Annotated in this window: 34 protein-coding genes (1 of these 34 running past the window's edge); 14 read left to right on the forward strand and 20 right to left on the reverse strand. The window is 41.1% G+C overall.

Translation table 11 applies throughout. From position 1 onward, the window contains the following. The 9 genes from LC454_RS23065 to LC454_RS23105 all read right to left on the reverse strand — a co-directional run. Window positions 1-187, reverse strand: partial view of a sensor histidine kinase gene (locus LC454_RS23065; protein ID WP_223584803.1) — the 5' portion only. 926 nt of this gene lie to the left of the window's left edge; 187 of the gene's 1,113 nt are visible here — the first part of the coding sequence; the start codon lies at window positions 185-187; its stop codon lies off the left edge, out of view. Beyond that, window positions 150-2,375, reverse strand: coding sequence for a TonB-dependent receptor domain-containing protein (locus tag LC454_RS23070; RefSeq protein ID WP_223584804.1), 2,226 nt, complete (start codon window positions 2,373-2,375; stop codon window positions 150-152). Before LC454_RS23070 ends, LC454_RS23065 begins: the two co-directional genes overlap by 38 nt. 243 nt (window positions 2,376-2,618) lie before the next feature. Further along, window positions 2,619-4,478, reverse strand: a complete 1,860-nt coding sequence (locus LC454_RS23075) for a DUF4859 domain-containing protein (RefSeq protein WP_223584805.1) — start codon at window positions 4,476-4,478, stop codon at window positions 2,619-2,621. 22 nt (window positions 4,479-4,500) lie between these two features. Beyond that, complete coding sequence (locus LC454_RS23080; RefSeq protein ID WP_223584806.1) at window positions 4,501-5,469, reverse strand: hypothetical protein; 969 nt, start codon at window positions 5,467-5,469, stop codon at window positions 4,501-4,503. An 80-nt stretch (window positions 5,470-5,549) separates the two neighbouring features. Continuing rightward, window positions 5,550-6,692 (reverse strand): DUF4859 domain-containing protein, encoded by a 1,143-nt coding sequence (locus LC454_RS23085; protein WP_223584807.1) that lies wholly within the window; start codon window positions 6,690-6,692, stop codon window positions 5,550-5,552. A gap of 19 nt (window positions 6,693-6,711) precedes the next feature. After that, entirely contained in the window at window positions 6,712-8,187 is a 1,476-nt protein-coding gene (locus LC454_RS23090) for a RagB/SusD family nutrient uptake outer membrane protein (protein ID WP_223584808.1), read from the reverse strand. Between the two features lie 45 nt (window positions 8,188-8,232). Further along, window positions 8,233-11,394 carry a SusC/RagA family TonB-linked outer membrane protein gene (locus tag LC454_RS23095; RefSeq protein WP_223584809.1) on the reverse strand — a complete coding sequence of 1,054 codons (3,162 nt, stop codon included), beginning with the start codon at window positions 11,392-11,394 and terminating at the stop codon, window positions 8,233-8,235. A 396-nt stretch (window positions 11,395-11,790) separates the two neighbouring features. Then, window positions 11,791-12,654: an AraC family transcriptional regulator gene (locus tag LC454_RS23100; RefSeq protein WP_121122581.1), complete on the reverse strand. Its 864-nt coding sequence runs from the start codon at window positions 12,652-12,654 to the stop codon at window positions 11,791-11,793. 246 nt (window positions 12,655-12,900) lie between these two features. Beyond that, complete coding sequence (locus LC454_RS23105) at window positions 12,901-13,962, reverse strand: helix-turn-helix transcriptional regulator (protein WP_223584810.1); 1,062 nt, start codon at window positions 13,960-13,962, stop codon at window positions 12,901-12,903. A gap of 98 nt (window positions 13,963-14,060) precedes the next feature. On the opposite strand from LC454_RS23105, the gene LC454_RS23110 reads away from it, so the two are divergent. Further along, the gene (locus LC454_RS23110) at window positions 14,061-16,514 is read left to right on the forward strand and encodes a TonB-dependent receptor (RefSeq protein ID WP_223584811.1); all 2,454 of its coding nucleotides are present in this window, start codon (window positions 14,061-14,063) and stop codon (window positions 16,512-16,514) included. A gap of 2 nt (window positions 16,515-16,516) precedes the next feature. Further along, window positions 16,517-17,680, forward strand: coding sequence for a PepSY-associated TM helix domain-containing protein (locus LC454_RS23115; RefSeq protein ID WP_223584812.1), 1,164 nt, complete (start codon window positions 16,517-16,519; stop codon window positions 17,678-17,680). Between the two features lie 45 nt (window positions 17,681-17,725). Here the strand turns inward: LC454_RS23115 and LC454_RS23120 are convergent, their stop codons facing one another. From LC454_RS23120 to LC454_RS23145, 6 genes are all read right to left on the reverse strand, one after another. Next, window positions 17,726-18,463, reverse strand: coding sequence for a hypothetical protein (locus LC454_RS23120; RefSeq protein ID WP_223584813.1), 738 nt, complete (start codon window positions 18,461-18,463; stop codon window positions 17,726-17,728). 14 nt (window positions 18,464-18,477) lie between these two features. After that, the gene (locus LC454_RS23125; protein WP_223584814.1) at window positions 18,478-19,494 is read right to left on the reverse strand and encodes a bestrophin family protein; all 1,017 of its coding nucleotides are present in this window, start codon (window positions 19,492-19,494) and stop codon (window positions 18,478-18,480) included. Window positions 19,495-19,501: 7 nt separating this feature from the next. Then, a complete protein-coding gene (locus tag LC454_RS23130; RefSeq protein ID WP_121122787.1) occupies window positions 19,502-20,161 on the reverse strand; it encodes a potassium channel family protein in 660 nt (219 codons plus the stop codon). 54 nt (window positions 20,162-20,215) lie between these two features. Next, entirely contained in the window at window positions 20,216-20,572 is a 357-nt protein-coding gene (locus tag LC454_RS23135) for a DoxX family protein (RefSeq protein ID WP_223584815.1), read from the reverse strand. A 92-nt stretch (window positions 20,573-20,664) separates the two neighbouring features. Beyond that, the gene (locus tag LC454_RS23140) at window positions 20,665-21,420 is read right to left on the reverse strand and encodes an SDR family oxidoreductase (protein WP_223584816.1); all 756 of its coding nucleotides are present in this window, start codon (window positions 21,418-21,420) and stop codon (window positions 20,665-20,667) included. Between the two features lie 72 nt (window positions 21,421-21,492). Further along, the gene (locus tag LC454_RS23145) at window positions 21,493-22,047 is read right to left on the reverse strand and encodes a TetR/AcrR family transcriptional regulator (RefSeq protein WP_223584817.1); all 555 of its coding nucleotides are present in this window, start codon (window positions 22,045-22,047) and stop codon (window positions 21,493-21,495) included. A gap of 200 nt (window positions 22,048-22,247) precedes the next feature. Between LC454_RS23145 and LC454_RS23150 the strand changes: the two genes are divergently transcribed. Then, entirely contained in the window at window positions 22,248-22,598 is a 351-nt protein-coding gene (locus tag LC454_RS23150) for a DUF3024 domain-containing protein (RefSeq protein ID WP_223584818.1), read from the forward strand. 83 nt (window positions 22,599-22,681) lie between these two features. On the opposite strand, the gene LC454_RS23155 is transcribed toward LC454_RS23150, so the two are convergent. Further along, window positions 22,682-23,635 carry a LytTR family DNA-binding domain-containing protein gene (locus LC454_RS23155; RefSeq protein WP_223584819.1) on the reverse strand — a complete coding sequence of 318 codons (954 nt, stop codon included), beginning with the start codon at window positions 23,633-23,635 and terminating at the stop codon, window positions 22,682-22,684. 375 nt (window positions 23,636-24,010) lie between these two features. Between LC454_RS23155 and LC454_RS23160 the strand changes: the two genes are divergently transcribed. The 4 genes from LC454_RS23160 to LC454_RS23175 all read left to right on the forward strand — a co-directional run bounded on the left by LC454_RS23160 (window position 24,011) and on the right by LC454_RS23175 (window position 27,718). Beyond that, window positions 24,011-25,144 carry a hypothetical protein gene (locus tag LC454_RS23160; protein WP_223584820.1) on the forward strand — a complete coding sequence of 378 codons (1,134 nt, stop codon included), beginning with the start codon at window positions 24,011-24,013 and terminating at the stop codon, window positions 25,142-25,144. Window positions 25,145-25,146: 2 nt separating this feature from the next. Next, window positions 25,147-26,301: a hypothetical protein gene (locus tag LC454_RS23165; protein WP_223584821.1), complete on the forward strand. Its 1,155-nt coding sequence runs from the start codon at window positions 25,147-25,149 to the stop codon at window positions 26,299-26,301. Between the two features lie 307 nt (window positions 26,302-26,608). Then, entirely contained in the window at window positions 26,609-27,151 is a 543-nt protein-coding gene (locus LC454_RS23170; RefSeq protein ID WP_223584822.1) for a MauE/DoxX family redox-associated membrane protein, read from the forward strand. Between the two features lie 177 nt (window positions 27,152-27,328). Beyond that, a complete protein-coding gene (locus LC454_RS23175; protein WP_223584823.1) occupies window positions 27,329-27,718 on the forward strand; it encodes a hypothetical protein in 390 nt (129 codons plus the stop codon). Between the two features lie 113 nt (window positions 27,719-27,831). Here LC454_RS23175 and LC454_RS23180 read toward each other — a convergent pair whose 3' ends face one another. The 3 genes from LC454_RS23180 to LC454_RS23190 are packed head-to-tail and all read right to left on the reverse strand — an operon-like array spanning window position 27,832 to window position 34,916. Then, the gene (locus tag LC454_RS23180; protein ID WP_223584824.1) at window positions 27,832-29,178 is read right to left on the reverse strand and encodes a RagB/SusD family nutrient uptake outer membrane protein; all 1,347 of its coding nucleotides are present in this window, start codon (window positions 29,176-29,178) and stop codon (window positions 27,832-27,834) included. Window positions 29,179-29,187: 9 nt separating this feature from the next. Then, window positions 29,188-32,370 carry a TonB-dependent receptor plug domain-containing protein gene (locus LC454_RS23185; RefSeq protein ID WP_223584825.1) on the reverse strand — a complete coding sequence of 1,061 codons (3,183 nt, stop codon included), beginning with the start codon at window positions 32,368-32,370 and terminating at the stop codon, window positions 29,188-29,190. A gap of 8 nt (window positions 32,371-32,378) precedes the next feature. Next, window positions 32,379-34,916 carry a TlpA family protein disulfide reductase gene (locus tag LC454_RS23190; protein WP_223584826.1) on the reverse strand — a complete coding sequence of 846 codons (2,538 nt, stop codon included), beginning with the start codon at window positions 34,914-34,916 and terminating at the stop codon, window positions 32,379-32,381. A gap of 601 nt (window positions 34,917-35,517) precedes the next feature. Between LC454_RS23190 and LC454_RS23195 the strand changes: the two genes are divergently transcribed. The 6 genes from LC454_RS23195 (at window position 35,518) to LC454_RS23220 (ending at window position 40,645) form a co-directional block, all read left to right on the forward strand. Further along, window positions 35,518-36,060, forward strand: a complete 543-nt coding sequence (locus LC454_RS23195; RefSeq protein WP_223584827.1) for a hypothetical protein — start codon at window positions 35,518-35,520, stop codon at window positions 36,058-36,060. A gap of 25 nt (window positions 36,061-36,085) precedes the next feature. Further along, complete coding sequence (locus LC454_RS23200; RefSeq protein ID WP_223584828.1) at window positions 36,086-37,294, forward strand: hypothetical protein; 1,209 nt, start codon at window positions 36,086-36,088, stop codon at window positions 37,292-37,294. A gap of 3 nt (window positions 37,295-37,297) precedes the next feature. Next, the gene (locus LC454_RS23205; RefSeq protein ID WP_223584829.1) at window positions 37,298-38,077 is read left to right on the forward strand and encodes an alpha/beta hydrolase-fold protein; all 780 of its coding nucleotides are present in this window, start codon (window positions 37,298-37,300) and stop codon (window positions 38,075-38,077) included. Between the two features lie 91 nt (window positions 38,078-38,168). Then, on the forward strand, window positions 38,169-39,329 hold the full coding sequence (locus tag LC454_RS23210) for a hypothetical protein (protein WP_223584830.1): 1,161 nt from the start codon (window positions 38,169-38,171) through the stop codon (window positions 39,327-39,329). Window positions 39,330-39,914: 585 nt separating this feature from the next. After that, window positions 39,915-40,088: a hypothetical protein gene (locus LC454_RS23215; RefSeq protein WP_223584831.1), complete on the forward strand. Its 174-nt coding sequence runs from the start codon at window positions 39,915-39,917 to the stop codon at window positions 40,086-40,088. 125 nt (window positions 40,089-40,213) lie between these two features. Beyond that, the gene (locus LC454_RS23220; RefSeq protein ID WP_223584832.1) at window positions 40,214-40,645 is read left to right on the forward strand and encodes a hypothetical protein; all 432 of its coding nucleotides are present in this window, start codon (window positions 40,214-40,216) and stop codon (window positions 40,643-40,645) included. 274 nt (window positions 40,646-40,919) lie between these two features. Here the strand turns inward: LC454_RS23220 and LC454_RS23225 are convergent, their stop codons facing one another. Continuing rightward, complete coding sequence (locus tag LC454_RS23225; RefSeq protein ID WP_223584833.1) at window positions 40,920-43,976, reverse strand: DEAD/DEAH box helicase; 3,057 nt, start codon at window positions 43,974-43,976, stop codon at window positions 40,920-40,922. Window positions 43,977-44,277: 301 nt separating this feature from the next. On the opposite strand from LC454_RS23225, the gene LC454_RS23230 reads away from it, so the two are divergent. Continuing rightward, the gene (locus LC454_RS23230) at window positions 44,278-45,090 is read left to right on the forward strand and encodes a hypothetical protein (RefSeq protein WP_223584834.1); all 813 of its coding nucleotides are present in this window, start codon (window positions 44,278-44,280) and stop codon (window positions 45,088-45,090) included. The last annotated feature ends 182 nt before the right edge of the window (window positions 45,091-45,272 follow it).

A 45,272-nucleotide genomic window follows, 5' to 3' on the forward strand; every position in this document is an offset into this window, starting at 1 on the left:
GGATCTTAATACCACCAGACCAAAATTCATCTTTCTTGGTTAAATCGGTCACGACACGAAGAATATTGAAAGAAGCGATACCCCAGAGCGCCGGGCCTAGATATTGTATGGGGTTTACGCTTAATTTTGCTATGATCGCTCTCATGACATCAATAATTAATACGGCTATTTTCTTCCAATCGGTCATTGGCACGGTCGCTTTTTAGGTTAGCTTTCTTTCCGCGATGTAATCGATAGGAAAGATTGATCCCCAAGGCTCTACTGTCGTACAACTCACGATACTTCCCTTCCATAGCATCACTGCTAAAAATTATTTTCGGCCTGTTGGTCCTGAAAAGGTCATTGGCATAAATATACAAAGTTAATTTATCTTGCAAGAAGGTTTTGCGTACCGCCGTATTCATAGACCAAAGGGAAGCCATGGTGGCCTGCCCCTCGGCAGTAGACCCGTTCCAGAAACCATTGAGGTCGAGGCTGAGTTTAAAAGGCAGACTTACCGTATTCTGTACCTGCAAAGAAGGAACCAGCCGCCTGTTGCGATGTACATCAGTTGCCGTCAGCCACTCAAAAGAGGTATAGTTCAGGTTCCCGTTCAGCTGTATATTCCACTTTTTCAGGGGGGAAATACTGGCCGCATTGAACCGCAGACCAACATTGGATGCATGCTCGAGATTCATCGGCATAACGACAGTCCGCCTTTGCTCGTCCAGGTTGTAGCTCTTGCTGATCGCATTTTGCCGCAGGTTATAGCGCAGCTGCAACGAATAGCTGTTTTTAAACAGCCAGGTCAGTTCCATCGTATGGACAAACTCGGGCTTCAATGCTGAGTTTCCCTTCTCGTACAAATAGGGGTCATTGACTTCAATAAAAGGGCTCAGGTCTTTGAAATTGGGACGATTGACCCGTCTGTGGTAATTGACCGAAAGCTTTTGTTTCGTATCCAGTGCATAGGTCATCGTCAGGTTGGGAAAGAAATTTTTATAGGATCTTAGCATGGTAAAATCTGTATCCTTGTCATTTGTGGTCCTGCTCTTAAAAGCAGCATCCTCAAAACGTAGCCCCACATCGATTTGAAAGAAGTCCGATGGGCTGAACTGCGTCTGCATAAATAGTGCTTTCAGCTGCTCCTCATGCCCGAATGTATTGGTCAGATCGGCACGCCCTTGCCAACTGTTGTCATTAGCTTGCTGATAAAATGAATTGGTGCGCATATTTACCTGCGTCAATTTTCCACCAAAGGAGGTTGTCATATTTGGCCAGATGTCGAGCATGTATTTCGACTGTATCGTCGTAATAGTAACCTTTCCTCCCGTCTCACCGCGGAGTTTCTGTTGCAAGGCCACTACTGAACCATCAGCCCCAAATTTGTCCAGCAGCTGGTCTTGGGTTTCGGATTGTTTAAACTGTTGCCGGTCAAGATAATTTTCCCATTTGGAGCCAGCACCAAGTTGGATCGTTAAATGAGCTCCTGTACTAAAGTTATTAAAGGTATGCCCTAAGACATTTCCTGTTGCTATAGTGGAGTCCACCTTTGAAGAGCTGTCAAAGAAATTAGAACGGACAGCTTCCTGTTTGGTCCGTTCATGATCGTTGATAAGCACATAGGCACCCATTTTCACTTGATCATTTGGCGCATAATCGAGCGTGCCGTTGTAATAATGATTGCGATAATTTCTCTTTCTGACGGCGTCCATATCCAATCTTAATGCATTGCTCCCCATATCCCCCCCATTGTTGATATACCTGGTCGAATTAACATCAATTAATTCCGTTCCATTTGCAAAAGAATAGGTATGCGACATAGTCAATTTGGACATATTGGCTGCGATGGCAATATTTTGGAAGGTCCTGCTATATTTTCCCTGTTCGGCATTGGTCGATAAAGATACGCTGAGGCCACCTGCCGTCCGGTTGGCTCGTTTTAGATTGATAAACCGGGCATCACCGTTGGCATCCATTGTAGCATCTGGTTGCGTAATAAGTTCAACAACATCGAGCGATGCAGCTGGCAGGGAGGATAAATAATTGATCAGATTTTCGCCATCCATAAAATTTGTTTTGCCGTCGACCAGCAGCTGAATGCCTGCTTGCCCGTTTAAACTGATCTTACCGTTTGCTAAAATGCTCACACCAGGCATTCTGCGCAGCAGCTCCAGCGCACTGCCCGAAGAACCGGCGCTGCCTTTAGCCACCTGATAAGTCAGCTTGCCGGGAGCAATCTTGATGGGGTCAACCCGCCCTGACACTTCGACCTCCTTCAACCGTATCGATTTAATGGTGGTCGTATCCTGCAAAAAACAGCCAGTCTCCCCATAAGCCGTACGGCAAGCAAACAGCATTGTGGCAAACTGCAGATAGATTAATTTTCGGATCATTATTCGTATTCTTTAATTTGAATACGAATGTATAGGCCTAACAGTGATTGCCTAAATAATTTATTCGAACGGTACGATTTGCGGGATGAATGGCCACAGCTAAGAGCAGGTACCCAGAGGCATCGGTAAAATAGCAACAATGCAAGAGCCAAAAAAGCCACATCTCCCGACGTGGCCTTCACTTAAATAAACATAAACATAAACATATGAACCACCACCTAATTTAGCGGTTTTAACTAACTCTTATTTCACATTCACATTAAATGTAAACGTCGCTTGCACGGTTTTCGTTCCTTCGTACGTATACAGCATTGCCTGCTTAATGGTGTATTTCTTTCCAGTGGTCAAAGCCCCCGGATACTGTCCGATGGAGAACGTAATCGTACTGGCGTTAAATTCTGAAAATAAGGCCGCATTGGCTCCCCAGTTGGTGACAGCCCCAGCAGCAGTGAACCAATGCCCGTAGCCTGTGGCCGTATTGTTGGGATTTAAACTTCCATTCGATTCCACCGCATAGAACTTAATTTTCCCGCCGCTCATCAAACTCGATAGGTCTGCTGAAGATATGGCAAAAGCTTCACCAAGCTGAGCAGCATTGACACTCACTTGTGTACCCGAATACCCTGTGGCATCTGCCGGGAAGCTCAAGTCATAATTCAACGCGATATCTTTGGGCTGGCTGCTCACCTCATTGTATCCTGTCGCTGTGGTACCCTGAATTTTAATTTCGTAAGGCCATTGTTCATCATTGCTATCGTCATCATCCCAGGCATGTGGTTGGTAAACAGATGGGGCACCTGTTACAACAAACCACAGCTTGCTACAATTGGCCGGAACAGTAAACGCTACTGTATTCTCCGTACCCTCCGTCCTATCACCGTAGACCCGCGTGCCATCTTTTAACAAAGCCACATAGCCATATCGCCAACCTGTACGGCTAGCATCCACCGCGTTGAATCCAGCAGCATTTGGCAGCCCCTTAAAAGCCACCGCAACCTTGGTTCCCGCAGCCGGAACTTCCAATGGAATCACATTGTAACCCGTAGTACCCGGACAGCGATCATAGCTGACGCGGAGACTTCCATTGGACTGCCGGGTAAATTTGGTCGTCAGCTTACCGATATAATTTTTTCCATAGTCCCTGATACTGTTCAGGTCCCAGGTGACAAAGCGGGTCGCCGCATCATAGATCTCATTGTTGAGTTGCTTCACATCGATACCCGTTATACGCATATAGGCCTGCACCGGATCTTCGGGTTTTAAAGCCTCCCGCCAGATCCGGCCTATCATATCGATGCCATGTTTACTGGTCCAATACCAATGGATAAAATAGCTGGCATAACGATATTTCTCGTGATGAATATGGCGATGATAATTTTCGGTATAAACTGTAAAATCATGTCCGGAGAACGCTTGATCTGGATAAGTTTGGTAGGCCTGCCATTGCGCTGTCTGCTCCCAAAACCCGTTGCCGCTCGTTCCGCCAAAGCCGTATCGAAATCCATGCCCCCCTTTTAAGTCTGCAAATACCTGATATTGAAAACTATGCCCGATCTCGTGAGCAATCACAGCACCCACAGGCTTACAGGTGGCCGGATTAACCCACAGTGCCCCGATGGTGTCGTCATAACCGCCACCATAAGCCATCCATTCTGTTGTGTAATGAACAAAAATCATCATTTTATACTTATCCAGATTGGATCGGTTCACCTTACGTTCTGCAAACTTCAGCGTGTTGACATTCAATGCGTAGAACTGTTCGGCCTTGGCCAAGAGATCATCAATATCGACACGGTATTCTTCCGGTACAGCGCTGGCATTGGGATCGTTCTTCCCATAGCTTGCACCCCAGAACACGATAAAATGCTCCGACTGACGGCTGCGCGAATAGGACCATTTACTGCCCTTATCGTTATAATCCATCCCAGCAAATTCCTTTGGATTGTAAATTTGCAAAGAATCTGTCCCCACTGTAACGGGCGGTGTAGTGACCTCTTCCTCGACGGGAAGGGGTACTTCTTTTTTGCTGCATCCCTGCGAAACTAACACCAGCGCTGAGACCAGTGTCAGCAGGAATTTATTCAATAGTTTACTTTTCATCATTTCAGCTTTTAATGGGTAGAGATCAACTATGTGTGATGGTCAAAAAACGGAAGCGAACGATGTAGGTACCACTTCTGTAGAATTTGATGGTCGATACCGGGTTGAGATTACGCCCCAGCGTAGTCGCCGTCCCCACAACGCGGTAATAAGAAATAGGATCACCCGACCAAAATTCTGTACCTACATAAGTACCGTTCATGATGGGGTATACCAGGCCCGATACGTCAGGATAGCGATAGACCAAGCCCGTATCAGTGACTTCCTCCGGATAATAAGGAGACCAGTTTTTGAAAGTAGGCCGGTCTCCACGCTTGATGATCTCGCCTTTTTTGGGATTGAATGGCTTGCCGTTTTTATCTTCCCATTGATATACAATTTTGTTTTCCCCTTCAGCCTGATGTTCTACACTGATCTCATAATCTGTATAAGGTAAAAAATTGGATTCGGCGCCATAGTCCGAACTCGTGCATGACTTAAATAAAATATCCTCCTTTTTTGCACCGATAATATTAAAATCGAGGATATTTTTAAATTTTTTCTGTCCGGCAATATTGCTTACCTCTACATCGATCGTGTACTGTCCCGGGGTCACAAATTGCGTTGCCTGTGTAAACCCTACCCGGCCACCGGTAGCATTGAGCATCATTGGTGGATATTTAGCCTTGCCAATCTTCGCTTTCAACAGCTCCAGGGTGGTATCCCGCCAGGTGATCTCAGCAAGATAAGTGGATATCTCATGCTCTTTTGAAAACGCTGTTGTCAGTTCGCCGGTTTCCTTGTTCCGTACAGCAAGCAGGTTCACCGTCAGCGGGGTTGTGCTTCCATTGGCAACAATGGCATCCGTGTACACCACCGCCCCCTGGTTGACTTGCAGATTTTCAACATTATAGCGCATATTTTCACTTAAATAACCGATTTGGTCACTCTTGCAGGAATCCAATAGCAATAGGGATAAACCTGCTAAGCCGATTATAAAACTTCGTTTTTTCATCTGTTTTATTTTTTCATGTGTGACGAAGCTATCCGATTGATCCAGCATTGCTACAGAATCAATCCAGCTAGTTTCATAATTTATTTGATCTTAATGTTGAATACAAAAACAGCATTCAAATCACCTTTTGTTTTCGACTTGTACATGAGGGATTGTCGGACGGTATAGGTGCTACCCACAGTTGTTTGCCCTGGATATTGCAGCACATTAAAGGTCATCGTTGATGTTGCCAGCTCCGATACAATGCGTGCATCGGTGCCCCATGAGCAAGTTTGCCCTTTCGCATCGAACCAGTGCCCTGGTGCATTTGCGGTACTGTTTGCATTTAAGCTGCCATCTGGTTGCACGGCGTAGTACGTGATATCCTTGCCCACCAGCGCAGGTATTGCCCCACTTTCCACGCCATAAAAGCGGGCTAAGCGCGGAAGCAGTACATCTACTGTTGTGCCTGTATAACCCGCTGCATCATATTTAATGCTCAGGTCATAGGTAAAGGTGAGCGTAGAGCCAGTCTCCACAATTTTAGGCCCCGTGAGGATACGCGGCACAAAATCACCAATAAACGTATGTGTATTGGCCAACACATTCAGCGTCGTTCCTGAGGCTGTTTTAATCCCGGTAGTCTGACAGTATACCCGCATATCCGCCTGATCATCTTCTTTGACCGTAACAATACCGTCGGGACTGATCTGATCCGCCTCGCCGCGTACTTTGACGTAGTACAAATAATAAACGGGCTGCGAAGACCAGGCTGCCTTGGGCTGCTTTTGCCTATGATAGAAAAATCCACCCACATTGGCCGCATTGCTGATCGTCGTATACGCTGTGCTGGCCGTTTCCAAATCGTAAGGCGCATCGTTGTAGATGTATCCCCTGACTGAGTCTACAGGGATTTCATTCAAAAACTGGTCAAAAGAATACTGCGCATTTTCATCCACATACTTGACCGAGTCGGTCTTTTGTTTATAATAGCGGTTGACCGAATAATCCGAGGGAGCCCAAAAAGTCTTCGCTTTGTTAATTTCATCTTTCAGTTTAAAATGGTCAATCACCAGCAGCAAGGTATCAAACATCCCATGGGGATGAGCGGCCAGGTAGTCGTAAGTAGACAGATTGACTTCGGCTGTATGGAGACCGTCATCCGTCAGATAAGCCGCTTTCTTGCAACCGATCACTGTCAGTCCAAAAGCCAGCAGCAACGCAAATCGATATAAGGTTTTCATTTTTTTCAAGTTTAGTGGTTTACATATTGACAGTTCCCCAGTATGGCGTCTGATTCAGCAAAGGATTGGTTGACAACAACGATGGGTCGAATGGCCAAAAATATTTCTTCGCATTAAATTGCGCCTGGTTCATTTTGCCCTCCGGAAATTTATAGACATTGAAGTGTTTATACAACCTCACAAGATCGTAATAGCGATGACCTTCCAAAAACAGCTCACGTGCTCTTTCGCTAAAGATGGCCTCAATAAGCGGTTCTTCGTTTGTGTTGGCAGGCAATCCTGCTTGCGTCCGGATTTCATTTAAGATGGTTTCTGCAGCACTGTTTTTACCTGTTGCGGCCAGTCCCTCTGCCATAAGCAGCTTAATATCGGAATACCGAAAGATGATGATGTTATTTTTAAATATCGCATTGGCATTTGACGCATTACTCGAGAACTTAACATTCGCATATTTCGTACACAGCGCATAGTTACCGTTATAGGCAATATCAAACACACTTTTAAATCGCTTATCGTTGTTGTCCTTGAAGAGCGTTTTAATGTAATCCTGACTGATTCTTAAAATTGGATCCGTTAAAAACCGAAAATAAGGCCCGGCTAGCGAAAAATATCCTATTCCCCTATTGGTACCTTCGTTTTCACCATTTTGGGAGATCTCAAAGATACCTTCATTGGATTTTCCCTGATAGATACTGCGGTAATTCAGGCTATCCCTTCCCACAAAAGAATACTGACCGCTTTCCAGTACCGATTTAGCCGCCTCGATGCAGTCGGCATATTCGCCCCGCCAGGCACTCAGATGTGCCTGAAGGGCAAGTGCTGCTCCAGTATTTGCACGCAATGCAAAATCATTTTGGTCGATATTGCTCCATTTCAGTAAGGTCAAAGCTTTGGATAAATCTGCCTGGCTCTGATCCAGCACATCGCTCTCTTTGCTTGCTGGCAGATTTACAGCATCTATTGGCAATACAGATTCTGTTATAATTGGCACGGTACCCCATACCCTCGCCATATAGAAATACGCAAATGCGCGCACAAAATAAGCTTCGCCGATGTAATAATCCCTGACCGACGCGTCATTAAAAGCATTTTCATCCATTTTAGGAAGCCTCTGGATCACGCGGTTGGCCTGGTCTATGGCCTGATAAAAGATATCATAGCGCCGCAGTTGATACGCGGGCCGCCAAGTTTCCGAGGCTGCTACAGACGTGTTGAGCTGCATATTAACAATTGGATTAATATCTTGATCGGTCGAAGACGTAATTTCGTCCGTGGGCAAATCGCCATAGGCATAGAAAGCCATCCCGTTGGCCTGGTTTAGGGCCTTGCGCAAAAGCGCATACATGGCGTTGGTTGCGCTATTGGCATCTTCCTGCGTTTTCCAGAAGTTCTCATCCGTTGCCGAACTGACAGGCTCAATGTCCAGAAACTTGGAACAGCCCGAAGCGAGATACATGAAAGCACTCAGCATTAAAAACAATATTTTTCTTTTCATCTCTAAATAATTTTAAGCCACCGTTATCCGATGGAACTGACATGATTAAAAGGTTACATCCAAGCCTATTGTCCATTTCTTAGGGATCGGATATCCGTTACCCGTTGAATAACCATTGGCTTCTACCGCTTCGGGGTCTGGCACGGAAGACCAGGACTTGACAGCCACATTATCCACCACCCCATAAATGCGGAGCATTTTCAATTTAAGTTTCTTAATCATTGCCTGTGGAAATGTATAGCTCAGCTGAATATTTTTCAGGCGTACAAAACTGGCATTTTCCACAAAAGTGCTATTGGCGATGTGCCAATTGTCTACCGTATTGCGAAATAAGTTCGGGTATTTGGTCTGATCCCCCTCTTTCATCCAGAAGTCGCTGGGCTTAAAATCGCCGGCAATCGCAGAATTGGTCCCCCAGGTATTATACAGAGCAGAAGAACCGGCATCCTGCAGTTTATCCGACAAGTAACCATTCCACAAAGAGCGTCCAAAGACAAAGCTCACGAGCGTGGATAAGCTAAAATTCTTGTAAGAAAACTGATTAATAAATCCGCCTACGAGGTCAGGATTTGGATTTCCCATATCAATTTTGTCGTTGTAATCGATCACGTAATCCCCGTTGACATCCCGCCGGCGCGGATCACCAGCCTGATAAAGGACCGATCGATTAAAGTGAGCAATTCTTCTCCCCGTCAATGGATCAACAGGTACCTCTGCATTGGTCGCATATACCCCATCCACATCCCACACTTTAAATGGAAAAATTGGCTGGCCTACATTCAGGGCACGTTGCATCCAGGGTGGTCCCACCTGTATTTCCTTTCCGCCGTCGGGAAGACTGGTGACGTAATTTTTATTGTAAGCGATATTGAAATTAGTAGTCCATTGGAATGGCGACGAAGGGGCCATATTTCGGGAGATAAGCGTCATTTCAACCCCACTATTTCTCACACTGATAAAATTGTTGGAGACCGTGCTATATCCCGAAGTAGCGGGCATCGTCAGATTGTATACCAACTGTTTGGAGTCGCGCACATAAAAATCAGCAGTCACTGTAACCCGATCGTGCAAGAGGTTCATATCAAATCCGGCATTAAACTGCGGCGAGCGCTCCCATCGGATTGTCGGTGATGTTGCCGCCTCGGTATAATTAGGAGATACTGTAGGCTTACCATTATACGAGAGTACCGAACCACCGATACCATTTTCCAACACTGACCCTGCATAAGACGCGTCAAAAGTCAGACCGGTATAGCGTGCGTAGTATGAGCCCGGGTCACGTCCGGTAACGCCATAACTACCCCTTATTTTGAAAAACGATATGGCATTTTTGACTCCTTCGAAAAATGGCTCCTCCGAAAGTACCCAGCCGGCAGATATGGACGGGAAAATACCCCATCGGTTATCCTTGCTGTATCGCGACGAAGCATCCATCCGGTAACTTGCAGAAACCAGGTACTTGTCCTTATAATCATATCCAAAACGACCGAACACCGATACCCGCGAGCGCTCACTGATGGAAGTTGTCGCATAGAGATCTGGCCCTGAAGGGATCCCGGTTACGGTTTTCACATAATTTCCATTATCGTTATAGCCGGTCATCATACTGTTATTGGAGGTATTGCGTTCAATACCCGTCCCCAAAACAGCACTAAAATTATGCGTGTTCCGAATGCTCTTGATGTAGTTAAAATAGGTTTCCCATTCCCAGCGCTTATTTTGGTTCACCCAATTTTGCGCAAAGTTTCTATAACCGGTAAGCAGTACGGGACGAAAAAGGTCGCGCGTATTATTATTGACATTAAACGAAAACTGTGACCGTAGGGTCAAGCCATTGATCAGAAATTTCTTGAGTGTTCCGGCGAAGTTTCCATTCAGGCTGAAGGAGTTATCGCGATCCATCATGCCATCGTACCGCCCCGTATAGATCTGTTGGTCTACGTCGGTAATCTGATAGAAAGAAGAAGGGAATCCCCAGGTACTAAATGGATATTTCGAATCGTCCCCCGAACCATGTTTTGCCTTTGTAAAACCTGCGAACAAGTTGGTTTCAAATTGGAAATTGTCGGTGGGATTGGCCTGCAACATCAGGCGCGGCGTCAAGTTTTCATTTTCAAAACCCATCATTACGCCCTGCTCATAGTAGCGCTGCGCCGAGAAACGATATAAGAATTTCTCCATGGTGGCGCCGATACTCACATTGACATTGTTGATATTGGCCGATTGCAGAAAAAGCCCCTGCCAATCGGTATTATTATTAAAGGCGGGATTTAAACTATCGGTCAACATCGGGCTGATGGATCCGTTATTAAACCAGTCATACGATCCACCCTGATAGAGCAAATTCATTTTCAGCCTGCGCTCGGCGGCTCCAACGGTAATTGGCTTCATTGCCGGACGGCTGGACACCCCGTTGTAAGCAGAGATCCGTATTTCGGGTTTACCCTGCGCTGGACGTTTGGTTTTGATAATAATGACCCCATTTGCAGCACGGGCACCGTAGATAGCCGATGCCGAAGCGTCTTTCAAGATATCGACCGATTCGATGTCGTTGGGATTGATGGCCTGCAAAGGACTCGCATTTCCGTAAGCCGCCTGTATATCACTTACGTCATAAATAATATTGTCGATCACATACAAGGGAGCCTGCAGCTGATTATCTGCTAGGCCCAGGTTGCTCGTTCCGCGTATATTTACGATATTATTGGTACCCGGTTCACCCGAAGTACTCAACACCGTCAGACCCGCTACACGTCCCTGCAACATGGCATCGAAGGTGGCGTAAGGTGTATTTTCAAAATCTTTCCCTTTTACGGTAGCAATAGCACCTGTTGTCTTTCGACGCTGCACATCCTGATAGCCCATGACGACCACCTCATCGAGCCCCGTTCCATCTGCTTTCATCGTTATTTGCAGCGTATTATCGCCATCTCGCAGTTGTTTCTCCTGCCGTAAATAACCGACGTAACTAAAAATCAAGGTTGGATTTGCCGATTTAAGCGGTAGGCTGAATTTTCCATCCGCATCCGTTTTGGTGGCATTGCGGATGCCTTTCTCTAAAATACTCAGATCAGACAAGGGTATGCCCTTTTCGTCTTTAACGATCCCCGTGACCGTTCTCTGTTGTTGCGCATACAGCTGTTGACATACAAACAGCAGCAACATAAAAATACCCGTTAGGTATTTTTTTGGAAGATTTTCATACATAGTCATAATTTCGTTAAGCAGGTGTTCAGTTTAGCATGCCGTCAACTATACATTTACCCCTCGGATAAACGTGATTCCTTTCGCAAAAAGGTCTTTGCCAGCATGTTAAAAAATTGATTAGTTCTTCTTTCTGTAACAAAAATAGTACTTCGAAACAGCGGTTTTCGGTCAGATCTTACCCACTCGTTCTAGCATTTTAACAAAAGAAATAGATGCGGACGGGCGAGTTACAGGATTTCAAAAGAGGAAATAAAACAGCGATTCCGTCTATCGATTACAGGGTATTTACCTGTAATCGTTAGACGGAATCGAATGAGCATGGAAAGCGCGGAGAGAAATGAGTGAACTTCTAACAGAAGGAATCGAATAGCCTACAGTCCAATGATTAAAAGTCCATTAATCGTATAGATAATTCCTATAGTTGCGGACGTATATTTTAGGCGATATGCCCAATATACTCCGAAAAACTCGGTTAAAATTGGTGATGCTATTAAAGCCCGAATCATAGGCTATTAAAGAGATCGAATCGTGCCTACCCAAACCCAATAATTTACATGCTTCGCGGATGCGCAGTTCATTCAGGTAGGCGATGAATGTTTTTCCAGTACAATTTTTAAAATAGCGGCAAAAGGCATGCGGCGTAAGATTTGCCTTTTCAGCGATTTCATCCAAACTGATATCCTCTTTAAAGTGCTCTTCCAAAAATTTGCATAGTTTTTCAATGCGGAAGGGCTTGTTTATTTCCCTATTGGACAATTGCACACCAGAAAGTGGCTCAAGATCAGCGAATACTTTGCTGAGTGATTTTAACAAATAAAAGAAATTTACGAGCTGATCTAGGTAGTCAGACTTTTGCAATATTTCAATATGATAACATACCTGCTCCCGATGTTTCTGCGGGACCTTAAATCCCCGCTGACATTTATGCACAAAATCAAGCAGGTTGCGAAGTTCGGGCATCCTTGCCATGGTAGACAATGCTCCTTTGGTGCTAAAAAATAAAGAAATAGAACGTACGCATTCCCCTGCAATGAAACTTCTAAATACATGGGCTTGATTTGTCCCCAAAAGAAAAATGTCACCGGGCTGAAATTCATGAACATTATCGTCAACGAGTAGCTGGCCGATACCTTCCTTAATCCAGATTAATTGATATTCCTCATGACGATGCATATAAGGATAGAACTTATCCAGTACATCTTCTTGAATATAGATAGATTTGTCCTCAGGGGCAGGAACTTTAAATTGAACTGGCTTCATAACAATTTAGATTTAAATAAATGTCAATATGACATTAAATATACATAAGCCAATTCGCCGTTGCAATACTTAAACAAAAGAGGTTAAAATACGGTGATGTCAGGTTAAAATATACCCATGAATCTGCTGGGGTTTAGTATGATTGACTGCCAACATACTACATATCGAATTTGCGAAAATAAAATATGTAAAATCCAGCAAGCGATGGAAGCTATATTGGCGATGGGCGAAACCTACCGTGAGGCATTATTCTTTCGAAGAAGACTGTACGACCTTTGGTTTAACGCCGAAATGCTTCTTGAAACTCGCTGAGAAATGTGCAGGATTGTTATAACCTAAAAAGCGTGAAATTTCATTTATTGGCCGATCTCCCTGTGTAAGCAGCCTCTTAGCTTTTTGCATTCTAACTTTGGTAACATGGCCATAAATGGTCGTTCCATAGCATTGTTTAAAATATTTCTTTAAATAGTTTTCATTCGTTCCCAATTCGGACGACAATTGCGATAAAGATGGCGGATCTGTTAATCTGCTCTCCACTATATTTTTTGCTTCGGCCATAAGTTTTTTCATTTCCGGGCTCAGGTGATTACCGGTCCTGGTAACCATATTGCCAAACCTGTGCTGGTCGAATGTCCGCGCCAGCAGCTCCAGGAGCTTGCCAAAACAAAACAAGGGATTCCATTCTTTATCAAGCTCCGGATTAAACAATTCCGCTATAATTTTCTTCTGCTGATCACTGATCAATATGGAATCTTCAAACAGCGTACCCGTTCGTGACTTTTCCAGAAGTCTGCGTAACTTAACCCGAAATGAGCTATCTACGGGCAAATAGGTCTCAAACAAGGAGATTGGCATATTGATTTCAAAAAAACTATCTGCCGGGCGACGATGCCATAACCCTAAAATCTGAGGTGCTGCAAACAGGTAACTTTGGACATGCCCGGGTGAACAACTTCCCAACAGATTACCGTCCACGTAGTACTGCCGGTCGCTATTTAAGGCGAAAAAAACATGGATGTAAGGAACCGCATTGTCAATACAGATATAACCATCACTGGGAGATGTTAGCTCTGAATGCATCATATGAATCCCTTGAGGCATGATGATCTCGGAGATCTCCATTTGCGAAGAATATTGCTCCAAGGTGTTTTGCCGAAACTGAAAAGGCTCATTCATAAATGTTCGGATATCAAACGAATAGCGGGGCGGCGCATAGGCCATCTCACGCGCTACCTGCTCATCCAAAGACCATGATTCCTGCAGATAAGAATTATTGGATAAGACTTTTTCTAAACTATCTGTGTACATGCCAACCTATGAAATTCCCGAATTGCATATTTTTTCTCCCCCAAATATAAGTTTAATCATCGAATTTTGTCTCCTTATTAAGATTAAATTTAAATAAGATGCGAAAAATACCTATGCTTGTCGCAGCGATATGGAGTCTACAACTCACACAAGCGCAAGAAAAACAGCTTCTCAATGGAACAGTCCTGGATGAATATAATACGCCACTAGCTGGCGCTACGATTACTGTACTGAAAACCAACCAGCATACCGCAACAGACAATCGTGGCCAGTTTATATTGTCTACATTAGCCAAAGGAACTTATGATATCCGAATTAATGCAATCGGTTACAAAACCATCAAACAGAAGATATCAATCGACCCAGCACATCCAACGACGTTGTCATTTCCGATGTTTCGTGCAGCGGAATCTTTACAAACCGTGGAAATTTACGGTCGCAAGGAAAAATCCTATCGGAGCACACAGTCTTTTATCGGAAGTAAGACCGAAACTAAATTACGCGACCTGCCGCAGTCTGTTTCTTATGCGACCAAAGAGCTTATTGCCGACCAAGGATTGATGCGTGTAGGTGAAATTGTCAAGAATTTCAGTGGCGTTAACCAATTTACCTTCTATGATGATATTACAATCCGCGGTTTTCGGATCAACGGCGGATCCAATACCCAGTTGGTCAATGGCATGCGTACAACAACAGGATTTTGGAAACAGCCCCTGGCCAATTACCTGGAGCGGGTCGAGGTATTGAAAGGCCCATCGTCGGCACTGTTCGGTAATGCAAGTCCCGGGGGTGTTGTGAATCGTGTCACAAAAAAACCGCTCGATGAGGCACGGAAATCGCTACAATTTTCTGTGGGAAGCTTCAACAACCTCCGGGCCCTAGCCGACTTTACAGGACCTATGACGACAGACAAAACGCTACTCTACCGCCTCAACATTGGCTATGAAAATGCGCAAAGTTTTAGGGATCTCCAGTTCGATAAAAACTTGGTCTTAGCACCGTCATTCTCCTTTATTCCTTCAGAAAATACGCGTATCAATTTTGATATGGTCTATAATGATTCGAAGTCCCGACTCGACCGCGGACAATCTGTCTTTGCCAACGGTGATCTGTATTCGACACCTATCAGTCAATCCATGAGTACGGCCAATGATTTTCTGAATGAACAAACCTATATGGTGACCGCTTCGTTGAATCACCGTTTCAATGAAAAATTGAGTTTCAATGCATCTTATATGAAAACAGGCTATGCGGAGGATCTGTCGGAACATCGTTCGGCCAATGCCTATGCTGTAGACGGGAAAGGAAATAATATTGAAAATATGGTGGCGAGACAGGTTTTCATCCGAAACAGAAAACGGTTTGTCGATAATATCACTGCTTTCTTCAATTACAATGTCAGCACGGGTAGGCTCGCGCATAAACTCATTGCCGGTTATGACTATGCACAGGAAGTTCTACCTGTAGGTGGTTCACAGCTAACAGCAAGTGGCTACAGAAATAAAGATAATACCGGAACCATTGCACGATTTGATCCGAAAAAAATCGGTGATTATCTGCTCGATAAAAATGGCAACCCAGTACCCAATGTTTCCAGTTTTGACCTCAGCAATCCCTTGAAAAGCCAACAGTTGCAGGACGGAAGTAAATATTTCTATGCATCTACATTGGTCGCACCGACTTATTATCATCTGAATGCATTGTATGTGCAGGATCAGCTCACTCTGGGCCCGCTTCAATTATTGCTGGGGTTACGGTATGAGAACTACAAAGATATCGCCAATTATAAGACAGATCAGGCCGAGAATGTACACCAAGATGTCATACTGCCACGCTTCGGTGCAGTGTATACCATTAATCCGCAGATTAACCTATACGGAACCTATGTCAAAGGCTATAACCCACAGACAGCTTCGGCACTGGCAAATCCAAACGCGGGCGGGCCATTCGATCCGCTCGAAAATGACATGACCGAGTTTGGGTTAAAAACAGCCTGGTTGGACGGAAAATTGCAGGCGAGTACCGCCATCTATCAGATCAATCAGAAGAATACGCTTTATCCTGCCCCCACTGCCGACAATGCGGATTTGATGGAACAGATCGGAAAGGAAAGATCCAAAGGCATAGAGTTTGACATTCAGGGCCAGATTCTCCCGCATTGGAGTATTATTGCCTCTTATGCCTACAATGACGCCAAGATTACCGAAGGTGGAAATAATGAAGAACTGAACAGACAAAAACCCAATGCGCCTCAAAATACAGCAAACATCTGGACCAGATTTTCTATTCCATCCGGAAAAGCAAAAGGTTTGGGAATCGGTGTCGGAGCCAACTACGTAGATAAGCGAAACCTTTCCATCAACCAGAACCAGACAATTCCTTCTTACAGTTTACTGAACGCAGCGCTATACTATACCATTGGGAAGGTACAATTGCAGGCCAACTTTAATAATATCACCAACAAAACACATTGGGTAGGTGGTTATGACTATATCCGTCTATTCCCGGGTGCACCACGCAATTTCTTATTTACCCTAGGCTATACCTTTTAAGTATGGCTTTCAAAAAGATAATGCTGTTTTTACACCGCTGGATCGGATTATTGTCTGGTCTGGTGGTTTTTATCGTGAGCATTACTGGCGCCATTTATGTTTTTGAGAAGGAGCTTTTTGCGCTATTTCATCCCAGCTATGTGACGGTAGATGTACCGGAAAAAGCAAGTGTTCTCCCCCTTTCGATCTTGAAGGCAAATGCTCAGCATGTCACCGACCATCCCGTTAACATTATCCGCGTTCCCGCTACCGCCGGTCAGCAGGAAACCTATATTTTTGAGTCCCTTAAACGCCGTCCCAAAAACGATATCGTGGGTGTATTCGTGAATAAAGAAATCATCTATTGGGACCGTATTTTCGTAGATCCCTACAGCGGGCGCGTTTTAGGAAAAATAGATGTCGAGACTAATTTCTTCTGGATTGTAAGGCAGATCCATCAATTTCTTTATCTCAGGCGCGACATAGGGAGCACCATCGTCGGCAGCAGCGTCCTGCTGTTTATCATTACGCTACTTTCAGGTCTTTTCCTGTGGTGGCCCAAAAACCGTAAGGTAGCTGTTAAACGGCTCAAGATCAATCTCAGCACTAAATGGAAGCGTCTCAACTATGATCTTCATCAGGTTTTGGGGTTTTATGCTTTCTTGGTTGCTCTGGTCATTGCGGCAACTGGTTTAGTCTGGTCCTTCAAGTGGTGGGAGACGAGCATATACTGGCTTATGGATGGTAAGCGACCCAATATGCAGATCGAAGAGCCAAAAGCTCCAAACAATACGATGAGTGAGGCCGGTGCTACTTCGTTAGACCTGATATGGTCCGATGTCGTGAAAAAGCACACGGTACATCAGGGCGTTTTTATCAATTTGCTTCATGAGGTTTCCCAAGCCAATGCAACCATCTATAATAAAGGAAACACCGGGTGGTCGGCCTCGGATACCCATGCCTATGATCTCCGTAATGGAAAGCACTATTTTAAGAGGCTGCAAAATGATAAAACATTGGGCATGAAATGGAGAAATTCCAATTACGACATTCATGTCGGAAAAATAGCCGGGAGGACAGGCATGTGGATCGCATTTGTAGCAAGCTTAATCTGTGCCTCCCTACCGGTTACAGGCTTCTGCATCTGGTATGGCCGAAAATTTAAGAAGAAAAAATTGCGTTCGTAGCCACTTCAATTAAATCCGCCTGCAACCAGCACCCATTATTATCCCTCAATCCTCATAATAGGCATCCATCAGATTTTTCCTTTCCATAGTTGCAACGTTGATATATTCAAACTTTTTATACTGACAGAATGATCCCATATCTTTATCTCCATTGATAAAGATACCACCTACCAGAATCACATATTTGCACGGGTATCGGGTTTCTTTTACCAATATTTCAATGCGTTCGTCTATCGCTTCATACATGACTTCTGTCGCTTCAAAAATTTGGTTTTCCGCATTCAGTATTCTTTCTTTGCTGTGGAGAAAAATTTGCTCAATGGTATTTATCTGAAAATCCAGCGAAGTGATATTTCCTTCAATGATCTGTCCGGCTACCAGTTTGGCAAGGGCCCCTTTTGCTGCCCCGCAGCAGGCAGAATTGGTCCGCTGTCCTATTCTGCTTATCTCTCCGATCTGCCCATCCCGGGTAATCCCGATGTGCGGCGCATAAAAAATGATCACAGCCCCATCTTCAGGGACATGGTGCGCAAATGCCCCCATCCCCGTAAGTCCGGCAAAAGGAAAACCGTCTAGTCCTCCCAGGTGAAATGGACCGAGCATTTCATAGGCTCTAGGAGGATATTGTATGGCATTGACGTCGTCGCAGCACATACTGTCCGCATGCATTAACTGCTTAGGTTTTAATTCCAGGTATTTTTCAATCGTGTCCAATAAACGATTGACCGTATCAATAGACGTTAAGGCCTTTGGATACCATTTTCTTACAGATTCTATACTCATAATTTTATTATTTTTTACATGACGATATTATTCACGGGCTGTATCGCGGGAGGAAGCTCCTTTTCGCCCAAGATTTCACGCAGGTCAATTTCTATGTTCCTGCTGATCTGTGTGATCGGGATATCGTTGGCATTACCCTCAAATGGATTTTCCGTACTCTCCCCGATTTGTTCCAGCACCAGAAACACCCAGCCCAAAAGAATGCTGAAAGGAACGGTAAGCCAGACGATATGATCGCCAAATTTTTCGATCATTTTAGAAAACTCCCCTAAAAACCCCAAAGGAAGCAAAAAGCAGAGCGCATTTGTGAAATAGAGATTGATACTTGAAAACTGGCGTGGATAGGGAAAATTTTTGATTCTTTCACATTTTCCCTGCTGATCATACAATTCCTTGAACTGATTTTCAAGTGCGGTATAATTATAAGCCGAAATTTGACCTGCTTCATTTAATTCCCTTAACTGCGCAGACTGTAAGGCAATGATCTGGGTCGCCCTATTTTTTGTGGAAAGCACATACTTAAGCTCATCATCGCTTAAAAAGTTCATGAGTTCCTCATCAAGCTTACCTTTCCATTCAGGAACTTCATAGTACCTGAGAAACTCTTTATTGTAGCCTTTTGTTTTTACATGTTCCCAGCTTTTTGTTTCCCTGAGCTGAAACCTCAATGCCGTAAGCCAGGCAAAATGGCGATAGATGATCTGCTGATGCACCGCCTGTTCCTGTACCTTATCGTCCATTCTTATGAAATCCCGCACCAAGATCCCCAAACTGCGGCTGTTGTTGATGATCGCACCATAGATCTGACGGGCTTCCCAGCTCCGGTTGTAAGTCTGCGTATTCTTGAATCCCGAAATGAATGCCGCTGCCGTCCCCAGCAATGCGACCGGAACCCAAGGGATAGCCAGCCATTTCCAGTCCATAAAATAAAAAAGTACGGTTGGAATAACACTCAAAATAAGCATTTTATAAATCTTCATCCTGGTCCAGGGAATGAAATGGTAAAGTTTGTAATGTGAGCCTGTATTCATAAATAAGTTAATTTTTTGATGAAAATTTGCTGATCAGAATCCCTACCAGTACAACCGTGTAAAATTGACCGGCTATTCCCACAAATGCGGTGACCAATTTGGTCACATGGGTATTGGGCGTAATATCTCCGAATCCGATACTGGTGAAAGTAATCGAACAGAAGTAGACCAGATCCATAAATGTAAGTGCGGAGGAGGACTGATCAACTCCTTTAAAAGATGCGGGATCGCGGTACTGGAAAAATTGCAGTGCGAACACCGAGATTTCTATCAGTAACATATACCCGCATATGGCAGCCGAAATAATATCCGTATTGATATATCCGGGTTTTATCAGAAACCGGAGCACCTCCATAAAAAGAAAGCAAAAGAACACCACATAGTTGATATTCAAAAAGGTAAAATACCAGGGTAGCTCCTTAAAAAATGGGATGCCAACAGGTAATAACAAAATGATGATGAAATGCAGATTTCTGAACCAGTTTCCCCAACTATGTTTTCCGGTGAACAACAAGATAGACCCTACTCCCAATACGAGCATGTTGACTGGCCATATGACACGGGTATAAAAATCCAGATCCGTAAGAAATATTCCTACAAATAAATGCTGCATCAGGACGAGCAGAAGAATTTCATATTTTCTTTTCTGCAACTTTTGAATGATCATCGGCGATTTTAATAAAAATTGAAAGCTGGTCATCATTAACCGAAGATACTCAGGTTATTGCCCAGCGGTTTTCAAGGGATATTGCAGGTAGATAATTACCAAGTTCAATAGTAAAAACGGCAGTTCGATCAGCACCCCTTTCAGATCTTTATCCAGCAGATGCAGACAAATGATCAGCAAAATTCCTGCTGCCATTAAAAAGTTTCCCCAGACAAAAGTCTTCGGGAACAAGATCATTAACGCGGCAATCATCGTAACCGCACCATTTACTGCCAGTGCTGTTTTGTTAAATCCCCATTTACTGAACATGTCCATCATGGCGGGTTTCCCCATCAGCATGGCATAGCCCTGTTTTATTCCCATAAATACAGCGATGAGGATCAATATCGAATTAATCAGTCTGATTATCATAATTTTAGGCTTAAAAGTAAAAATGGATAATGGGTTTTATTTAAAATAACCATTATCCATTATCTGATCAATTATTTCTGGTTAATCAACTATTATCTTGTGGTATAACCGCCGTTGGCAAAAATAGTTTGCCCGGTGATCCACCAACCGTCCGTTACCAAGAATTCTACCAAAGGAGCGATATCTTTGATATCTGTCAGTCCGCCCAGCGCAGAAGCTGATTTGTGATAGGCTACCGCATCATCACTCTCCTGTCCGTAAAAGAAAGGCGTATCCATCGGCCCCGGAGCTACTGCCGTCACGGAGATGCCTCTGTTTCCGAATTCTTTCGAGGCCGCCCTTGTAAAATGCTCTACCGGTGCCTTAGCTCCAGCATATGTTGAATACAATCCGGTATAGGCAGCCAGCAAGGAAGTCACAATCGTACAGATTTTACCGTGATCGTTTACTTTTTTACCAGCTTCCTGCAGGAAGAAATAAGCCGATTTTGAATTGATTCCGAACATGGTATCATATTCTGCCTCTGTCGTTTCGACAAATGGCTTTTTCAAAACCATACCCACGGTGTTGATAGCGATATCAATTCCACCGAAAGTCTTTATGGTTTCATCAAAAAACTTAGTGATATTATCTACCTGAGTCAGGTCTCCCTGAAATAAAAATGCTTCAGCACCTAAGGCCTTTACCTCAGCCAATGTTTTTTCACTTTCTGCTTTTGAGCTTTCACTATTAAAATGAATAGCCAGCTTTGCTCCTTTTGCCGCAAAATCTCTGCTTAATAAACCGCCAAGGTTTTTTCCACCTCCGGCAATCAGGACTACTTTCCCTTTTAAATCGTTGTGTGCCATAATCTTTTTTCTTTTATAATTAAAGCTACAAAAACTGACGGAATATTCCGTCAGTTTTAATCAAAAAAAATTTTATGCCTTTATGGAGTCCCAGCACATTTGTAAAAACAGCGCTATTGTAGCATCATCGATGTCCATCTTTTCATCTATGGCCCACAAGAGCCATCCGTTAATCGTACTAAAGGTAAATAACCTCAGGCGTCTTGCGGTTAACGGTTTGAACAAATTCTGCTCCAGGCCCATCGCATACAATTCGTCAAATTTCAGAAAGTCCATCATGGCGACTTCATGGATCTCTTTTGTTAAGATCGGTGATGCTGCAAATTGATAAGAAAACTGGAACTCCAGGGGGTGCTCAAGAAAATAACGAATCACCCTTTCCCAAAGAAAATCAAATTGGCTACGGAGACTACCCTGTTGTGTATAATTGTGGAAAATATACGCAGACTCCTCGGATTTCTGCGTTATCCAGATTTGCTGTACGATCTCCTCCTTACTAGCAAAGTAACGGTATACCGTACCGATGCCTACCTTTGCTTCAGCAGCTATCTGCGCAATGGTCACCGCATGCAGCCCCTGTGTGACAAAGAGCTTTAAGCCCGCTTTTAATATTTGTTCTCTTTTCAAATTAAACTAAATAATGTCGCAAATTTAACAAAATATCTTCTGAATAAACTATTACAACATATTTTATGAGGTATATTCTCGAACTAGGGGCAGCCCACTGCCGCTTCCGTAAACCGAAAAATATTCACGTATTCCTATGTCTCTAAAGGCAGAAATATTATCTTTAAGACTCAAAGCACATTAGACGATTAAAATAAAAAATGACAGACAACAAAGACATTATCTCCATGGCGGAAGTTCAGATCAGAAGCTTTATCGAATCCAAAAGACCACAGGATGCAGAGGTGCGAAAGAAGTTGGATTTTGGATACAGCTGGGATGGACAGACTGCCTTATTGTTTGAGATACGCCCGCAATGGAATAATCCAGCCAACATACTACATATCGAATTTGCGAAAATAAAATATGTAAAATCTAGCAAGCAATGGAAGCTTTATTGGCGACGAGCCTCCAGTAAATGGGAGGCTTACGAAGCTATACCATCAAGTGATCATCTGCAGGAGCTGCTGACTGAGATCAGCCATGATGGTTATGGCTGTTTTTTCGGATAAAAAACATAACAAAAAAGTCGCCTATATCGACGATATGGGCCACTTTTTTACAAGAATTGTAAATAAAAGGCGTTTGAAGCACTTTATTTCATTTCAAACCAGCGCTTAAAATCAGCGGCATCCTGACGGCTGACAAATATATCCTCCCGCTGCTCAAAATCAGGTTTCAGTTCAATCCTTATTACACCATTGTCTAAAGGCTGGTATCCCTTGATGATACCCCGATTGACTATATAACGCCTGTACATCAGATAGTATTGATTATGGTCGAGTACTTTCATCAACGTGTCGAGGCTATAGTTGTGTGTATACTCCTTGCTACTCGTTAAGGTCAGAAGCTTTTTGTCGTCGGCTGAGCTTTTGATAAATGCAATGCCGTTAAGTGGGACATAGTTATCTTCATAGCCATATTTTACCCTAAGACAAGGTGCAAGCATGACCGTATCGGACACATCTTCCATCCGCCCGTCTTCCAACTTCACTTGCAGCTCCTCATATTCAATGAGCAACTCCTTGAGTTCAGTCTTTTCTATTTCTGCCTCTACATATTGATCTTTCACGAACTTGGCAAACCGGATGACGTATACCAGCAAGAATAACAGGTTCAATATGAATATAAACAAAAATACAAACCTGAATTCGTTGCGGATATATGGACCTATAGCATCCATTCCCTTTGAGGTTAACGGTAAAAATACCAACAGCACAAAGATCGTTGTGAGCAGGGCAGGCAACAGTAAGCCGTAGATAATCTGCCCGATCAGACGTGGCTTAAAATCTGTCAGCCAGGATAGCTTCTTGTCCATGAATCTATTAAATACATGCGCTGCATATAACACGCACAAAGTAATAAGTGAGGAAAGAAACCAATAGAGATAAAATCTTGGTTCTGAATAGCGCTCATCAAAGACCAGAAATTTGCTGGGCGAGCAGAAGAAGTTACCGATCAGAATAGCCAAAAATAATTGAAGTCTGATCGAAAAGTAGTTAACTTGAATCTCCGAATGGAATCTCTCAATTAGTTTCTTTGTTTGCATGAAGTTGTCAAAATGGTTAAGGCAGGTAAAATTAACTAATTTCCTAAATAAAAAATTGACAGATCTTCAAAAGAGTGCTGCAGGATTCCGTAAAAATTTACGGAATCCTGCTTTTTTTTAATTCCTCTATCCAATACCGATAACCGTTCATCCCATAATTTCGTTTTCGTCCGTCAGCGCAAAACACCCCCTAAAAGGCCAATAAGCTATATTTACGCCCCATTTCTGCTACCGTTCATCCGCTTACAAACAGTTTACCTTGCCTTCTAAGTAATACCTTGTTAATTTTATAGTAGGGGTAGTTTTTACGATAATCAAAAATAATAAGGCAGTTAGCGCAAGCCATATGACTATTTAACAATAAATAATATAATTATGAGAAGATTAAGAATAACACATGGACCATCGTTCTACAGCTCCCCGGTAGACCAATGTTTTTATTGCGAACGCCATCTTAGTGGCTATAATAGCTGGACTAACCTGCAACGATGCAACGACCTCTTCCGCCCATCGACCAAACTGTGCGGAAATAAGATCCGGGTCATCGTGTGCCACACCTGTCAAAGAGCAAAGTCACGCCTTGAGCCTGAAGAATTCATGGAAATACTGCAAGAGAGCTTTGAGAAGCAGCAGGAGTTTAAATATATTGATGTATCACGGATTCAGACTGTGGCCAAAAACGTATCCTATATCCTGAATCATCTGGAGCCGAATCTCAATCAACGAAATCTTACGATCGTCAAGAAAACAGACTCCGAAAAGCCCCAATTAAAATATCAGGATATTCCGAAAGAACAGTCCAATGTAGCAGTAACGCAAGTTAATACAACCCTGACCTGCTACTATTGCGACAGAGCCTTGGATACTTCGCGGAAAGATCCAAATTGCCAGATCACACGAGACCATGTACGCCCTATTTCCAAACATCCTGATTCGAGACTGATCGTATTCAGCTGTTACCTCTGCAACAACACTAAGGCGAATGATGAACCCGAAATTTTCCTGGCCAAATTAACAATTGCACATTATCACGAACAGAACTATAAAAAAATACCTTACCACCAGATCAGCACCATGATTATCAATCTACGCTATTTAATCAATAAGTCGTTACAGCCTTTTGCCTCATATCCTGTCCTAGAGACTCTTCAGCTCTACGATCTTCCGATCCTGCGGCAACAGCTTCACGACAGGAGTAGGCAGCTCTGGCTCGATCAGCTTGATGATTACGCATTGCTGGAACTGCTCTTGGTATGTCTGAGCGCGCAGACCAAGCGGTCAAGGGATGGCTTAGCCCATGATGCTGCTTTTTTTAATATCTTGCTTTGGCAAGAGCGGTTGGAACTCGCTTTAAAGATCGGTTGGGTCTCGGCCTTCTACCGTATTGACACCATTGATTTTCACTCGCTCACGGATGAGAAGGAGTTTGATCAATTTTATATTTTAAACGATCGGGGCCGTGCTGTTTTACAGCTGGAGATGAACTGCAGTGTACGACAAAATAGGTAATCATGATCAGATCGTTAAACCAATTGGAAGACGCAATCAATGCGTACGGCATACTGCAAGGTAGTTTTCAAGGCAGCGCTATCCCAAGCGACAAGTCCATTATAGTGGCCTGCGATGCCCTGATCCGCGATTCCGAACAACTTTATATCAGTCACTCCAAATCAGGAATGGCCAAGGAATCTTTTAGACGCTACTATACCAAATTCAGGCTGCTTTTTGATAGATTATATACTTATAAAGCCTACCAGTCGGATAGTACCATTGTCAAGCTGCACGAAAGTATCTGGCAGAGCATACAGCATTTTAAAGAGCATATGAATCCCTTGGACGAGCTCCCCATATACGACCAACAGCTTCTCAAGGAGTCCAGCCTGACAAAACTTGCTAAATTATTCGCCCGTTTACGCGCTAAACAATTAGACGAAGAATATCTCTTAGAAATCCAATATGGTATGGACAGTCTGTTTGACGGGCACAAGCCGCCCAGGCTGCTCTTTTATCATTGTGAATGGCTAGACAGCTTTCTCATGGCATTGCAAAGCATCGCCTACGATACCCGTGACAAGTCCTATCCTAAGCGGTTTATGGAATTTCTGATCCGGTACAATTTCAACTACCTCGGGCTCCGCAACCGATGGAAAGAAAATATTGAAAGACAGTTGAACACGCTATCCCGGGCTGACCAGCTGTCCCGCCTCTTGCTCCTGGAAAAGGAAATCACCCATTACCACCCTTTTCCTAATAGCCACTACGATATAGAGCAGCCCCATCTCAAAATGATGATGAATGAATATATTTGCGCTGAACTGGATTATCTGGAAAAAATCACGAACCTAGAGGCGGAAGCCCAAGATACGCTGGATCAGATCCCTCGCCCTTCCAGCGGAATCCATATGACGCTCACAGGAGAAGGAATCACCTGCCTGTTCCATTATTCCAGCAAAGTCGGCCTTTTTAAGAATAAGCATAAAAGTGACGCTGCCGTAGGAGTAGCCCAGCATATTGTCACCAATCGAGGCAACCGCATCAGCGCCAATCAGCTATCCAAATTCAACAAATTTGAGCATATATTCAGTCTATATCTCGTTGAAGATAAGCTCAAGGAAATGCTCCATTTCATAAAAAAAGATATTGAAGAAGTCGAGCTGCGAAAATAATTGAGATTTAAATACCTCTTTAAAATAGATTAAAACGGTTTTCTAAAAAAACTAGGGGGATTCTACTTTATCCCCCTAGCGAACTTGGTCACCAGATCCAGATACCCTTTGCTCAAACTGAGTTCTAAGCCTCCCTTTCAGTCCGATATTCCCACCAGCATTTGTCCTAAAAATGTATCCCATCTCCCCTTTTTTAAAATTCACAGTTGTTTAAGGTACTTTAAAGGCTCCTCAACTGACTAAATGCTTCTACATAGGATTGAGAGACATTGTCCTTCCTTTGCTTTCAGACTTACACAGTATAACAATGAAAGCAAAAAAGATTATATACCAGATCATCCTCATCACACTGATGGCCCTTTGGATCCCGATCAGTCTGGACAAGCTTATCAACTTTGAGCTGTTCAGGTCCGCAATGATCCAGCAGCCTTTTAGCGACCAGTTGGGTATGTACTTAGCCTATACCTTGCCTCCTCTCGAGCTTGCCGTTGGCCTACTTTTTATAATGCCAAAGACAAGGATATGGGCATTCAGCTTGTCGTCTTTGATGATGCTTGCTTTTGTGGCTTACGTAGGTCTAGCGGTCATGAAAGTATGGGAAAAATTCCCTTGCGGCTGCGGATTGGTATTCCAGCAATTGGGCTGGACGGCCCACCTCTGGCTCAATATGGCCTTTCTAGTCGTCAGCCTCTTAGGCTTATGGCTTGAGCTCTCCTTTTTAAAACATCATTCTCCGATCAATCGAATTATAGAAAATAATACCAGTGATGATATTACAAGTTTACAGGTGAATTCAGGTTCACCAACTGCCACAAAATTGAAAACCAGTCCTAGGCTACAAAAAGAATAGTGTATCCCATCAACAGCGGAACTTGGATTAAAGGCTAATCTGGGTGAAGGGCGCGTCTGCCAAAAGACACTTATGGTATTCCCGCGCTGCTGTCGATGGCTACGTACATAAAACCGACACACCGTGGGGACGAAAAAGACATGAAAATTGAAGTAAAAAAAATTAAAAATTAAAAAGATGAAAAATTTAAATAGTTATGCAATGGCCATCATAGCATTGGTGATTGCAGCTGGAAGTACAACATTAATGTCATTCAATAAAATTGCAAATAAGCAGACAGACGTCACTCTTTTCTTCGATGGAGACGCTACCGAAGCAAGTCAGGTAAGTGATCCGAGTAATTGGGCCGAAGACAATCCAGGCTCGACTTGTCCGGGCAGCAAAAAGGCTTGTTCGATGGAAGTCAGTCCGGCAGATCTACAAGGTGCATCGGGAAGTAGAACGCTAAATCCGACGAAAATTATTTTAGGGGCTTCCAATACCGGTACAATATCAAATCCGACCTATGTACCAACCAAAGCTGGGGGATCAAGCTCTAATAATATTACACCACACAATCAAGATTAAAATAATAGCTCTCGAAACAATTAATATCTGCTAATCCAATCCCCAAAGTATATCTCAATTTTGATTTTATACTTTGGGGATATTTTTATCAATATGGCCTTATCAAAATCCCATTATTGTGGATTTTGTGGTATTCCGGTCCTGTCAACAACATCAGTCGGGATTGGCAATGCATAACGGTTGCTATTTGGAACCAATTCTAATACCCCCTCCGGTATCTGTCTTTTTAAAACAATATTTCGCCCTTCCAAATTTAACCGTTTCACATCCATCCAGCGCAGTCCACGAAACAGCAACTCTTTGCGCCGTTCACATAAGATTCTTTCCAACGCATCTTCTTGACTGAGTCCCCCCAGATCCTTATATTTCCCTGTCGCGTAACGATGGCGCATCAGATGGTTTAAATCTGAAAGCCCCCTTTCTATCCGACCGTTACGAATATAAGATTCGGCCCGCATCAGTAAGATCTCAGCGGATGTGATCCCGGTAAAGAAATCCGAGGCACCAGCATAGCTACCTTTAAACTGATAGTAACCATCTGATCCTTGAGCAAAAAATAATTTCAGACGCAGATCATCCTTATTGTACGATTTGTATAGAGTGGTATCTACTAAGGCATTATAATAATTCATTGCTGGCAGGGTCGTACTCATCTGACTAAAAAAGGTAGTTTCTATATTATACCGTTCAAAGGGGAATTGTGTATTAGCATCCAGCATATTATAATCTATCAGTTTAGCTGAGATCATCCATGCTGAATCTGCATAAATTTCAGATTTATCATAGTGTCGCATGGACAGATATGTTCGGGCCAATAGTCCATAAGCGGCCGCCTTAGATGGTCGCAAGACATGCTCCGATTGCCGCGGCAGAAGGGGTATCGATCGTTCCAGATCGTGGATAACGGTATTATAACACGCTGCTATCGAGGAACGTTCAGACGGTTTATATGGATCTGCATCCACTCGAAGCACAATACCGGGATAAAGATCCTTTTCACTCTCCTCATATCCCTTTGCATAAGTCCATAACAGCGACAGATAAGCATAAGATCTATAAAAATATGCGGCACCCGCTAACTGGCTCCATGTTTCTTTATTTGCATCATTAATTTGAATACTCTTTAAATTATCAAGCACAATATTACTATGATATACGGTGAGGTAACTCGTTGCCCAATCGTTGGGGAAATTATTATCGATGATACGCCAAGTATATGCCTCTTGAGATCGCATCCCTAAGGAATTATAAGATTGAAGGGTTAAAAAATAATTATCTGATGACGCTTCCCCAAGTGGATTTGTACTGATGTTCATCACTTCCATATTGTCCAATATTCGTTGCATCGCCTCGAAATTGTCTGGCGTTGCCAATCCACTGTTCGACTTAATGTCCAGATAATCTTTACAGGACATTAAAATAGAAAAAAGCAGGATATAGATTAGTCTTGATCTTAACATGATAAAAAATTAAAATTTTACAGATGTACCAAACGTAAATGTTAGGGGCGGCTTAACTTTGTCCTGATACAATGGGTCGATTTTTTCTTTATTGGATACCCACAACAATCCCAGATTGGAAACATTAGCAAAGCATTCCAATTTTGCGCTATTTTTAATAGCGCTTGCATATGACAAACGAACATATTCTAGGTGAATATGATCAGCCCGAAGTATATTGGATTCAGATAACCGATAAAAACTATCCCGCAATTGATCAGCTGGATAGATCAGCGCTGGTACTACAGTGTGTGATTCATCTCCTTGTTTTTGCCATCGCTTTTCAAAATCCGCATAGGCCTTTCCATTAGAAAACAGCTGGGTGTAGCTGGTCGTATTTTTCATGAAATAATAATCACCATAAAAAGAAGCGTTCACCGCCAACGCCCAATTTTTGAAAGAAAACTTATTTATTATGGATCCAAATACCTGCGGTTTGGACGATCCTTTAAAAATAATATTTCCGTTTTCTCCTAGATCGAGAGGCTGTCTTCTAATAGCGGTATAATCAGTACTGGGAACACCATTTAGAAAACCCTGAGGATTTCCCTTTGCATCCAGCCCGGCAGACCTGTACCCCGCAATGCCATATAATGGATAATCCGGAACAGGGGTAATCGACGATCCTATGTCCAAAAAGCTGCTCACATTCATTCCATTGGCGGCATAATATGTTCTAGTTTTGCTTTTGTTCCAGGCTAAATTGTAGATCGTTGACCATGAAAATTTTCCCCGGATATTATCAGTCTCAATCACAAGATCAGTTCCCCGGCCATCCATGCTGGCGACATTTTTAGTGATAAAAGACTGATAGCCCCATGTTGTATAATCGTAGCCTGTCAAACCGTACAAGTCTGTACCACGCTTTTGATAATGATCAATTGATCCACGGATGCGGCCATCCAAAAAAGATAGATCTAAGCCAACATTGAACGTTTTGATCTTTTCCCAACGCAGATAAGGATCGTTTAGCTGAGCGATGATCAATCCAGAGTAGGGCGAGTAGTTGAATGTCGTCGATTCAGCCACAGGCAATGCCGTCTTTCGAAGATCTACATTGCCACTCACACCATAGGATGCCCTTACCTTTAGCCGATCTGCTTTTGCCCCCTTGATCCACTGATCTGGCACATGCAGGTAGGCTCCCACTGACCAAAAAGGAGACCATTTATCATTTGCTGCCACCCCGAATATATTCGCAGCATCACGCCTTACACTTGCGGTAGCCCCTAGTCTTTTATTATATTCCACATTCCAATTGGAATAAATAGACACAAATCTATTTATACTGCTATTCAGTACGGGTCTGCCAGGAATTATGCTGGTACTATAGCTAATCCCTATAGGAAAATCAGATACGAAGTCTATTGCGACATTGTTAAGAGGGTCAGCGGTATATCCGTAAAGTGTGCTCGACTCCCCATCAGTTTTACTTTCCCTTACTTCAGCTCCCACTATACCCGATAGCTCGAACTTGTCCCAAACCTTATTGACATTGATCTGTCCCCGCCAATTGTAGGACCTGATATTTACATTGTTTTTTAATACAATATCCCCCATGGGAACGGGATACTCCATACGGTCGGTAACTTCGTTATAGCTCGCATAGGAGTTGATCATGACCCTTGTGTAGTAACTATCCAATCCATTCCTTACATTGTCGGATGCCATCTGATTCTGGATCTGATAAGCCAGGACCAAATCGATAAATGGCAATATTTTATAAGACAACTGTGCCTGCCCTAGATATTCATTGCGTATAGACCTATTGTCAACATATCTGTAATCTTCAAAGGGGACATAGTCCCATGACAGAAGTTTACCGGGCAAGTAATTGTCTGTATATATTTTATCATATGTGGTTTCAAGTACTAGACCATTTCCATCAGCGTCTACCAGATCCATATACGGCGCACGTATATTGCGGTACCTGAATGTTTCGAATGCAGGTTTACCAGCATGATTCTTCGCATTGGTGTATTTAAAACCAATATCCAGATGAAGCTTGGGCAGGAGCATCATGCGGTCATTAAAATCAATATTTATTTTTTTATTTTTCGCACCGTATTGATTTTTATCAAAGGTATAACCTACCGCCAGGTGAATTTTGTTTTTTTCTGTCCCATTTGATAATGAAAGTGCATACTGATCTAGTAGTGGGTACTCCATGAAATAGTCCATATAATCACTTCTGCTATCTATATTTTTAAGAGCTGTCAAACGTTGATCAAGCAGTCCACCGTCTATTTTACCAGTCTTATGCTGTTGGAGCAGGCTAACCACAGGTGTGAGTGCACTAAACGGACTACGGCGTATATTACGATCATAATACCCATTTTTAAAGAGCATTTTTTCTATTTCTATAAACTCCTCTGCAGGCATTTGATATACATCGTACAGATCAGGTTTTTGTGCGAATTGAATAGACTTGTTCACGGTCACATTTGTACGGCCGTCTGTGACCTTTGCATTTTTGCTTTTAATGACCAGTACACCATTACCCGCACGTGCTCCCCAGATGGCACTTGCGGCGGCATCTTTAAGAATCGTAATGCTTTCAATATTATTAGGATCTATATTCTGTATGGAGCCCTCATAGATAAAGCCATCCAACACAATTAAGGGATCCCTAACGCCATTGATTGTACTGAGACCACGTATCGAGAAATTCAACTTTTGATTGTCCGAGGCCTGTAACTGGTTATCAAAGAATACCGCATTGGCGACGTGGTTGAGTCTGTCCAAGATATTGCTACCCACATTTTGATTGAGCTGCGACTCATTGAGCACCTGAGCCGATCCGGACAGCTGGTCAGCTCTAAGCGATTGATAGCCTGTCTGGACCTGGACCTCTTCAATTTCTATTGACTTAGCTGTCAGGCCAACTGCTATATTCGTATCAGACCCCTTCACAAAAAGCACCCTATCTGTATACCCCATGTGATGAAAATGCAAAGAATCACTTGTGATATTGCCGATTTCAATTTCTCCACCCGGTCCTGCCTTAAACTTCTTTTGTGTAGACTTCGAGGTAATTGTCACCCCTGCGATCCCTTTGCCGGTCGCCTTGTCGTATACCCTTCCTTTTAGTACCTGACCATAGCACAGTACTGTAAGAAGATTTAATATCAATAAAATAATGCTATTTTTCATTGTACTGATCATGCTTTTTTAAATGTAATGGTGGGAATATCCTTTTCGACTTTTATCAACCGGATACCTATTGTGACTAGAAAATCCTGAAGGGATTTTATATTAGTCCAATCAAGATTTTTTGGGATCTCTACTTCAAAAAGGCTTGATTTTACTGTTATCAGGTCATTTACCGGCAGTTTAAGACTTGTATAAATCTTGGATCTTAACTCCCTGAAAGTGATATATTCCTTGTTACCTTTTTTATCAATAAAGCGAACAGACGCTTTCAGTTTATCGGGATCTGCTATCTCCATTTGCCAAAAAGGAGTCTTTTCTATTGTCCTTACCGGGGCTACTTTGAAGTTGGATAACAGACAATCACGCAGCCTTTTCAAGATATCATCTTCTGTTAGCGTATCTGACGACTGCACTTCAAAACAAAAAACATCCTTACGCAACTCAACATTATTCAATGCCCTTTGCACTGGTTCGGCTACTGTTGAATCAATATGGATTGCCCAACTTGGCACCTCAAAAAAAAGAGTTCGGAAAGCATTAGCGTATAGGATATTAAGCTTTAGATTTACCATTCGGTAGACGTAGGTACCATCTTTCTTATAAAATTGACCAAAATTAGGGCTTAGACCATCTATATATCCTGTAAACAGCTCCTCTACTACTGGATAGGTCGACAACCGTAGATCGACCTGCTCCCGGATGGAAGTGTTCGTCTGAAAATCCAACCTATCATTTTTTAGATGAGCATGAAGCGGAGTATTGTTAAGCACCCCATCAATTGCATCGACCGTAAGGCCTTCGGCATAGGTACTGCCTATGTATTTGCCATCATAGATCCACACCATATGAGGGATAGAGGCATGAGCAAAATATTTATCCAGATACTTGTCGGGATATATATATTCCATTGTTGAGAGATCAACATTAGACATCGCCTTGAGTTTGGCAAAAGCTTTTACGATCCGTTCGGGAGAGTCTTTTGTGCTTTCGCTATTCACTTTCAAAAAGGCAACCTTACCGCTGTATGAGGACTCCAACTGTCTTATATGCAACATACTTTGCATACAACTGCCACACCATGTCGCCCAGAAATCCAATATGATCAGCTTCTTATTACGGTAATCGCTCAGTTTTACGGTTTTCTTTCCTGTGGGATTGTTGACGACGGCAAGCGGTATATCCCACAGTGACTGTGGAATGGTATCACCGACATGTAGCGCCTTCATCGAAGTTAGCCCATCGGCCCCGCTGTCCTTGCGGGGCGTCTGAGCCGATAAACTAAACATAGAAACTAGTAGTAAGGTTATGCATGTCAAAACCATGCGATATGTGCGTTCATAATTCGCAACTACTGAAAAGTAATTTAAAGCCTTATGAGTACTTGTTTTCTTTTGAACAGCTAAATACTCATTATCGCACACTCGAGTGGCACTGAACGCTTGTAAATCCTCTGATTTCAAACGGCATCCATCTCCTCCACTTACCAAATCGCCACTATGCATTTCAGTAGGAATTTCCATTGCACGTCCAAGCTTATACCTACGGTCCACCAGAAAGCTACCGAAAGCCTGTACCTGTTTGGTAGCTATTTGGTAGCTCTTTAGTAGCTCTTTAGTACCTTTCCAGTACCTTTTTGGTACACTCTCAGTACACTCCCAGTAGCTTAACTGTGAATCAATAGTACCTTTAGTGGCGGGGAATAGACTGCTCAAGTCCCTAGCAGTTCCTCGCCAGATCTGCCCTTTCCGTGGGTTTTCTTCGGGGCAGCATCGGTTTTTCGTCGAGCCACGCCGATGCTGCCCCGAAGAAAATTGGGAGCCAGCTGCATAAAAGGCAAAAGAAAGGCAGGTATTGGTCAGAAGAAAGTCCGAAGGTGGTACGGCTCCATTAGTCAGCACCCGACCAGTACTCTTACAGTATGATCTGTCAGAGTATCTGGCAAGTGCTTGGCAGATGTAGGTAAAATATAGACGTAATCGAATCGGTATCGCTACAGCTTCGCTCCTTCGGGTGGTCTTCGGCAACGCTTCGGGCCTTCTTCGGGACTCGTTCGAGACATGTTCGGCTACGCTTCGACTCGGCTTCGGCTCCGCTTCGAGTGGGCTTCGGCTCGCACCCGAAGGGCAGTCGACCAGCAGCCGAAGCAACCCCGAAGAAGGGGCGACGCAGGCTCGAAGCAGGTTCGAAGAAATGTCGAACAGCCTCCTAAGGCCAGCGGAAGAAAGCCTTGGTTTCGTAAGCTTCCGTGACAGCTTTTTACTTGTTAGCCTGCTTCCAATAACCAAGTAAGTATATAACAGTCGACAAGCACTTTGATAGCACGTTTTTCCTTTGTATATATGCTTACGCAACATTTGCGTAAATAGTACTATATCTGTGCTTAAGGAGTGCTTTGTCCGTACTGGAGATATGCTGGTAAAATATAGCCTAAAAAGCACTACTAATTTAAAGGCCAGAGGCCATAATTTTTTGGATTTAATTTGGTTTGAGTAGGAGGAACCTTTTCCAGTAGGCAGTTCACTCCCACCCTTGTAAAAACTGTTCATTTTTAAAGGTGTTGAGGGCTGTGACCTGCTGACACGGTTCTTTTTACTGATACTTACAAACGTATCCTCTTGCTCCTAAACCTAGCTTAGGTCACAAATAAAAAAATTGTTGTAAATGCGGGAAGCGCAAGACGTTAAATGACAGTTGCAAATATATAATTGGTTCGATACGTCTTCAACAGCTAGGAAAGTCATCGTATGACTTTGGTTGCCGAGCTACTCGGGGGCCGTGATGATGTTTTTTGATTGCTGTTTTTTGTTCATACTCATAAATTGATTTTATAATTTATGAGTCTCGTAGGTTTAGCGCACTATAGCAGGCCACTACCAACCGTACTGTCAGCTTCCGACGGCTTTGGAACGGTAACGATAGGGCCCACACGCTATAGCATATATCAAAGATATATAAAATATCGAAATGGGCATTAAACCTATCGCCTCGTCCAATTGAAATGTCGGAATTCACAGTCGAGACTCTTCTAGTCTAACACCTAAACTTAATAAAAAAATCAAGCTTCAATACAAATATAATCAAATATTTAAGTAAATACAAATTTTTACTAATACATTTTATAAAAGACTAATGGACGATCTTACCTAAATGAAGAAAGTCATATTAATTAGTTCTATTTCTCTATATATAATAAACATTATTCGTAAAATCAGGACACATTTAGGTATTAATACAAGGGACATTCAGAAGATACTCGAATTAGATCCTGATGGGAACATATTGGGAGCAATTGAAAGCAGCTCTAATTCAGCAAAGTACCATGATCAACATCTAAATAAACTAGCTTTAGCTTTCACAGATAAATCCTTTGAACTCGGGTATAATATCACATATACATTAAATGATTTCTATCCACCAATAGATTTTGAAGAGAAGATGGTTGAAAAGGTCATTGTCAAAATTGATCCCACGGAATTAGGCCAAACAGGAACTCTTTATTTGTTGTTAGTGGAAGAAAGTGATGCTTTTTTCGATGACTGGCATACCTCAAAAGAAATTGCGCAATATTGTGGCAGTAAAGCAGAGAAAAATTGGGAGGCAAAAGATTTCACCGCGATAATAGATCAAGCGGTAAAAAAGGGAATTTTTATTAGAAAGAGCGAAAAAGAAGCGCTATTTAAAAGACCTTAGAAAATCCATATCTTTGCTGTAAATTATGACCTCGAGAAAAAGAAAACTTCTGAATACTACTTTTCCTGCGATCTCCTTTGACAAGATTTTATTGTTTCATAAGGCAAGAACAGAAAAGGGAATTTCTGCTTTTGAGTGCTCATTTTTATTAGGTAAGCATGATTTTTTCATTAGAGACGCTGAAAATCCCTTTAAATCGACTTTGATCGACCCAGAGGACAGTGTTCACCTCAGTAAAGTCTTATCCTTAAGAGAGTGCAACCCAGAGACTAACAAATTCGATCTATACAAACTCGAAGTAGAAGAACATAAGATTGATAGAAAGAAAACAAAACGGATCATTATAATCAAAAATGATGGCGCTGATCTCAACCCTATTGAGATGATCGTGGAGGGCAAAGAGGAAGAGTTAGAAACCTCACTATTTCTAAGTACGTACGAAAAAGTTCAAAGCTATTTTAGAGAGCTAATTGAAAACGGTTATTTTGACTCGACAAGAACAGCGTTAGAAATATTTAACACATTCAGAAACCATCATGAATTTGGTCCTAACTTTCATCCAAGATTTTTAATCCAGAATATCCGCTACTTCTTAAACAAAAAATCTGGCGAACCAATTCTCGACAATAGCCGAACGAATTTGTTTTCTAGAAGACTATTTTTCAAACCCTTAGATTTTAAAATTGAAAGTGATAAGGGAGCAATCTCTGAATCATTTACTGCAATTGGGATTAATACATTCCAACAAGCCAATAAATGGGTAAGTGATCTCGATTATAACCGCAATCACGATAAAAATAATGTGCTTACCTTGTTTGAAGAGCAATGTGGTACCTGTAGTACCAAACATGCATTGTTAAAGCGATTGGCTGACGAAAACGGGAACGAATCTATAAAGCTTATATTGGGAATTTTTACCATGAATAGTAAGAATACCCCTAAAATAAAGGACGTCCTAGCCAAATATGATTTAAAATATATCCCAGAGGCCCACAATTATCTGCGAAATCATAATCACATCTTAGACTTTACTGGCATTGGAGTCAACGAAACTAAATTTGAACTGGATCTTTTAGAAGAAGTGGAAATCGGTCCTGATCAAATCACTGATTACAAAGTTCAATATCATAAGGAATTCTTATCTCGCTGGATCGAGACCAATAAGATTCCATATACGCTGGACAAACTATGGAAGATTCGCGAAGAGTGTATTGCGGCTTTGGCACGAACTTAAAACATGTTACTTACAAAACCATTATCTTCCTTTAATATGACTTTCCAAGCGCTTATCAAAATCTTCACCATCAAGCCTTATCTCTATCTTAAGCTACTCGCAGTAATCTTTTTCGGCTTCTTTATGTCGCAGTCAATTGCTCAAGAAAAACAAAAAGTCAATTATAAACACCTCACCTGTCTACCTAAAAGCTATAATACAGACACGTCCAAATATCCTTTGGTTATCTATCTCCATGGAGGATCGCAAAAAGGAAATGATTTAGAAAAACTAAAGGTCTATGGTCTTCCCTATTTAGTGGATCAAGGAAAGGAATTCGACTTTATTATGGTCGCTCCACAATGTCCAGAGGGGAAGTATTGGTCTACGGAAAATTGGTTTGATTCGCTGTATAATGAAGTAACGTCAAATTACCGCATCGATAAAAGCCGTGTTTATGTAACCGGAATAAGTATGGGAGGTTATGGAACGTACATCACTGCATTGGATCACCCCGATAAAATCGCAGCCATTGTTCCATTATGCGGTGGTGTGAATGATAGTGACACCACTCGAATTTGCACGCTCAAAGACATCCCTATCCTGACGTATCACGGAACGGCGGATAAAGAAATCTCCATACATGAAACAGAGCGAATAGCCGATTTTCTTAATAAATGCGAGGGGAATATCATCTTCCACCGTATAACAGGTGAAGGCCACGGAATTCAATATCTCTATGAAACTGAGCCCTGGATTTATGAGTGGATGCTGATGCAAAGGAAGGCGACAAATGTTGAATAACTTTAAAGCATGGGACTAATATTAATTTTTATTGAATATGTATATTAGAATGTGCTGGTTCTAAAATGTGACATTGTTATAACCACTTAAGATGATTACCAAAGAAATACAGAATATCTTCGAATTCATTACTTTTCTAGACTCAAACAAAAAGGATTATATTCAAAAGTATTTACCGATTTGTGAAGAACTCGAAAAGCTAATTAGACAAAGGAATCAATTAAAACCTAACGACAACTATCGTGATAAACATAAATATGATATTCTTCAAGAGGAAATAAGCCCTAAATTTGATATTCTTCTTTCAAATATATATTATCCTGTGATGGACAAGTTGTCCGAATTAAAAATTTGGTCGGGAGATCAAGCAAAATCGAGTATCAGCAATAACGTTTCATCCGCAGCAACGAATTTTAAATCTACCTTTGAGTCTGATGATGTTCCGGTAGTAATTGCATACAAGAATAAGTATCTCAATTTCAGAAGGGAAACAAATTCGGGTTTCTTTACGCTCGATTTGGTATTTTCTCTTTTAGATAGACACCTCAAGGAGCTATTTGATTATTTCAAAGACTCGAGCGAAGATGAATTTGACGCTTTTATGGCTGAAGTAATTGAATGTAACTCTTTAGAAGAAGCGATAAGGTTACACCAAGAAAATCCACCGCAAAATAAAAGATATTCGATTCCCGCTCTAAATGCAGTCAATAATAATGGCGGAGAAACACTAGAAATCGATCGTTATGAGATGCTCACGCATCCAACAAGTAGGAAAACAAAAAGTTCATATGAAGAAGCGATCCACCGTATAAAATTATTGAAAAGATTCATCGAAAATAACAATGGCAATAGAGCCTTCAGAGGCGCTGAAAATCAAAATGAATCTGTGTTCCAATTGGTTTTCAAATCCATTTGTTTCGATTCGAATTGGGATATAAATTCAGAAGTTGACAATGGTAGAGGCCCTGTGGATTTTACCATTTCGAGAGGTGCAATGGACAAAACTGTAATTGAACTTAAGCTCGCAAAAAGCTCAAAACTTAAACAAAATCTCCAATACCAAGTTGATATCTATAAAAAAGCTAATCATACTGAGCAAGCTGTAATTGCCATTTTATACTTCAATAGAGCTCAACGTGAACGTGCTGTAAAGATCCTAAAAGAACTAAATTTAGATAAACTTAAAAACATCATATTGATTGATGGCGAAGAAAAGCCATCGGCTTCGAATGTGAAGGGTGGAAATTTATAGAAGATGATGTAATAAATTGGACGCACCGTAACATGAAAACTTCTAAGTATGCAATTTGAGCTTGAAAAATCTTCTTGCTTAGCTTCATCTTGAAAATTAATGTATTTTACAAAAGTTCTCGGAGTTTTCTTGCATCTTTTCTAATCGGAACGTGTTACATATATATAATGTCATAAATTTTTGACAATTTATTTTTATTATCCGAATAACATCACTTCACTTTGTTTAACATTATTTAAATTGTTTATATTGGTTTATTTTATTTAAATATGTTTGGTCATCGCAAATATCATACAAGCTTTTCTACGGAGCTAAAAAGTATATCTATCTGTATCTTACAGTTACTATTAGAATCATGATTATACTAACTCCAGCTTCATCAGGTGTATTATCTAGAAGTTTGTTTATTTGAAAATTATATATTAAACTTGTTAAATAGTCGTATAGCAAGAGTTCATTAAATGATTAACGTGTTCTCTAAATACATACTTTTTACTTATCACTATTTTAAACCTTTTACGGGAAACTGTAGTTTAATAAGTGGATTTAATTAATAACATACACAAGAAGAATATGCAACGCGCAATGAAAACCAAACCAACACCAAAAGGGGTTAGATTGAATTGGACTTCTGTTAAGGAGATAAAAACTGTGACTGTTGAAAAATTAAACATTAAAGGGTCAAAAGTTTTTTCAGAAGTTACTTCTGGTCAAAGATCTACATGTAATTTTGATTCTAAAAACTTCTTAATCCCTTAATATTGAACTTTAATTATCCTGGGTATGAATTAAAATTCGTACAAAAGAAAAACATAAAAGATGGTTCCGATCATCTTTTTTCGTATATATACAAGTTCTATTCACCTAAAACAAAACTGAATTATGTGCTATTAGCAGACTGTCATACGCATGATTTTTTTTCAATTAAGTTTTATCCAAAATGCTATAAGAAAACAGATAAAAAATATTCTTTGATAACTAATAAAGGAGATATTGGAAATGTTTTAATAACATGTTTAAACCTAATCCCGATTTTACTTGCTGAGCATCCAACTGGCTCTTTTGGATTTGCGGGTGCTAGAACGTATGATAGAGCATCTAAAACAATTGAACCTCTAGAGAGTAATCAACGATACAACACCTATACATATATTGCACAGAGGAGAATAGGTACATTCACATTTGAACACTTTGAATACCCTGAAATTAGTGGGTATATGTTAATAAATAAATCTTGTAGCTTAGGAATAACCGAGCAGGAGAGAGTAATAAGAGAAATGCTAGGAAATACATATAATGAATTACCTATGCCATAGTTTAACTATCTACCGTCAAACGGAAGGATTTTTTATTTCCCAAGCGTTACACGATGTGGGAAAATTTGTAAAAAAATATAAGCATTCTATCCCAAATTATCATGTTTAGTAAAATAGTTCCATCTTGCTATGTCACAGTAGCTCGTGACTTATAGTTGATTTGAAAACCTTACCTCTTGTTTATTCCGCAATACCATAAAAGACTTCATTCTTGGTTGAATCATTTCAGAAGACAATACTTCCAATCTTCATTGCTGGGTTATCAGTAAGGAAATCAAGAAGACCAAATACTTAACTGACAGGAGCTAACATCCTTTAAGAAAGCTTCTGCACCAGACAATAAAATAACAATTCGTTTAAATGCCCCTTCTTGATTTTTAGATAGACCTTTTGTTTTCAATCCTGGCTGAACTATTGTTATTTCGACAGGGATGACTGGAGTTTCAAAAGAATTAAGAATAGCTTTGATTTGTTCTAAAGTACCTTTTCTCAATTTTTGGTGACTCCCATTCTTATCCGCTCTTTCACAAATTTGCCTGAGTAGAAGCTTTCTATTTGCCCAATTGACTGATTTCGTTGCTTGACCAGTTACTTCATAATTATCATCAATACTACAGTTGGGAACACTTCCACTCTGCTTTTTACAATGAAAAAATTGAATCTTGTCTTTTCTAAACCCTATGACATCGGCTATTTCTAATGAGCCATGGTCATAAAATACGACGTCAAATGTTTTCTTTGCCTCCTCAATGATATATTCATGTATAGAAATCCGTTTATCATTTTGCTCAATGTTCTTTTCTATATCTTCTTTTGAGAAAAATTCTTTTTTCAAGTTCACATAACCTGGCCAATTATGACTAATTATACTGTTTTCATCTAGCGTTCCAATTTCCTTTCCAAATTCATACAGCACACGTCCATCTTGTTTAGATAAATCCTCGTAATAAAGTTGTATAGGATCTTCGGCCAAGAGCTTAAGAAAAACTTGATCCGAGGTAAATTTTTCACCCTTCTTTATTGCTAAAGTGTGCTCTGTTTGGGGATCATATTCAAATTTAATCTTAGGCTTTAAGGAATAAATAATTGTAGCATTGTTTCCATTCTTAGAAATCTTAATAAGTATTTTATCTTTACTTTTTTCAAGAACCGAGATATTGCAAGAACATATAAGCGCCATTTCTGCAGGTTCTTTATATTCATTTAGAAAATATACTGTAGTTAACTTATGATAAAAACTTGGTGCCCAATCTACAAAAAATACACTTTCATCTGAAAAATAGTCAACTACTTTACCACTATCAAGATCAGATAAAGGAGCTGCTAGATTATCCATTTCAGAATCACCTATTTTTCTACTCACAATACTAAGCCATTCAGTAAGATATTTGATCTTATTATCTTCTAAGGTCCAAATTTTTGAAGCGGGGCTAATCCCAATCATTATTTCTTTCTTAAAAATTGGATCAAATCCTCCTCCAAAAGAATGCCCCCTAGTGTAACTATATTTATCTGTATTGAGAACACTTTTTTGAGCCTGTGACCCGAGAATATTTTTATATGATTCCGTATTCCCTTTTGTTTTACGGCTCTTCATTCCAACATTATACAACTTTGCCTCCTTCCATCCAGCCATTACCCGTTTCAATAATGGAAGAGGAATTTTATCATGTAATATACCCTCTAACAAATATTGCTCAGCAATATACTCATAAAGTTCATTTTCTTTAATTGTAGAACAGATATATAATAACCTATTATCCCGATTAAAATGGATTATGACTAATTCATTTTTTACGTCCTTTAATTGATCATCTTTTAAATACCAAGATGGTGTCTTTAATTCGGAAACGATAAAGATAGCAACGTCGTGTTCAGTACTTATATGGTGATGACGCACTACTGGATTTTTGAACAAACTTGTTCCTTTAAAGTCAACTTCAGCAGCGATGTCAATAAGTTCTTCTAACAATTCCTTATCGAAAACTGCTTTTTCCGGTGGCACTATTATTTCATATGCTTTGACATGGAAAAAGGGGCGTAAGTCATCATCATCTACTTGAAGAGTCTCCTCCACATCATAATCAAATAAGGGAACTTCCTCTGTTAGATCTTGAAACGAATCAAAAAAATCCTGTTCTTCTTCTGTTTTTTGAATTTTAGCCTTATGTAAATCAGGCAAAACAATAGACCAGTCTTTTGTATCGTGTTTAAATAGTTGATAGGATTCTATTTCAAATTCATGTTGTCCAGCAATTACTTTAGCGATATTTCCTTCATCGATATTTGTTCTTGAAATTCTGCCAACAAACTGCAAAGTTATAGCGAGTGATTTATGAGGAACATGAACCGCAGCTATTTTTAAGGCTGGAAAATCATACCCCTCCCCCATCATATTGACACAGATAACTCCATCAATATTTCCTGATCGCAACTTAGCAATCCTACTTTTAATAAATTTTTCCGAAAGATTACTGTGTATTACTTCTAGTTTTAAATCAGTATGCTCTTTATAAATTGTATTTAATTTGTTTGCTGCAGGCCGGCTATCTGTCCTAATGATTATCCTATGGTCCGCGTTTGCTCTATTTAAATATATTTCTTCTGCTTTCTTAGCTATAGCAATATTCTTGGCCTCCGGTGTTTCTAAATTATTGGTATTTACTGGAATAAAATCAATTCTACTAAAAAGCTTATTTTCATATGCTTGTTTAAGGGGATAACTATATACTAATCTTGCTTTGATATCTTTTTTATCCCTTCTGAAAGGTGTCGCTGTCAACAGCACTTGTTTAGATGATATATATCTATTTAGAATTTCCTGCCAAGAACTAGCCCGACTATGATGTGCTTCATCTACGAATAATAGATCAAAATTAACAGCATTCATAGGATCTTCGTTAAGTAGGATTTTGTTTAATGTTGCAGGAATCCCAACAATGACATCATTTTCTTCACATTTTCTTTTCCAGTCAATGTTATCTTCAATTTCGCCAACAACTTCGTAGACCTTAGGTAAGAAATCTTTGCTAATAACTCCTTTTGACACAAGTATCTCCGGATTTCTAAATTGATTCGCTATTTGTTCTCTTACCAATTGACTAGGTGTTATAACCAATACCTTCTTCCCTTTGAGTGCATAGCTAAGCAAAATCATTACAGCTGTCTTCCCTGTTCCTGTCGGCATCGTGACCAACGCAGGCTGAATCTTAGTACTAAAATGAGCTATAACAGCTCCAACAGCTGCAATTTGATTATCATATAAATTTTGCTTTCCCTCTGTCTCTGAAAAAAGGTGGAGATGTGAAAAACCGTCAATAAATACACTCATAGTTTTAATTAGTTAATAATTATAAATACTTATTTGTATATGCGAAGCATCTACAATATGGCTTTAATAAGTTACAAAAAATGTAGCAAATCCTTCCACAGCAACTAAAACAAATTAAAACAAATTATTATGTAGCTTTTTACGGGTTTCCGTATAATTCAAGATCACCTAATTACGCTTTCTTTTACTAATGCTATTTACATATCGACGATCCGTATCACAAACTGCGTCCATGTTTTACGGTTTCCCTTTTTTCTCCACGATGCGTGATAGATATTTTTGATAAAAAAATATTAAGATTATGAGAAGATTGATTACTATAACTTCACTGTTGGTTGTATATGGGTGTAATAATATTTCACAAGAAAATTATGAAAAACTCAAAGCTGAAAACCAGAATTTAAAATCAGAATTAAATGAATTTAAATTTGGTTCAGCTAACTTGTTATTAAATGCTAAAAAGATGATAGCAGGGAGATCGTTTGAAAATGCAAAATCAGAACTAAATTCTTTATTAGAAAGACACCCAGATTCAAAAGAAGCCAAAGAGGCTAAAGAACTATTAAAGGGTGTTGAAGTTAACATTACAAAAGTAAATGACCTTAAGGAAAAAGCAGTTGCCCAAGCTGAAAGATCAAAAAATGAAGCAATAAAAAGTCTTAGAAAAAAAACAGATGACATAAGAAGTATCACATGGTATTCCGACAAATCAACTCCCCAATACACTAATTCGAATAGTTTTCATTTATATTTTGGAACAAAAAAAGACGCTAAGCCTTGGTTACAGCTAGCTATTAATTATACAGCAGATGATTGGCTCTTTATTAAAAGATATATTATAAAAACCGATAATGACACCTATACTATTAACCCCAGCTATAGTGAAATAAATACAGATAATGGAGGTGGGGAAATATGGGAATGGTATGACGTAACGGTAGATCAGGAAAAATATAAAATGATAGAAGATATCATAAAATCTAAGAACTCAAAGATACGTCACGAAGGAAAGCAGTATTACAAAGATAGAACTATTACCCAAAAGGAAAAGCAAGCACTTCAAAATATCTTAACAGCTTACAAAGAGTTAGGTGGCGAACAACCGAACAGTTAGTATTGTTATTCCCCCACTTTAAATGCATAAATAAAGGTTACAAAATTGTAACCTTGGGAGTGTAACACCAACTGTGTCATAGGATTAAAACTTAAAAACCTCTTTCGAGTTTGAGTCTATCCCCAAATCTAATATAAAGTTGGGATATGGTCAAGCCCCAGTTATGCATTGGCATCGTCCAT

This window comes from Sphingobacterium sp. GVS05A (assembly GCF_019969845.1).
Taxonomy (GTDB): Bacteria; Bacteroidota; Bacteroidia; order Sphingobacteriales; family Sphingobacteriaceae; genus Sphingobacterium.

What these genes read in the sequence shown, in the direction of transcription:
- LC454_RS23070 (WP_223584804.1), bottom strand. Translation starts at nt 2,375, where the DNA reads ATGATCCGAAAATTAATCTATCTGCAGTTTGCCACAATGCTGTTTGCT.
- LC454_RS23075 (WP_223584805.1), bottom strand. Translation starts at nt 4,478, where the DNA reads ATGATGAAAAGTAAACTATTGAATAAATTCCTGCTGACACTGGTCTCA.
- LC454_RS23080 (WP_223584806.1), bottom strand. Translation starts at nt 5,469, where the DNA reads ATGAAAAAACGAAGTTTTATAATCGGCTTAGCAGGTTTATCCCTATTG.
- LC454_RS23085 (WP_223584807.1), bottom strand. Translation starts at nt 6,692, where the DNA reads ATGAAAACCTTATATCGATTTGCGTTGCTGCTGGCTTTTGGACTGACA.
- LC454_RS23090 (WP_223584808.1), bottom strand. Translation starts at nt 8,187, where the DNA reads ATGAAAAGAAAAATATTGTTTTTAATGCTGAGTGCTTTCATGTATCTC.
- LC454_RS23095 (WP_223584809.1), bottom strand. Translation starts at nt 11,394, where the DNA reads ATGTATGAAAATCTTCCAAAAAAATACCTAACGGGTATTTTTATGTTG.
- LC454_RS23100 (WP_121122581.1), bottom strand. Translation starts at nt 12,654, where the DNA reads ATGAAGCCAGTTCAATTTAAAGTTCCTGCCCCTGAGGACAAATCTATC.
- LC454_RS23105 (WP_223584810.1), bottom strand. Translation starts at nt 13,962, where the DNA reads ATGTACACAGATAGTTTAGAAAAAGTCTTATCCAATAATTCTTATCTG.
- LC454_RS23110 (WP_223584811.1), top strand. Translation starts at nt 14,061, where the DNA reads ATGCGAAAAATACCTATGCTTGTCGCAGCGATATGGAGTCTACAACTC.
- LC454_RS23115 (WP_223584812.1), top strand. Translation starts at nt 16,517, where the DNA reads ATGGCTTTCAAAAAGATAATGCTGTTTTTACACCGCTGGATCGGATTA.
- LC454_RS23120 (WP_223584813.1), bottom strand. Translation starts at nt 18,463, where the DNA reads ATGAGTATAGAATCTGTAAGAAAATGGTATCCAAAGGCCTTAACGTCT.
- LC454_RS23125 (WP_223584814.1), bottom strand. Translation starts at nt 19,494, where the DNA reads ATGAATACAGGCTCACATTACAAACTTTACCATTTCATTCCCTGGACC.
- LC454_RS23130 (WP_121122787.1), bottom strand. Translation starts at nt 20,161, where the DNA reads ATGATCATTCAAAAGTTGCAGAAAAGAAAATATGAAATTCTTCTGCTC.
- LC454_RS23135 (WP_223584815.1), bottom strand. Translation starts at nt 20,572, where the DNA reads ATGATAATCAGACTGATTAATTCGATATTGATCCTCATCGCTGTATTT.
- LC454_RS23140 (WP_223584816.1), bottom strand. Translation starts at nt 21,420, where the DNA reads ATGGCACACAACGATTTAAAAGGGAAAGTAGTCCTGATTGCCGGAGGT.
- LC454_RS23150 (WP_223584818.1), top strand. Translation starts at nt 22,248, where the DNA reads ATGACAGACAACAAAGACATTATCTCCATGGCGGAAGTTCAGATCAGA.
- LC454_RS23155 (WP_223584819.1), bottom strand. Translation starts at nt 23,635, where the DNA reads ATGCAAACAAAGAAACTAATTGAGAGATTCCATTCGGAGATTCAAGTT.
- LC454_RS23160 (WP_223584820.1), top strand. Translation starts at nt 24,011, where the DNA reads ATGAGAAGATTAAGAATAACACATGGACCATCGTTCTACAGCTCCCCG.
- LC454_RS23165 (WP_223584821.1), top strand. Translation starts at nt 25,147, where the DNA reads ATGATCAGATCGTTAAACCAATTGGAAGACGCAATCAATGCGTACGGC.
- LC454_RS23170 (WP_223584822.1), top strand. Translation starts at nt 26,609, where the DNA reads ATGAAAGCAAAAAAGATTATATACCAGATCATCCTCATCACACTGATG.
- LC454_RS23175 (WP_223584823.1), top strand. Translation starts at nt 27,329, where the DNA reads ATGAAAAATTTAAATAGTTATGCAATGGCCATCATAGCATTGGTGATT.
- LC454_RS23180 (WP_223584824.1), bottom strand. Translation starts at nt 29,178, where the DNA reads ATGTTAAGATCAAGACTAATCTATATCCTGCTTTTTTCTATTTTAATG.
- LC454_RS23185 (WP_223584825.1), bottom strand. Translation starts at nt 32,370, where the DNA reads ATGAAAAATAGCATTATTTTATTGATATTAAATCTTCTTACAGTACTG.
- LC454_RS23190 (WP_223584826.1), bottom strand. Translation starts at nt 34,916, where the DNA reads ATGAACAGTTTTTACAAGGGTGGGAGTGAACTGCCTACTGGAAAAGGT.
- LC454_RS23195 (WP_223584827.1), top strand. Translation starts at nt 35,518, where the DNA reads ATGAAGAAAGTCATATTAATTAGTTCTATTTCTCTATATATAATAAAC.
- LC454_RS23200 (WP_223584828.1), top strand. Translation starts at nt 36,086, where the DNA reads ATGACCTCGAGAAAAAGAAAACTTCTGAATACTACTTTTCCTGCGATC.
- LC454_RS23205 (WP_223584829.1), top strand. Translation starts at nt 37,298, where the DNA reads ATGTTACTTACAAAACCATTATCTTCCTTTAATATGACTTTCCAAGCG.
- LC454_RS23210 (WP_223584830.1), top strand. Translation starts at nt 38,169, where the DNA reads ATGATTACCAAAGAAATACAGAATATCTTCGAATTCATTACTTTTCTA.
- LC454_RS23215 (WP_223584831.1), top strand. Translation starts at nt 39,915, where the DNA reads ATGAAAACCAAACCAACACCAAAAGGGGTTAGATTGAATTGGACTTCT.
- LC454_RS23225 (WP_223584833.1), bottom strand. Translation starts at nt 43,976, where the DNA reads ATGAGTGTATTTATTGACGGTTTTTCACATCTCCACCTTTTTTCAGAG.
- LC454_RS23230 (WP_223584834.1), top strand. Translation starts at nt 44,278, where the DNA reads ATGAGAAGATTGATTACTATAACTTCACTGTTGGTTGTATATGGGTGT.